Origin of the sequence: Bifidobacterium sp. WCA-178-WT-4B, assembly GCF_009696495.1 — a bacterium.
GTDB lineage: Bacteria > Actinomycetota > Actinomycetes > Actinomycetales > Bifidobacteriaceae > Bifidobacterium > Bifidobacterium infantis.
The window spans coordinates 1-57,671 of the sequence record NZ_VULV01000018.1; the positions used below are offsets into that span (position 1 = coordinate 1).

Sequence of the window (57,671 nt, forward strand, 5' to 3'; positions counted from 1 at the left end):
CGTGATCATCGTGTCGACGTTGCCGTTGCTGGTGTTGTATCCGTTCCTGCAGAAGTATTTCAACAAGGGCGTGATGATCGGTGCCGTGAAGGGCTGATCGTCGGGGGGGGGGGGGGGGGTTCGTTGCACGACACAAAACGAAACCCGCCCGTGACGTGTATGCCATTGGCGGCTCCATGAGAGTGGATGCCGCCAATTGTTTTGTAGCGATCCATGCGGCTTCCCGCATGAAGGAGGTAGGGGCTTTATGAAGCGTCTGGCTGTGGGGTATGAGTTCATCTGCCGGATCATCATGATGGTGGCTGTGGTGAATGTCGCCTTCGTGCTGCACACGCTGCTTGGCTTTGTCTTGGGTGGACTGTTTCCCTCCGTGGCCGCGTCGTATTCGGTGTTCCGCCAGTGGCTGCTCGACGTCGAAGATCGCTCCTGGACCATCAAACGTACGTGGACGACGTTCCATCAGGCATGGCTGGAGGAGATCGGCGCGGCGAATCAGCTGGGGTGGCCGCAGACGATCATCTGGCTGCTGCTCATCTGGGAATACTGGTTCGTGCAGAACAACGACCTGGGCTATGTGGGGACCGCCGTATCCGGCGTGCTGTTGGTGCTCAACGTGCTGTACGGCCTGTTCGTGTTCCTCAGCTGGTCCGTGCACATCAATTTCAATGAGAATCTGCTATGGACGGTGCGCACGTCGCTGGTCATGGTGGTCGCACGCCCGCTGTGCAGCTTCATTGTGCTGGCTCTTTTCCTCGCCACGGTGTGGTCCTACTACACGTGGCCCGGTCTGATGATGGCGTTCGGGCCGGCGGTGCCGATCTTCTTCACCATGGTGGCCGTGTATTCGTGGGGCAAAATGCCGGGCATGGACGTGCGGGTGATCGAGCCGTTGGAGAAGAAACGATGAGGCAAGGACGACGGATTCGACGTCGCCAGATTCATTCCCCGTTGTCTTTCAGTATGAATAAACTGATTCCGCTTGGCGATACCTGATGGCAACCTGATTGTCTGTCATCTGTTTCAAACGATATGAATATTCCAAGGAAGGAAGCGCACTGTGAGCGTTATCACCAAAGTCACCACGTATGATTTCCGGTTCCCGACATCGGCCACGTTCTCGGGCTCCGATGCCATGAACCCCGATCCGGATTACTCCTCCGCCTACGTCGTCGTCTCCACCGATGCCGGTGACTCCGGCAATGGATTCGTCTTCACCATCGGTCGTGGCAACGATGTCGTCGTCCGGGCCATCGACTCCATGTCCGAGACCCTTATCGGTCGTAACGTCGAGGAACTGCTCGACAACATGCGTCTCGCATGGGATCTGTTCGTGCGCGATTCGCAGCTGCGCTGGCTCGGCCCTGAGAAGGGCGTCGAGCACATGGCCATCGGCGCCGTGCTTTCGGCCCTGTGGGACCTCAAGGCCAAGCGCGCCGGCAAGCCGCTCTGGCTGCTCCTTTCCGAGATGGAGCCTGAAGAGCTCGTCGCGACGCTTGACTTCCGTTACCTGACCGACGCCCTCACTGCGCAGGAGGCCATCGATATCCTGCGCGCCGCCCAGGAAGGCAAGGCGGAGCGTATCGCCCACCTCAAGGAAGTCGGCTACCCGGGATATTCGACCGCCGCCGGATGGCTTGGCTATTCCGACGAGAAGATGGTCCGCCTGGCCAAGCAGGAGACCGAGGTCATGGGCTTCAAGCAGATCAAGCTCAAGGTCGGCCAGAACCTCGAGGACGACCTGCGCAGGCTGAAGCTCGCCCGTGAAGCGGTCGGCCCGGACATCGCCATCGCCGTCGACGCCAACCAGGTCTGGGACGTGCCGCAGGCCATCGAATGGATCGGCAAATTCAAGGACTACGACCTCGCATGGGTCGAAGAGCCCACCTGCCCGGACGATGTGCTCGGCCATGCCGCGATTCAGAAGGCCATCGACCCCATTCCGGTGGCCACCGGCGAACAGATGCAGAACCGAGTCATGTACAAGCAGTACCTGCAGGCCGGCAGCTTCAAGGTCATGCAGATCGACGCCACCCGAGTCGCCGGTCCCCAGGAGATCGTCCTCGAATACCTGCTCGCCAAGAAGTTCGGCGTCAAGGTCTGCCCTCACGCGGGCGGCGTCGGCCTGTGCGAAGCCGTCAGCCAGCTCGCGATGTTCGACTATGTGTCCGTCTCCGGCGAGATGGAGGACCGCGTCGTCGAATACGTGGACAACCAGCATGAATACTTCGTGCATCCGACCGTCATCAAGAACGGACGATACGTCGCTCCGCTCACTCCGGGCAACGGCACGGAGATGAAGATCGACGAATGCATGAAGTACCTGCACAAGGACTGACCGGTCGGGAGGACCTGAGATGGACCTGCATCTTAAAGACAAGGTGATCATTGTCACCGGAGGCTTCAAAGGCATCGGCAAGGGCATAACGCTGCGCTTGGCCGAGGAGGGCGCCATTCCTGTGGTGCTGAACCGTGATGACGGTGCCGGCGACGAATTCCGACAGGACATTGAACGAATCACCGACTCGTATGACACGTATCTGATCGACCTGAACAACACCGACGACATCGCCCCCATCGTCAAGTCGGTCATGGAGAAGCACGGCCATATCGATGGCGTGGTCAACAACGCCGGAAGGAACGACAATCTCGCGCTCGAGACCACGTCGTGGCGTCAGTTCGAGGAGTCGATTCACGGCAACCTGACCCACTACTACGAGCTGGTCCATCAGTGCGTGCCGGCGCTCAAGGCCAGCAAGGGCTCGGTGGTCAATATCGGTTCCAAGACCGCATTGACCGGTCAGGGCAAGACCAGCGCCTACGCCGCCGCGAAGGGTGCGATTCTGGGACTGACCCGCGAATGGGCCGCCGCCCTCGCCCCGGACGAGGTCCGGGTCAACGCCGTCGTCGTGGCCGAGGCCTGGACACCGCTGTACGCACAGTGGATCAAGACGTTCGGCGACGAGCAGGCGCAGCGCGCGCAGCTTGAGAAGATCACCAGCAAGATCCCGCTCGGCCACCGCATGACCGAGACGTCGGAGATTGCCGACACCGTGGCGTTCCTGCTGTCCGACAGGTCGTCGCACACCACCGGACAATGGGTCTTCCCCGACGGAGGATACGTCCACCTCGATCGGGCACTCGGCTAGGAGATGCCGCACAGGGGATCATCGGTTCGCGTTCGCGCGTCCGGATCCCCTGTTTTCGATTCATCGCTTCAACACCGTTCGGCCCGCGGATTTCTTCGCCGCCGCACGCGCAAAGACCACCATATCGTCGAAAGGAAAATATCATGACCAGCAACGCCATGTTCGAAGGCGTGTTCTGCCCCTCCATCACCATCATGAACGCGGACGGAACCATAGATTACGACAACTGGGGCAAGCACCTCGACCACCTCGTCGACGCGGGCGTCGACGGCGTGCTGCTGTTCGGCAGCATCGGCGAATTCTACGCCATCGACGTCAAGACGAAGGCGGAAGCGGCTCGCTTCGCCGTCTCGAAGGTCGCCGGACGCATGAAGGTGCTCGTCGGCGTGGGAGACACCAACCTGAACAACGTGAAGGCGTTGGCGGCGGAAAGCGAAGCGGCCGGAGTCGACGCACTGCTCGCCGTGTCCCCGTACTACTTCGGCCCGTCCCCGGATTGCGCGAAACGGTACTTCTCGGCGGTGGCCAAGGCGACGACCCTGCCCGTCATCCTGTACAACTTCCCGGCCCGAACGGGCAACGACCTCACGCCCGAGCTGGTGGCCGAACTCGCCGGCGAGAACCCGAACATCGCCGGCATCAAAGACACCGTCGACACCATCAGCCACACCAGGAAGGTCATCGCGGCCGTCCGCAAGGTGAACCCGTCGTTCAGCGTGCTGTCCGGATTCGACGAATACTACATCGTCAACCGGATCAGCGGCGGCAACGGCGTGCTGAGTGGTCTGACCAACGTGGAACCCGAGACGTTCGTCAAACTGCACCGCGCATGGGAGGCCGGCGATCACGCCGCGGTCGTCGAAGCGGCCGAGCGCGTCTCCTACCTGATGCGCCTGTACGACACCGCCGACCTGTTCATCAGCGCCATCAAGGGCGCGGTCAAGGCCAAGGGACTGCCCATCGACACGTCCGTCCACGAGCCCGCCGTGCAGCTGACCGACGAGCAGTATCGCACCATCCGCGCCATCCTGGACAAGTGACGGTCGAATAGTCCCGAAGACGGACAGGGAGGAACGATGCTGAAGGGAATACCGCCGATCATACAGCCCGATCTGCTGAAGATACTCAGCGAGATGGGCCACGGCGATGCCATAGTCCTTGCGGACGCCCACTTTCCCGCCGAATCGGTGGGCGTCCGATCCCACGTGATCAGGTATGACGGCCAGCCCATCGAGCCGCTGCTCGACGCGGTGCTGCAGCTGATACCGCTGGACCAATACACGGAACACCCGGTGCTGCTGATGGACAAGGTTCCCGGAGACACCGTGGACACCCCGATATGGGACCGGTACCGTCAGGTCATCGACAGGCACGAGCCCGGCAAGCAAGCGGGCATCGGGATGCTGGAACGGTTCGCCTTCTACGAGGAGGCCGGCAGGTCCTATTGCATCGTCGCCACCGGCGAACAATCGCAGTATGCGAACATCATCATCAGAAAAGGCGTCATTCGCTAATAACCGAATAGGAGCAATATAATGAGCAATCCTGCAGATGCGGGCATCAACCTGAACTATCTCGCGAACGTGCGTCCATCGTCGCGCCAGCTTGCCTGGCAGCGCATGGAAATGTACGCCTTCCTGCACTTCGGCATGAACACCATGACGGACAGGGAGTGGGGCCTTGGGCATGAGGATCCGGCACTGTTCAACCCGCGGAACGTGGACGTGGACCAGTGGATGGACGCGCTGGTGGCCGGCGGGATGGCCGGCGTCATCCTGACGTGCAAGCACCACGACGGATTCTGCCTGTGGCCGTCCCGATTGACGCGGCACACCGTCGCCTCGTCGCCGTGGCGTGAAGGCAAGGGCGACCTCGTTCGTGAGGTCAGCGAGTCCGCCAGGCGTCACGGACTGAAGTTCGGCGTGTACCTGTCCCCGTGGGACCGCACCGAGGAATCCTACGGCAAGGGCAAGGCGTACGACGACTTCTACGTCGGCCAGCTGACCGAGCTGCTCACCCAGTACGGGCCGATCTTCTCCGTCTGGCTTGATGGCGCCAACGGCGAGGGCAAGAACGGCAAGATCCAGTACTACGACTGGGATCGTTACTACAACGTCATCCGTTCGCTCCAGCCCGATGCGGTGATTTCCGTGTGCGGCCCCGACGTGCGCTGGGCCGGGAACGAAGCCGGGCATGTGCGCGACAACGAATGGAGCGTCGTGCCCCGCCGCCTGCGTTCGGCGGAACTGACCATGGAGAAGTCGCAGCAGGAGGATGACGCATCCTTCGCCACCACGGTCAGCTCCCAGGACGACGACCTCGGCAGCCGTGAGGCGGTCGCCGGATACGGGGACAACGTCTGCTGGTACCCGGCCGAGGTCGACACCTCCATCCGCCCCGGGTGGTTCTACCATAAGTCCGAGGACGACAAGGTCATGAGCGCCGATCAGCTGTTCGACCTCTGGCTTTCCGCGGTAGGCGGCAATTCATCGTTGCTGCTCAACATTCCTCCCTCGCCGGAAGGTCTGCTCGCCGAACCGGATGTGCAGTCGCTCAAGGGATTGGGCCGCCGCGTCAGCGAGTTCCGTGAAGCGCTGGCCTCGGTCCGCTGCGAAGCCAGGACCAGCAGCGCCTCCGAAGCCGCGGCGCATCTCGTCGACGGGGATCGGGACACGTTCTGGCGCCCGGATGCCGACGATGTGGCCCCTGCCATCACGCTCACCCTCCCGCAGCCCACGACGATCAACGCCATCGTGATCGAGGAGGCCATAGAGCACGGTCAGCGCATCGAGCATCTGCGCGTCACGGGTGCGCTGCCTGACGGCACCGAACGCGTGCTCGGCCAGGCCGGCACGGTGGGGTACCGGAGGATACTCCGCTTCGACGATGTCGAGGTGTCCTCGGTCACCCTTCACGTGGACGGTTCGAGGCTTGCGCCGATGATCAGCCGCGCGGCTGCCGTGCGCATCTGAGGGCGTATAGGAATATAAAGGCGGTAGCACCATGAAACTCACTTTCGATGGGATTTCTTCGCATTGGGAGGAAGGAATCCCGTTCGGCAACGGTCGCATGGGGGCGGTCCTGTGCTCCGAACCGGACGCGGATGTGCTGTACCTCAACGACGACACCCTCTGGTCGGGCTATCCGCATGCGGAGACCTCGCCGTTGACGCCCGAAATCGTGGCCAAAGCCCGTCAGGCGTCGTCTCGCGGCGATTACGTGGCGGCCACGCGGATCATCCAGGACGCCACGCAGCGGGAGAAGGACGAGCAGATATACGAGCCGTTCGGCACGGCCTGCATCCGGTACTCGTCGGAGGCCGGCGAACGGAAGCATGTGAAGCGCAGCCTGGACCTCGCCAGGGCCCTCGCCGGCGAATCGTTCCGGCTGGGCGCCGCCGACGTCCATGTCGACGCATGGTGCAGCGCTCCCGATGATCTGCTGGTGTATGAGATGTCGTCGAGCGCGCCGGTCGATGCGAGCGTGAGCGTCACCGGCACTTTTCTCAAGCAGACCCGGATATCGTCGGGGTCTGATTCCGATGCGCGTCAGGCCACCCTCGTCGTCATGGGGCAGATGCCCGGGCTCAATGTCGGATCATTGGCCCATGTCACCGATAATCCATGGGAGGACGAACGGGACGGCATCGGGATGGCGTATGCCGGCGCCTTCTCCCTCACCGTCACGGGCGGCGAGATCACGGTGATCGATGATGTTCTGCAGTGCTCGGGCGTCACCGGCTTGTCGCTTCGGTTCCGCAGCCTGAGCGGGTTCAAGGGCAGCGCCGAACAGCCGGAGCGGGACATGACGGTGCTCGCCGATCGGCTGGGCGCGACCGTCGACGCTTGGCCGTCCGATTCGCGGGCGATGCTTGACCGTCACGTCGCCGACTACCGCCGGTTCTTCGACCGGGTCGGCGTGCGTCTCGGCCCGGCCCATGACGACGATGAGGAGGTGCCGTTCGCCGAGATCCTGCGCTCCAAGGAGGATACGCCGCACCGTCTGGAGACGCTCTCCGAGGCGATGTTCGATTTCGGCCGATACCTGCTGATCTCCTCGTCCAGGCCGCATACCCAGCCGTCGAATCTGCAGGGAATCTGGAACCACAAGGACTTCCCGAACTGGTATAGCGCCTACACGACGAACATCAACATCGAGATGAACTATTGGATGACCGGCCCATGCGCCCTCAAGGAGCTCATCGAACCGCTCGTCGCCATGAACAGGGAGCTGCTGGAACCGGGGCATGAGGCGGCCGGCGCCATCCTCGGATGCGGTGGTTCCGCGGTCTTCCACAATGTCGATATCTGGCGCAGGGCGCTGCCGGCGAACGGAGAGCCGACGTGGGCGTTCTGGCCGTTCGGCCAGGCGTGGATGTGCCGGAACCTGTTCGATGAGTACCTGTTCAACCAGGATGAGTCGTATCTGGCTTCCATCTGGCCGATCATGCGGGACAGCGCGCGATTCTGCATGGATTTTCTGTCGGATACGGAACACGGTCTGGCCCCGGCTCCGGCGACATCGCCGGAAAACTACTTCGTCGTGGACGGCGAAACGATCGCCGTCGCCCACACCAGCGAAAACACCACGGCCATCGTACGCAATCTGCTCGATGATCTGATCCACGCGGCGCAAACCATGCCCGACCTGGACGACGGCGACAAGGCCTTGGTGCGGGAGGCGGAATCCACCCGCGCGAAGCTGGCGGCTGTCCGCGTGGGATCCGATGGCAGGATCCTCGAATGGAACGATGAACTCGTCGAGGCGGATCCGCATCACCGTCACCTGTCCCACCTGTACGAACTGCATCCGGGCGCAGGCATTACCGCGAACACCCCGCGTCTGGAGGAGGCCGCCAGAAAGTCCCTCGAAGTGCGTGGCGACGACGGTTCCGGCTGGAGCATCGTGTGGCGCATGATCATGTGGGCGCGTCTGCGGAACGCTGAGCACGCCGAACGCATCATCGGCATGTTCCTCCGCCCGGTCGAAGCCGACGCCGAAACCGATCTGCTTGGCGGCGGCGTGTATGCCAGCGGCATGTGCGCGCATCCCCCATTCCAGATCGACGGCAATCTGGGCTTCCCCGCGGCTCTGGCGGAGATGCTCGTCCAGAGCCATGACGGCATGGTGCGCATCCTGCCCGCGTTGCCCGAGGATTGGCATGAAGGCAGCTTCCATGGCCTGCGCGCCAGGGGAGGCCTTTCGGTGGACGCCTCCTGGACGGACGACGCCATCGAATACACGCTACGCTGCACGAAGCCCGCGACGATCACCCTGATCGTCGATGGCGCCGACGCGACGCAGGTCCGACTGTCTCCCGACGAGCCGTTCAAGGGGCTTGTCCGCAGGTAGATCATCCAAAACCATATCGGCACGGATGAGCTGACCAAGGTGGCCGTCCAAGACGGCTTCGTCCCCGCGGCGCATCCGCTGGACTGACGAGGACCGCGCAAACGATGTGGCCCCCACCTCCCGTGAGGAGGTGGGGGCCACATCGTTTGCGCGGTGGACTATCGGATCAATTCTGATCAGATCAGCTCGAGATCGACGTCGAGGCTGATCGGCTTGTCCGCCGGGATATGGTACTGGGGGTGCACCGGCGACATCCAGGAATCATCGCCGCCGACGCCCATCTGTGCGGCAAGGACGCGCAGGAACATGTGCTTCGGCTTCGGCAGCTCGTCCTGGTGCTGGGCCTCCTCAAGCATGAAGCTGGAGTACGGCAGCAGGCTTACCGCGAACGGCGCGGCACCATCGGCGCGGCTGACGCGCATGCCGTGGCCGTGATCGTCGGTAATCTCGGCCCAACGCACATCCTCATGGTTGCCCGTCTCCTGCGGCATGAGGTACAGCGCATGATCGGCGAAGGCGTTGGTGTTCCACACGCCGAGCTTGGCGTGTTTGCGGTCCAGGTACGTCTCCTCCGGGCCGGTGCCGAAGAACCTCAGGTTCGTGTACTGCACAGGCAGCGTCCATTCGATGCCGAACGCCGGGATGGTGGGCAGGTCGCCCTGCTCTCCGGGGTATTCGACGTGCAGGTTCACGCGGCCATCGGTGTGGGCCGTGTAGGAGACGGTTACCTTGGTGCGCTGCGCGGTGGCGAGCTCGTACGTGTACGTGCCCTTGAGCGTGCTGTCGTCGATCTGCTCGAGCACGTTGTCCACGCAACGGGCGTAGCGGCCGGCGCCCAGCCACTGGACGCGCTCGAAACCGTGACCGGCACCGCGATCGTTGTCGGTCAGCGGACGGAAGGTGGTGATTGCGGGACGGCGCAGCACGAACTCGTTGCCGGCGAAGGTGTAGGAGACCATGCCGCCCTGGGTGCGCGACAGCAGGACCTCGCGTCCGGCGCCTCGCACGCCGGCGTTCCAACGGCCCACGGTGATGGTCCCATCGGCCGGCTTCGTGTCGGGCGTCGCGGTGGCGTCCGCGGGCACCACGGTCTGTCCGAAGGCGAGCTCGTAGCCGCTCTCGGCCCAATCGGTCGCCTTGGCGAGACGCTGCGAAACCTGCAGCACCAGTTCGCGGGCGTCGGCGCGGTACGCCGCCACCGGCCATGCGACATCGAACGTGCGGGTCTCACCGGCGGGCACGTCGAAACGTCGGGTGGACTGCCAGACCGGCTTGCCGTCGGCGAGAACGCTCAGGACGAACACGTAGTCGCCGGTGGCGGTGAACAGGTTGTCGTTCTTGACGGACACCGAGTCCTTCGTCACGTCGATGTGGACGTTCGAGTACAGCTGCTTGACTTCCTGGGCCTTGGGGGACGGCTTGCGGTCGGCGAACAGCAGGCCGTCGCCGGAGAACTCGTAGTCGGACGGACGGTCGCCGAAGTCTCCGCCGTAGCGCAGGCTCCTGGTGCCGTCGGGCTGGGTGGCGTAGATGGCCTGGTCGATGAAGTCCCAGATGAAGCCGCCCTGATACTTCGGGTAGCGTTCGAGCGCCGTGTATTCGTCCATGTTGCCCACGGAGTTGCCCATGGCGTGCATGTATTCGCAGGAGAGGTACGGCTTCTTCGGGTCGTCCTTCAGGTACTTCTCGATTTCGTCGGCATGCGAGTACATACGGGTCTCGATGTCGGTGACGTCATCGTAGTCACGGTTGTGGGTCACGCCCTCGTAGTGCACCGGACGGTTCGGGTCGATGTCGTGCACGTGCTTGTACATGGCGCGGAACACGTCGCCCACGTAGGATTCGTTGCCCAGCGACCAGATCAGCACGCTCGGGTGGTTGTAGTCACGACGCATCATGCTGTTGACGCGGTCGACGCAGGCGCCTTCCCATTCGCGCTTGCTGCCCGGCACGATGGTGTCCTCGGTGAGGACGTCTCCGGGCAGGGACCAGCTGCCGTGGGCTTCGAGGTTGGTCTCGTCGATCAGGTAGATGCCGTACTCGTCGCACAGTTCGTACCAGCGTTCCTGGTTCGGGTAGTGCGAGGTGCGGATGGAGTTGATGTTGTGGCGCTTGCAGAAGACCACGTCATCGATCATGTCCTGCTCGGTGATGGCGCGGCCGCGTTCGGCGTCGAACTCGTGGCGGTCGGCGCCCTTGAACACGATGCGCTTGCCGTTGATGGTCAGGATGCCGTCCTCGATGCGGAAGCGGCGGAAACCGACCTTCTGGGACGTGCATTCGATGACGTCTCCCGCCTGGTCGATGACGTCGACGTCAAGTTCGTACAGCGTCGGGCTTTCGGCGCTCCATGGTTCGATGCCCTGCAGCGGTCCGCTGGAGAGCGCGGTCTGCGCCTCCGCGTCGCCCGTCGTCTGCCACACCGTGTTGCCGTCGGCGTCCTTCAGGGTCGCGCGGACCGTGGCCGCGTCGGCCGCGTTGAGCACGGTCAGCGCGGCATCGAGGGAGGCGGTGCCGGCCTCGGGATCCCAATCGGCTTCGATCTGCGTGTTCTCGATGTGCACGTGCGGGCGGGCGGCGAGTTCGACGGAGCGGAACAGGCCGTGCAGACGCCAGAAGTCCTGATCCTCAAGCCAGGAGGCGCTGGAGTATTCGTAGCAGGCGACGGCCACGACGTTCTCCCCGTCGTGCAGCAGTTCGGTGATGTCGAACTCGTTGGGCGTGAAGCCGTCCTCGCCATAGCCGACGAACGCGCCGTTGACCCACACGTAGATCGCCGTGGCCATGCCGTGGAACACGATCGACACCGATCCGCCGGCCTGCTTGGCGTTTGCCACGGGGGCGGAGACGGTGAACTTCCTGCGGTAGAGCGCGACGTGATTGTTTTCCGGGATGTTCGGTTCCAACGGGTTCTCATGGCCGTCCCACGGATACTGGACGTTCACGTACTTGTGGTTCATCAGACCGGCCGTCTGCAGGTGGCCCGGAACCTGGATACGCTCGAACGAGGAGTCGTCGAACGACTCGGCCGTCGCGGGTTCCTCTTCGAGGTTGATGTCGGCGGCCTGAACGACCTCGACCCGCCACTCGCCGTCAAGGCTCTGCTTGAGATCGGACCATTGTCCGCTCTGGGGGTCACGGGCGTACCACTTGTGGCTGGAATGGGCCGGAGTCCGGTTCACCTCGAACACCGTCGGGTCGGTCAGCCAAGCCTGCGATGCGCGATCGACATGTGTGACGTCTGTCATGTTCTCCTGCTTTCTGTCATTACCTCGTTGTGAATGATATTATGGAAGAGGCCGGGGCCTCCTTTACCGAAAAGGATAAACAGTGTTTATATAAAACGCAAATCACGTTTACCGCTTCCAAATCATTGGCACTGCTTGCCGTCGACGCTGCGCCGCGTCCATGCAATGTCTCGGTTCAGCTCATGTTATCCCATCCTTGCGACACGCTGTTTATCTCCGTTTACTAATGTTTTTTACTTTCGGTGATAAAACTTGTATGCTTACTTTACAAAATCAATGAGTGATTCCATGCTCTGGGTTCTTAAGGAGAAGATTAATGAGCAACGAAAATGCCGCGGACGGTGACGTCCGCAGGAAGGGCGGGTTAGGCCAGCGCATCGCCTACGCGTTCGGCAACCTCGGTCAGGCCGCCTTCTACAACGCGATGAGCACGTACTTCATCGTGTACGTCACCAGCTGCCTGTTCTCGGGCGTTGACAAGGCGCTTGCGGCCAAGCTGATCGGCGTCATCACCAGCCTCGTGGTGATCATCCGCATCGCCGAGATCTTCGTCGATCCGTTGCTGGGCAACCTCGTGGACAACACCAACACCAAGTGGGGCCGTTTCCGCCCGTGGCAGTTCTTCGGCGGACTGGTCTCCTCCGTGCTGCTTGCCGTGGTTTTCAGCGGCATGTTTGGCCTGGTGAACGTTAACTCCACATTGTTCATCGTCGTGTTCGTCATCACGTTCATCGTGCTTGACGTGTTCTACTCCCTGCGCGACATCTCCTACTGGGGCATGATCCCGGCGTTGTCCTCCGACTCCCACGAGCGTTCCACCTACACTGCCCTCGGCTCCTTCACCGGCTCCATCGGCGGCAACGCCATCACCATCCTCGTGATTCCGGTCGTCACCTACTTCAGCTGGGTGTTCACCGGCGAGAACGCCGAGCACCAGTCGGGTTGGACCGCTTTCGGCATCATCGTCGCGGTGCTCGGCATCATGACCGCCTGGACCGTCGCCTTCGGCACCAGGGAAAACCAAAGCGCCCTTCGCGCCAACGCCGAAGACAACGGTGGTCCGTTGCAGGCGTTCAAGGCCGTGTTCCAGAACGACCAGCTGCTGTGGGTCGCCCTGTCCTACCTGCTGTACGCCATCGCGAACGTGACCACCACCGGTGTGCTTCTCTTCCTGTTCAAGTTCGTCCTTGACAATCAGGCCGCTTTCTCCGCGACCGGTGTCATCGCCATGATCGCGGGCCTGGTCATGTCCCCGCTGTACCCGATTCTGAACAGGTACATTCCGCGTCGCTACCTGTACATCGGCGGCATGGTCTCCATGATCGTGGCTTATGTGATGCTCGCCCTGTTCTCCAGCAACATCGTCCTGGTCTTCATCGCGCTGGTGCTCTTCTACGTTCCCGGCACGCTCATCATGATGACGGTCATCCTCTCCCTGACCGACTCCATCGAGTACGGCCAGCTGAAGAACGGCAAGCGCAACGAGGCCGTTACGCTTTCCATCCGCCCGATGCTCGATAAGATCGGCGGCGCTCTGTCGAACGGCATCGTCGGCTTCATCGCCCTTGCGGCCGGCATGACGGGTGATGCAACCGCCGCCGATATGACCCCGACGAATATCCACGTCTTCAAGATCTGCGCGTTCTATGCCCCGCTCATCCTGATCGTGCTCAGCCTGGTGGTGTTCGTCTCCAAGGTCAAGATCACCGAGAAGATGCACGCGCAGATCGTTGACGAGCTCGAAGCCAAGCTCGCCTCCGGCGAGATCGTCGACGATGAGGCGCAGCCCGTGGAGGCCGCCGAAGCCGCCGGCGATGAGACGCAGACAGTCAAGAACTGATCTCCCGTTCCCATCCCTCCCATAAGGCCCGTCCGCCTGAACCGCAAGATGCGGTCCATAGCGGACGGGCCTGTTCGTTCCTGCGATCGGCGGTCATGAACATACCCATGCCGGTTCTGGCAGCGGGGCCGGCACCGGCGGTGTGTCACCTGTCGGCAAGTGATTATCTAATAGAGATAGTTCCATGCTCTGGATTCTTAAGGAGGAGACTAATGAGCAACGAAAATACCGCGGTCGGCGACGTCCGCAAGAAGGGCGGGCTTGGCCAGCGCATCGCCTACGCATGCGGCAACTTGGGGCAGGCCGCCTTCTACAACGCAATGAGCACGTACTTCGTCACGTACGTCACCAGCTGCCTGTTCGTCAGCTACAGCAAGGCTCTCGCCGCCCAGATGATCGCCGTCATCACCGGCCTGATCGTTGTTATCCGCATCGCCGAGATCTTCATCGATCCGTTGCTGGGCAACCTCGTGGACAACACCACCACCAAGTGGGGCCGTTTCCGCCCGTGGCAGTTCATCGGCGGTCTGGTCTCCTCCGTGCTGATCATGCTCATCTTCTCTGGTATGTTCGGACTGGTCAACGTGAACACCACGCTGTTCATCGTGCTGTTCGTCATCACGTTCATCGTGCTTGACGTGTTCTACTCCCTGCGTGACATCTCCTACTGGGGCATGATCCCGGCGTTGTCCTCCGACTCCCACGAACGTTCCACCTACACCGCCCTCGGCACCTTCACCGGCTCCATCGGCTACAACGGCATCACCGTCATCGTCATCCCGATCGTCAGCTACTTCACCTGGACGTTCACCGGTGCCAAGGGCCAGGGCCAGGCCGGATGGACCTCCTTCGGCTTCATCGTCGCGCTCCTCGGCCTGATCACCGCCTGGGCCGTCGCCTTCGGCACCAAGGAAAGCACCAACGCGCTGCGCGCCAAGGCCCAGAAGAACGGCAACCCGTTCGAGGCGTTCAAGGCCCTGTTCCAGAACGACCAGCTGTTGTGGGTCGCCCTGTCCTACCTGCTGTACGCCATCGCAAACGTCATCACGACCGGTGTGATGTACTACCTCTTCGTGTTCGTGCTTGACGAGCCGGCCGCCTTCTCCGTCACCGGCATCATCCCGCTGATCGCCGGATTCATCATGGCGCCGCTGTACCCGATTCTCAACCGCTGGATTCCCCGTCGCTACCTGTTCGCCGGCGGCATGGTCTCCATGATCATCGGCTACACGATGCTCGCCCTGTTCTCCAGCAACCTGCCGGTCGTCATCGTCGCCCTGATCTTCTTCTATGTGCCTGCGCAGTTCATCCAGATGACCGCGATCCTGTCGCTGACCGACTCCATCGAGTACGGCCAGCTGAAGAACGGCAAGCGCAACGAGGCGGTCACCCTGTCGGTGCGTCCCATGCTCGACAAGATCGGCGGCGCGATGTCCAACGGCGTGGTCGGTGCCGTTGCCCTCGCGGCTGGCATGACCGGTCATGCCACGGCAGCCGACATGACCGCGTCCAACATCACCACGTTCAAGACCTTCGCCTTCTACATCCCGCTTGTTCTCATCATCCTCAGCCTCGTCGTGTTCTGGTTCAAGGTCAAGATCGACGAGAAGATGCACGCGCAGATCGTTGACGAGCTCGAAGCCAAGCTCGCTTCCGGCGAGATCGTCGACGATGAGGCGCAGACCGTGGAGGCCGTCGAGGCCATCAACGAGGAGACGCCGGCGGCCAAGAACTGATCTCCCGCTCCCAATCCTCCCATAAGGCCCGTCCGCCTGAACCGCAAGATGCGGTCCATAGCGGACGGGCCTGTTCGTTCCTGCGATCGGCGGTCATGGACACACGCCCCAGTCTCTCGCTGATGGGCTGCTTAGCTGTGCTGTGCAGGAATGCCAGCTAAAAGAAGAGAAGCGCCGAACCGCGAAAGCGCCTGTCGGCGCAAGGGCCGCTCGCGGCGGCAAAAAATGGAGCCCGGGGCTTAAGCACGGTCCGACGCGGATACCAAGTATATCTTGCGATGGGTCTCGCCGCGCCGGGGAAGGGGTGGTGTTGGCCGGTAGCTGATTGTTGGGGTGCGGTTGGTGAGTTTCTCCCCCAGTCACGGGCATCGCCCGTGACAGCTCTCTCATCAGAGGGAGCCCGGAGCAGGGTTTACTCCAACCGTCCGCGACGCCAGAGGTTGGCACCGTGCTGGAAATCCTTGGCGGTGGCCATGAGGCTGCCGGCGGTGTGCATAAGGCGGGCGGCTTTGGTGCGCACGGCCTTCTCATCGGCATCCGAGGAGAAGGCGCCGTTGGCCTCGGCCCGGGTCACCATGCGCCGCGCCTCCACGCGCAAGCCCAACGCCACCACATCGGTAAACGCCGCCGCACGTTCAAGCGCCACGGCAAAATCGCCCACAAAAGCACCGGAGAGAATCGAATCGGCCAATCGCACGATGTCATCTTCACTGGGAGCCTGATCCACGCCGGCGATGGCGGAGGCGGTAGTGGCCACCGGCTCGCCCAAGCGCCACAGATGCGCGATTGAGTCGCGATTCGATCGCATCCACGTACGCAGCATATACAGTCGCCATAGCACACCAGGCAGCGAATCCGGCTCAGCATCGCTCCACAGTTCGGCGATTTCATCCACACCGACCGTCTCCACCAACGTGAGCACCCGCTCAACAACCGCCGGGTCCTCGCTATGGCGCACACGATCCAGCAATGCGGCAGCGGACAGATGGCTCATCTCGCTCAACGCCTGCGGGTCCATGCCACCGGCCAATCCATCGGCCACAGCCGGGTCGAGCTGAGCCGGGCGCGAGGGGCGTGAAGAACCCATGCGAGCAGGTCCGAATGCCGCTCCGGCCGCACGCAGCGAGCCGAAGCCCGGGCCCAGACTGCCGGCGGCACCATTGTGCGCGGCATGAGCCGCGGCGGCAGCGGCCGAGGAGTTGGATGAATCAGGAAATGCGGGTCTAGTAGACAAGCGGTTGAACCTTCTGAATATCGATGATTTTGGGACCATGAGGCGTCGGAGTGATGAACAGCGCCACCGCCGTGCCGGTCGGCATAAACGGTGTCTTGGCAATCAGGCGTTTGCTCAGAGACGGCGCAACGCACATGCTGCGCAGGTGTTCGAACATGCCCCCAATCACTGGCCGGTGCATGCATATCGCTGTAGGCTGACGGCGCTCAAGTGCGAACTCGATTTCGCTGAGTAGACACTCCCATGCGGTGTCCGGCGCAGCGGCGTATGCATCTTCGGTGAGTGGGTCGAGATGAACCATGTCTCGTCCGGTCTGCCACGCGAACATCTCCAATGTCTCCTGGCAGCGCACCCAAGGCGACGTGGCCAGTCGGGTCGGATTGAAACACGCCAGCTCGCGGTTCAGCGCGTATGCCGCAGCCGCGCCGCGCGGCGTGATCGGACGGTTCTCGTCCGAGCCCTTCCACAGCTTGCGCGCTTCTGCCTTGCCGTGGCGCACGATAATCACCGGCACGGCGTCAAGCGCGCCCTCCTGCACCCGGTCAACGAATAGCGCAAGGATGTCCTTATCGGTGGAATGGCTGAGTTTCTTGCGGGCCTTAGCCGGCGTCAACCACAGGACTTCGTCGATTTCGCCGATGTCCGCCCGATGCACCGGGCCGAACGCATGGGTGCGCCGCAGATTGTCGATGGCGCTGATTGGCGTGGCCATCCAGAACTGGATGTGCTTGGTGTCCGCCGACCGATCCTTGGTATGGCGCTGTTTGATGCCCTCTTCGGACAGCGGGTACTCGATGTCACCCAGATAGGGGCCAAGCTCCACGGACAGGCCCGATTCCTCGCCGATCTCGCGCACGGCGGCATGCCGGTGTGATTCGTTTGGATCGACCTTGCCTTTCGGCCAGCTCCAGTCGTCGTATTTCGGGCGATGCACGACGCACAGTTCGATGCGGTTGAGTACGTTGTCCGCCGTGGCTGGGCTGTCGGCCTGTGCCGGGTCCGGGGTGGGAGCCGCGTCCGATGCGCCGGGTGCTGCCGTGGTCTCGCCGTCAGAATCCGTGGTGTTCGCGATGATGGTGCCATCGGTGGCAATATTGGATTTCACTGATGGAGATGATGCCTGCGTCGGCTCGGCATCATCCTTCCACCGGTACAGAATACCGCCGGCGGCTTCCACGATTCGTCTCATACTGTTCGTACCCATCTCTTGTATTGTAGGTCACGTTGGACCTCTGCTACGTAGTTTTGCGCATGGAACGACGATGCCCGGCATCCTCTCGAAAGAGGAGCCGGGCATCGTAACCACCCTCAGTCAGCTTGCGTTGACAGGGAGCATCGAGTGAAATCAGTTGTGCGAATTGGGGCGGCGCTGGTGCTTGCGAATCAGGTATTCCTGACTATCGACCAGCGGGCGGCCCTCGTCGTCCTTGGTGTGCAGCACATATGTGCCGTCGGGCTGCATGTGCCAGCTCATGGTGGAGTCGGCCATCTGCAGGTCCACGTACTTGATGAGGTCGTCGATCTGCTCCGGCGCGGTGACGCGCACCAGAGCCTCCACACGGCGGTCAAGGTTACGGTGCATGAGGTCAGCCGAACCGATGTAGACCTCCGGTCCGGAGGCGGGACCCTCGCCGATCTGCGGGCCGTCCGCATTGCAGAAGGCGTAGATGCGGGAGTGCTCCAGGAAGCGGCCGAGAATCGAACGTACGCGGATGTTCTCGGACAGACCGGGAACGCCGGGCTTCAGAGCGCAGATGCCGCGCTCCACGATGTCGATCTTCACGCCGGCCTGAGAGGCACGGTACAGGGCGTCGATGGTCTTCTCGTCCACGATGGAGTTGACCTTGATCTTGATCCAGGCCTCCTTGCCGGCGCGGGCGGCGTCCTCCTCGCGGCGGATGCGCTGGATTAGACCGGTGCGCACGGTGCGAGGGGCCACCAGCAAACGGTGGAAGCTGGACTTCGGCGCGTAACCGGAGAGCTGGTTGAACAGACGAGTCAGATCCTGGCCGACCACCGGGTCGCAGGTCAGCAGACCCAGATCGGTGTACAGTCGCGCGGTCTTCGGGTTGTAGTTACCGGTGCCTACGTGGCAGTAGCGGCGTAGACCGTCCGCTTCCTGACGCACGACTTCGATGAGCTTGCAGTGGGTCTTCAAGCCCACGATGCCGTACACCACGTGCACGCCGGCGCGTTCGAGCTTGCGGGCCCACGCGATGTTGGCGTCCTCGTCGAAACGAGCCTTGATCTCCACCAAAGCCAGCACCTGCTTGCCGGCATGAGCGGCGTCGATCAGGGCGTCGATGATCGGCGAGTTGGAGCTGGTGCGGTACAGGGTCTGCTTAATGGCCAGCACCTTCGGGTCCGCGGCGGCCTGCGCAAGGAAGGCCTGCACGGAAGTGGAGAAGGAGTCATAGGGGTGATGCAGCAGGATGTCGCGCTCGCGGATGGCGGCGAAAATATCCTGTGCGCGGGAGGACTCGACCTCGGCGATCTGACGGTTCGTGGTCGGCACGAACGGACGGTTCTTCAGGTCCGGGCGGTCCACGCTGCCGAGCTCAAAGAGCACGGTCAGGTCCAGCGGGCTGGGCAGACGGTATACCTCGTCCTGGCTTACGCCGAGCTGGTCGGCGAGCAGCTGGGAGAGGAACGGGCTCGTGGTGTCCGTGATCTCCAGGCGGATCGGCGGTCCGAAGCGGCGGCGCAGCAGCTCCTTCTCCATGGCGTTGAGCAGGTTCTCGGCGTCATCCTCTTCCACGTCGATGTCCTCGTTACGAGTCACGCGGAAGGAGCGGGCCTCCTTGATGATCATGCCCGGGAACAAGGATTCCAGATGCGCGGCGATGAGCTTTTCCATGGCGATGAAGCCGTAACGCTCGTCCTTGGACTCCTCATCGGTCATGTCGTCCACCGGCACCAGGCGCGGCAGGTTACCCGGGATCTTGACGCGGGCGAAGTGCGACTTGCCGGAGGCCGGGTTCTCCACAATCACGGCCAGGTTGATGGAGCCGCCGGAAATGTAGGGGAACGGGTGGGCCGGATCCACGGCGAGCGGCGTCAGGACCGGGAACACCTGCTGGCGGTAGTAGCGCGAGAGACGCTCCTGCTCGGAGGAGGTGAGCTTGTCCCACGTCAGCAGGACGATGCGCTCCTTCTCCAATTCCGGCAGAATGGTGTCGATCGCGTAATGTGCGTGCTCGTCTTGCAGACGGTGTGCGGTCTCGCTGATCGCGCGCAGCTGCTGACGCGGGCTCAGGCCGGCGGCAGACGGCACGGCGATGCCCGAGTCGATACGGCGCTTCAGACCGGCGACGCGGACCATGAAGAACTCGTCAAGGTTCGAGGCGAAGATCGCGGCGAAGTTGGCGCGCTCGAGCAGGGGCATGTCTTCGTTCTCCGCACATTCGAGCACGCGCTGGTTGAACTTGAGCCAGCTGAGCTCGCGGTCGAAGAAACGGTCCTTGGGCAGCGGTGCCTCGCCTTCCTGATCGACGCGGCGGTCGTTGTTGTCGTTTTCGGCAATATGCTCTGCGATTTGGCTGCGCAGAATTGCCTTCGAGGGTGCGTCAAATATCTGTGCCATAGCCTATATCGTAAGCTCTGGCGTGGCCGGAAAACGACTGAACGCGCCAGAATTCAACGGGTGTTCATGTTAGTTCGGTGTTGGTTGGTTTTGAGTGTGCTAGCGTGCTCGCGACACGCCGTGAGCGGCGGTGAAACGAACGAAACCGAACATCAGACGGGTTCGATGTGAACAGTTCAGCTCGTTTTCCGATAGTCAGAAAGTGCGATTGAACAGTTGTGATAAAAAACGCACAACGACTCTCTGCCGGTTGCGAGAAACGGGAGTGATGAATAGATTATGAGGTACAAGGACAACTGAACAGAGCAGAGCCCACAAATAGTGTATGGTCACGAGGACTGTTACGTTGGACGGGCATTGGAAAGACTTACCGTTACAACGATGATGTTGTGCAGAGATTCTGCTCCAGTAGTTGAACTTGTAGAAAAGGCTCGCTCCGGCGGGCCTTTTCGTTTGTGTGTACAGTGGAGGGCATGACGGAAACACAGCGTACGCCAGAGGGGATGTCGTCGAAACCCCGTATCAAGCCGGCCGATGCCGAAGACGGCCGCCCGGTCTCTATCTCTGCGCGTCTCGGACGACTGCAATTCCACTATTCCGGCAAGTTCCGCGTGCTGCAGATTGCCGACATTCAGGATGGGCCGAAAGTCTCCAAAGACACCATCGCCCTGATTGAGGCCAGCCTTGATGCCGCACGGCCTGATCTGGTGATTTTCTCCGGCAACCAGATCGCCGGCTACGATCCGGCGTTCGTCGATTCATTCCGTAAACGTCGCTGGTGTGACGAACCTATTGCCGAATCCGCGCTGAACCATACCCGAGCGCTGGTGCGCAAGGCCATTGGCCAGTTCACTGAGCCGTTGGCGGCGCGCGGCATTCCGTGGGCCGTGACGTACGGCAACCATGATTTCCAATGCGGGCTAAGCAATGCGGAACTGGACGGTATCTATCGCGAGTTCCCCGGTTGTGTCAATCCGCCGAGTGGGACCTTGCCGAACCAGATTGCATACACCTGTGGAGCGGGTGGCGCTGTGCAGACGCTGTCTGGTGCCACTGGCTCCGGTGAACCAGGCACCTTCGCGCTGCCGGTTATGGACGTTGACCATACGCGCAATGTGCTGGGTCTGGTCATTCTTGACTCCGGCGATTACGTGCATGGCGGCGGCTTCGGCACACCATCGCCCGCAGCGCTCGCCTTCCTGAACGCCGTGCCCGACCGTATCGGTGCGAAATCAATGGTGTTCCAGCACATGCCGATGCCCGAGTATTACAACGTGCTGAAGCCGGTGGCGGCCAACGCGGCGTTTGCCATGCAGGGCTATCGTTCGCACGCCGATACCTACTACGTGCTGGACGAATTGCAAACCCAGCCCGGCGGATATCTGGGAGAAGGCATATCCTGCCCTGATACGTCAGGCGAATTCGAATTGCTGCGCGAGGGGTATTTCGGCGTCGTAGCTGGTCATGATCATCGCAACGGTTTCGTCGGCGAACATGAGGGTATGTTGCTTATCGCTACGCCAACCTGCGGATTCAATACGTACGGACCGGCTCCGGCCAAACGCGCCACGCGATTGATCGAATTTGATATCCGTCACCCTTACGAGCCGCGTACGCAATTGCTGGAGTTTGGAGAACTGGTGGGCAAGCCCAGTTCCAAACGCGCCTATACCTATGCGGTGAACCAGACCGCGCCTGGCGAGGGCGAGGGCGATGATTTGCTGCGCAAGCCGTCGCTATGGAGTCAACTGTCCGGTTTATTCAGGTAACCCGGTTTATTCAGGTAACTGTTCCTGATAGAGGCGGAAAGCGGCGCGAAGTATTCGAGGTTTCGGAGGCCTTCCGCTGTGTTGGACGATTAGTGGCAGAAATCCCGCGTCTCTTTCGTTGTGACGCGGGATTTCTGCCGGTTGGGCTATCGGTTGGATTGACTGGTATGTTTCAGCGAACGGCTTTGACCAGTGCCTCGGTGAGGTACTTGCCGGCGGCCATCACCAGCGGCGCATAGCGGCGTCCGGGGGCGGCGCCCATGCGGCCGGTCGGGCCAGAAATCGAGATGGCGGCGATGACCTGGCCGGAGGCGTTGCGGATCGGGGCGGAAATCGAGCACACGCCTTCTTCGCGCTCGTTCACGGACTCGGACCAGCCGCGCTTGCGTACGGCGGCCAGCTTGGTGGCGGTGAATTTGGCGTGGCGCAATCCCTGGTGCAGACGGTCGGAATCCTCCCAAGCCAGAAGAATCTGGGCGGCGGAACCGGCTTCCATCGACAGCATGGCACCCACGGGAATGGAATCACGCAGGCCGGAGGCGCGTTCCACAGCGGCGATGCACACGCGCTGATCGCCTTGGCGGCGGTAAATCTGCGCAGACTCGCCAGTGCGATCGAGCAGGGTCTGCAGGATAGGGCCGGCGGCGGTCAGCAGACGATCCTCGCCTGCTGCGGCGGCAAGTTCGGCGAAACGGGAGCCGAGTACGAATCGGCCATGCTGGTCGCGCAGTACGAAACGGTGGCGTTCCAGTGCAATAGCCAAACGATGTGCGGTCGGTCGAGCGAGACCGGTGGCGGCCACAAGCTGTCCCAGCGTGGACGGTCCGGACTCCAGTGCGTCAAGAATCTTTACGGTTTTATCAAGGACGCCAACGCCGGAATGGATTTCCCCATCGTCCTTGGTGGTGGTGTCTTCAACCGGCTCGGACTCGGTCAAGCTGTTGTTCAATGGTTCTTCTTGGGAATCAGTCATAATAAGGGCGATTATGCCATCTCACATAGTGAAATGGCAAATTAGGGAAGTGTCTCACAGGGTGGTCATGAAGTTGAAAGGGCGTTCGTGGATGCCGAAGAGACATGTCTGGAGCGGAACCGAGTCATGCCTAGGTCATGTTCGAGTCGTATCCGAGCCATATTGAGGCCGTCATTTGACCGTATCTCAATATCCGGCATGCTCATGGCTGGGCCCATCGCAAGCACATAGGCTAATACCACGAACAAGGCGCGAACACAATGCCTCGCGCGGTATTTTTTGGAGGAATCACTATGGGAACGACACTGGCCGAGAAGGTCTGGGCCGATCATCTGGTGCGCAAGGGCAGCGACGGAGCTCCTGATTTGCTGTACATCGATCTGATGCTCATGCATGAGGTCACCAGTCCGCAGGCGTTTGAGGGCCTGCGCTTGGCCGGCCGCAAGCCGCGTCACGTGGATCAGCTCATCGCCACCGAGGATCACAACACGCCGACCGTTGATATCGATCGCCCGAACCCGGACGAGACGAGCGCACTGCAGTTGACGACTTTGGAGAAGAACTGCAAGGAGTTCGGCGTGCGCCTGCACCCGCTGGGCGACGCCGATCAGGGCATCGTCCACGCATTCGCCCCGATTCTGGGCCTGACTCAGCCGGGCATGACCATCGTGTGCGGTGATTCGCATACGTCGACGCACGGCGCGTTCGGTGCGCTGGCGTTCGGCATCGGCACTTCCGAAGTCGAGCACGTGATGGCCACGCAGACGCTGTCCCTGAAGCCGTTCAAGACCATGGCCATCAACGTCGAGGGCAAGCTGCCCGCGGACGCGACCGCCAAGGACATCATTCTGGCGATCATCGCCAAGATCGGCACCGGCGGCGGCCAGGGATACGTGATCGAATACCGTGGCGAGGCGATTCGCAACCTCACCATGGACGAACGCATGACCGTGTGCAACATGTCCATCGAAGCCGGCGCGCGTGCCGGCATGATCGCGCCGGACGAGACCACGTTCGAGTACCTGAAGGGCCGTCCGCACGCGCCGGAAGGCGAACTGTGGGATCAGGCCGTGGCGTACTGGAAGACGCTGAAGACCGATGACGATGCCGTATTCGACAAGGTGGTGGACATCGACGCCTCCACGCTGGGACCGTACGTGACATGGGGCACCAACCCCGGCCAAGGTCTGCCGATCACCGCCTCCGTGCCGGAGCCGGACAAGATCGCCGACGCCACCGCGCGGGCCGCCGCCGAACGTGCGATTGCATACATGGGGCTCAAGCCCGGCATGCCGATCAAGGACATCGCCGTGGACACCGTGTTCATCGGTTCGTGCACCAACGGTCGTATCGACGATTTGCGCCAAGCCGCCGCGATCATGAAGGGCCACCACAAGGCCGAGAACATTCACCGCGTGCTCGTGGTGCCGGCCTCCTCCCGTGTGCGTCTGCAGGCGGAGAAGGAAGGCCTCGATAAGGTGTTCGAGAACTTTGGTGCCGAATGGCGTAATGCCGGCTGCTCGATGTGCTTGGGCATGAACCCCGACAAGCTGGTACCGAACGAGCGCTCGATTTCCACTTCGAATCGTAACTTCGAGGGCCGCCAGGGCAAGGGCTCGCGCACGCATTTGGCCTCGCCGGCGGTGGCCGCCGCCACCGCCATCCGCGGCACAATCTCGTCCCCCGCCGATCTCTGAGTCAATACACATGGGCCTCCTCTGACGAGGGGGCTGTCAGCCAAGGACTGACTGGGGGAGAGATCCCCGAAAGGAAAATTGTTATGGAAAAACTCACCACACTGACCGGCGTGGGCGTGCCGCTGCGCCGCTCCAACGTCGATACCGACCAGATCATTCCCGCTGTGTTCTTGAAGCGCGTGACCAAGTCCGGCTTCGATGACGCCCTGTTCTACGCATGGCGCCGAGACCCGAACTTCGTGCTCAACAAGCCGGAATACGCCGGTAAGGGCCAGATTCTGGTCGCCGGCCCCGAATTCGGCATCGGCTCCTCCCGCGAGCACGCCGTGTGGGCGCTGCACGATTACGGTTTCCGCGTGGTCATCGCGCCGAGCTTCGCCGACATCTTCTACGGCAACACCGCCAAAAACGGCGTGCTGGCCGCGATTATGCCGCAGGAGTCCGTCGAGCTCCTGTGGAAGCTGCTGGAGGAAGAGCCTGGTCGCGAGATGACTGTCTCGCTGGAGACCCGCACCGTCACTTGCGGTGATGTGACTCTGCCGTTCGAGGTGAACGATTACGTGCGTTGGCGTCTGATGAACGGCTACGACGACATCGATCTGACACTGCAGCACGAGGACGACATCGCCGCCTACGAAAAGATGCGCGCCGAAAAGTTCCCCTTCAAGCCCAAGACCATTCCCGCCAAGCACTGGCCCGAAGAAAAAATCGAGTCCGCCCGCGAACCGGACGATGATTGGACAGGGCCGTTGGCCGATCGCGGCATTATTTAGCCGCGATCGGCCTGCTGAAAGCCCAGTGGGCTTTCGGCAGGCCCTGTGCCGAGCTGCGACAGCAGCGAGGCCAGCATTGAGCCTCGCCGAAAGGCGAGTCTATAATTGCAGGCCCAGGGCCGTTGGCCGACCGCGGCATCGTGTAGCCGTGGGCGACTGGCCCATCGTGCGTTGTGGGCCGGGGCGTGGCCTATCGTTGAAGCATGAGTGATTTTGAGCCGTTTTACGATGTCAGCCGCAGTTACGAAGACAACTATGAGCAAGGGCCGTTCGGCGCGTTCGCCGAGGCGCTGAAGGATGGCAACGGTGCCGATGCCGCCGGAACCACCAGCGAGGGTGCCTCCGAGGGTGCCTTGGCCACCTTTTTGGGCCAGCCGGTCAATCTGCCTTTCGGCATTCCCGCAGGCCCGCTGCTCAACAGCCGTTTCACCACGGCCGCCTTCCGCATGGGCTTCGATCTGGCGACCTACAAAACCGTGCGTTCGCGCGCCTGGGGCTGCAACCCGTTCCCGAACGTGCTCGCCGTACACCCCAAGTCGGCGGACGGTTCACTAACACCGGGCAGCGCCGAACTGGACGAGGGCGTGCTCGCCGACACCAATTACGAGACTCCGATCTCCATCTCCAATAGCTTCGGCGTGCCCTCGCAAAGCCCGGATGCCTGGCAGCCGGACATGCGCGCCGCCATCGAGGCCGCCGGTCCCGGTCAAGTGCTGGTCCCGAGCTTCCAGGGCTCGCGTGTGGAGGGCATGAGCGAGGAGGAATACATCGCCGACCATGCCACTACCGCCCGCCTGGTCAAAGAAACCGGTGCCAAGCTCATGGTGATGAACACCAGCTGCCCCAACGAGGGCCACAACCGCTTGCTATGCCACAATCCGCTGCTCGTAGGCCGCATCACTGAGGCCGTGAAGCAGGAGATTGGCGACATTCCGCTGATGGTCAAGCTCGCCTACATCCCCAGCGACGACGCTCTGGAGCTTATGGTGCGTTCCACCGTGGGCCACGGCACTGTGCAGGGTTTCAGCACCATCAATACGATTTCCGCCAAACTGGTCGATGCCAATGGCAATCAGGCACTGCCCGGTGCAGGCCGTGACCGTTCAGGCGTATGCGGCAACGCGATTCGCGGCGCCGGACTCGACATGGTCGCCCGTCTGGCCGCGATCCGCGAGAAGCTCGGTCTTGATTTCAAGATCAATGGCGTGGGCGGCGTGGTTTCGCCGGCCGACTATCAGGCATACAGAAACGCCGGCGCGGATTCGGTGATGTCCGCAACCGGTGCGATGTGGGACGCCGAACTGGCCCACAAGATCAAAGCCAGCCGGTAGATCGGCTCCAGAAACAAGAAACAGCCTGTACGGGCCGTGATTCCCAGACGATTCCCAGCCAGTGCCCACGTTGCATTAAAACTGTTGCTGTTATATGTAATCACGGCCGAACAAGCTGCATAACTTAACCTCTTTCTTCTCTCCTTTCTCTCCCCGGCGCCCATCACGCCGGGGTTTCTTTTTGCGGTGAGTACGGCCGTCCTACTCGGCCGCCGCCTTCATGGCCACGGCTCCGACGTAGTAGACCGGCTTGTCGAAGTTCGGCTGGAACAGGAAGTCCACGTTGGCGAGCTGGTCGATGGTGAAGCCGGCCTGAATCGCCATGGAAATCACGTTTGCCGCGCCGGAGATATCGGCTTTGGAACAGAACTGGCCGCCTTTGACCTTGCGGGTTTCCGGGTCCCAGGTCAGAATCGACGTGACTGGGGTGGTGATGAGCATGAAGTCCGGGCGATAATCCTCGGTGAGCGAGGTCTCGCGGACCGTGAGCCCGCGGCGTTCGGCACCGGCGCAGGTCAGTCCGGAGGCGGCGAGCGAGAGATCGTACAGCTGCACGGCGGACGTGGCCTGCGTGCCCATGTACTTCACGGTCGGCGTCTCGATGTTGCGGCCCACCAGCAGGCCCTGGCGCACTGCGTTGGTGGCCAGCGGAATGTAATCGTGCTGGCCGGTGGGGTTGTAGAACACGGTGGCGGAGTCGCCGGCGGCGTACACGCCCGGCGCGGACGCCTGCATGTAGTCGTCGACCACGATCGCGCCGTTCGGCAGCATGTCCACCTTGCCCTTGAGCAGGTCGGTGTTCGGCAGGAAGCCGACGGCCAGAATCGCCATCTCGGCCGTGTACTCGCCCTTTTCGGTGACCACGGTGACGGTGTCGTCGTCATTGTCGCGGAACTCGACCACCTTCTGGCCGAGCGCGAGCGTGACGCCGTGCTCCTCGAACGCGGCCGCCACCTGATCGGTGATGGTCTTATCGAAATTATTGGCCAGCGGGCGATCAAGGCCGTCGACCAGCGTGGTCTTGACGCCGGTGACGCTGAACTGCTCGGCGATTTCCGCGCCGATATAGCCCGAACCGATCACCACCGCGGACTTGGCGGTTTTCGCCTTCTCCTTGATGGCGATGGCATGATCCCAGTTCTTGCACAGCAGCACATGCGGGCTGTCGATGCCGGGGATTGGCGGAATGACCGGGCGCGATCCGGTGGTCACGACCAGTTTGTCGAAAGCGAGGGTCTGCTCGGCGGGGTCTCCGGCCTCGTCCAGCGCGCGGTAGGTGAGGGTTCTGGCGTCGAGGTCCACGGACGTCACGTCGGTGCGCATGTGCATGGTCGCGCCGGCTTCGGCCAGAGCGGCAGGGGAGGAGTAGAACATTTTCTTCGGGTCGGACACGTGGTCGCCCACCCACAGGGCGATGCCGCAGGAGAGGAAGGACAGCGTACCGTTGCGCTCGAAAACATGGACGGTCCAATCGGGGTGCTCGGCGAGAATCGAAGTGGTGGCGAACGTGCCGGCGTGCGTGCAGCCGATGACGGCGACTGTGGTCATAAATGCTCCTTTGCTTGTGGCCATGGCGTCTGATGCCATTGCCCTGAATCGTAGCGTAGAAGTATGAAGAACGCCGTGGCGGCAAATGTGAGGAAGATCACGTTATTGGTTTGATTCGACGGGGTGTGGAATCCGTTGTGCACGGTGATCAAAGTTCGGCTGGGGCATTTCACGGAGTCGGCACATGGCTTATGGCAAACTGGACGGTAGCATTTTTGAATCTTGATTGATTGAGGAGAGTGGCGTGGCTGAGAATCCGGATGACGTGCTGCATGTTGAAGGCGGCAAGCCGCTGGCTGGCACGATTAAGGTGCGCGGCGCGAAGAACTTCGTGAGCAAGGCGATGGTCGCCGCGTTGCTGGCGCCGGGCAAGTCGGTGCTGAAGAACGTGCCGGAGATCCGTGACGTGCATGTGGTGTCCGATTTGCTGCGCCTGCATGGCGTAGACGTGGATGTGGACGGCGAAAAGGGCATTGTGACTGTCGATGCCTCTCATGTTCAGCTGGCCGATGTGGCTGACGTGGACACGCTGTCTGGCTCCTCGCGCATCCCGATCCTGTTCTCCGGCCCGCTGGTGCACCGTCTGGGCGAGGCGTTCATTCCGGCATTGGGCGGCTGCGCGATCGGCGGGCGCCCGATCGACTTCCATTTGGAGACGCTGCGCAAGCTGGGCGCCACGGTGGACAAGGAGCACAAGGACGGCATCCACATCACCGCGCCCAACGGCCTGCATGGCGCGAAGATCCACCTGCCCTACCCGTCGGTGGGCGCCACCGAGCAGACGCTGCTGGCGGCCGTGCTGGCCGAGGGCAAGACCGAACTGTCGGGCGCGGCCACCGAGCCGGAGATCATGGATTTGGTATGCGTGCTGCAGAAGATGGGCGCGATTATTTCCGTGGACGTGGACCGCACCTTCCGCATTGAAGGCGTCAAGGAGCTGCAAGGCTACACGCACACGTCGCTGACCGACCGTATCGAGGCCGCGTCCTGGGCGTCCGCCGCGCTTGCCACGCACGGCGACATCTTCGTCAAGGGCGCGACCCAGCCGGAGATGATCACGTTCCTGAACGTGTTCCGCAAGGTGGGCGGCAAGTTCGAGGTGACGGACAAGGGCATCCGCTTCTGGCATCCGGGCGGCGACCTCAAGCCCGTGGCTATCGAGACCGACGTGCACCCTGGCTTCATGACCGACTGGCAGCAGCCGCTCGTGGTGGCCCTGACGCAAGCCAATGGCCTGTCGATCGTGCACGAGACCGTGTATGAGAACCGCTTTGGCTTTACCAAGCCGCTGGTCGAGATGGGTGCCACCATCCAGTTGTACCGCGAGTGCCTGGGCTCGCTGCCGTGCCGTTTCCGGCAGCGCAACTACAAGCATTCCGCCGTGATCTTCGGACCGACCCCGCTGACCGGACGCGACATCGACGTGCCGGACCTGCGTGGCGGGTTCAGCCATCTGATCGCGGCCTTGGCCGCGTCCGGCCCCTCGGACGTGCACGGCATCAGCCTGATCGACCGAGGCTACGCCGACTTCCGCGGCAAACTCGAAGCCCTCGGCGCCGACTTCGACTAATTCGGCCGTTCCGCGGCTCCCCTCTTTGAGGGGAGCCGCGATTTTGTTCTACAACAGCCCATCCGCCTCGAGCGCGGCGGCCATGCGGTCGAAGCATTCCTCCAGTAGCGGGTAGGGCATGGCGAAGTTCATACGCACGCAACCGCGCCCGACCTCGCCGCATTCACGGCCGTCTGTCAACGCCACGTTGGCCTTCTTGAAGAAATAGTCGGCCGGGTCATCGATGCCCAGTGACGAGAAATCCAGCCACGCGATATACGTGCCCTGCGGCTCCACATAGCGCACCTTGGCGAATCTCGTGCGCATCTGCTCGTTGACCAGCGCGATATTGCGCTCGATATATGCCATCACGCCCTCGAACCATGCCGCGCCGCCGTCATAGGCCGCAGTGGTGGCTATGGCACCGATGGTGGCCGTCTGGTGCTCGGACCATTCCGCGTTCCTCATCCATAGTTCCAGATCATCCGGATTGGTGAGAATCACCTGCGCGCACTTGGTGCCGGGAATGTTGAACGACTTCGAGGCTGAAGTGGAGGTGAAAGCCTGCATGGCCGTCTGCCGGTTGATTGAGGCGAATGGCACATGCGTGTGGCCTTGGTAGACGAACGGCGCGTGAATCTCATCGGAGAATATACGCACGTCGTACTTGGCGGCCAGATCGGACAATCGCAGCATTTCCTCGCGCGTCAATACCTTGCCGATCGGGTTGTGCGGGTTGCACAGCACGAAGGCATGGCAGCCGTTCGCGAACGCCTGCTCAATGGCGTCGAAATCGAACAGCCATTCATCATTGCGCCCGCTGCTCTCGCCGGCGCCCGCGCACAGCATCGGAATCTCAAGGACCTCCACGCCATACAGACGCGGCACACTTAGGAACGGCATATAGGCCGGAGTCGGTACCACGATGGAGTTACCGGCGCGCACGATCTCGCGCAGGAACACTTCGAACGCCTCCAGCACGTCCGGCACCGGGCGGATGCACGTTGGATCCACCTCCCAGCCGTAGCGGCGCTGCCATGCGGCGCACGAGCGGGCGACCTCCTTCTTCCACGGGTCGGGAATGTAGCCGAGCGCGCCACGTTCAGTGGCCTCTTCGATGGCTTCGGCCACGCATGGTGCCAGACCGTAATCCATCTCGGCGATGAATGCGCCGATGCAGCCGGGGTAACGGGTCCATTTATCCGAACCGACCTGCTCCAGATCCTCGATGGTCGTCACGTCGATGTGATTGGCATCAAAGCAAGAGACGCCGGCGGTTGCGTTGCTCACAGTCGTTGACTGGGGAATGTTGTTCATGCTCATAACATGCCATTGTTCCCGGTGCAGAAGGGCCGCTCAACGGTCTGGCTCCCCGAAATCGTGATGGCGCTCGCAAGCTTGCTTATCGCTGTGCGACTACTTGGCACTCAAATATTTGAGTGCCGTGCGCTCGAGCTCCTCGAGCAATGAACCAAGCGCTGGGCGATGGTCGCCGGCACGAGTCACGATGCCGACCTCGCGCGCCGCAAAATCGTCGGCAATGGGACAGGCCACCAGATCGCCCTGCAAGTTGATATGCGTATCGAGCGCCGGCACCAGCGAGACGCCCATACCAACCTCGACCAGGTTCTGCGTGGCCCAGTAATCATCCGTGCAGTGGCGGATATCCGGCTTGAATCCGGCACGGGTGGCCAGTTTCACCAAATTTGCGCGGCAGGTGGGGCAACCGGCGATCCAATGCTCGTCTTTGGCGGCGGACAGCGACACAGGGTCGCCGGTCTCCTCGAATCGTTTGGCGATGCCGCTGGAGCGGTGCACCAGCAGTCGCATCGGATCGTAACCCAGCGAATGGAAGGTCAGGTCGTCGCCGATGTGCAGGAAGTTCGGGATGCTGCTGTAGCGGAACACGGCGGCGGCATCGGCCTTGCCTTGGGAAATCAGACCGATCGCCTCCGGTGGCTCCATCTGAATCAGGCTCAGCTCGATGTCCGTGAACATACTGAGCTTGACCACGGTACGGGCCGCGATAGTAGAGCAGATTGATGGTGGGGCCACCAAATGCAGGTGAGCAAACCGATGATGCCGATAATCCTCGACCTCACGGGCCGCCCGCTCCAGCCGATCGGCGATGGCCTCGCCGTGGCGGGCGAGCATCGAACCGGTGGCGGTGAGTTCCACACCATGCGAGGTGCGTTGCACCAGAGTCGAACCGCACTGTGCCTCCAGCTTTTTGATCTGCTGGCTGATGGCCGGCTGCGACCAACCCGTGGCCTTGGCCGTGGCGGAGAACGAACCATACTGTTCGATCTGCCACAACGTGACCAATGATTGGGGGTTGAGCCCGGCCATATGCACCTCTTTCGCACGTCGTTCTATTATGGCCGCCGACGATGACCGGACGCGGCACGGTGTCGCCGTTCTCAGTATCCTTAGAAGAATGAGTCCTGAAGCCTTAAGTGAACTGATTTCCAGCATTGCCCACAACCTCGTCGCCGCCGGCCAGGCCGGCACGTTGACCGACGAGCTGATCCCGCCCGTCGACAAGCTCGCCGTGATGCGCCCGAAGGACCGTGCGCATGGCGACTGGGCCTCCAACATCGCCATGCAGCTGGCCAAGAAGGCCGGCATGAAGCCGCGCGATCTGGCCGAGCCGTTCGCCGCCGCGCTCGCTGAAGCCGACGGCATCGCCAAGGTCGAGGTGGCAGGCCCCGGCTTCATCAACATCACGCTTGACTCCGCCTCGGCCGCCGCCGTGGTGGACACCGTACTCGCCGCCGGTGCCGTGACCGGCACCGACAAGCATCTCAACAAGGTCAACGAATACGGCCGCAACGCCCATCTGGGCGGCCAGACCCTGAATCTCGAGTTCGTCTCCGCCAACCCCACCGGTCCGATTCACATCGGCGGCACTCGTTGGGCTGCCGTCGGCGATGCCATGGCCCGCGTGCTCGAAGCCAACGGCGCCAAGGTGGTGCGCGAATACTACTTCAACGACCACGGCGAGCAGATCAACCGCTTCGCCAAGTCGCTGGTTGCCGCCTGGGCCGAGGCCAATAACTTGGGCGACGCCGGCTACCAGACCGAAACCCCGTGCGACGGCTACAAGGGTGCCTACATCAACGAGATCGCCGCCCGTGTCCAGGCCGAAGCCGAGTCCGACGGCGTGGACCTGACCGCACTGGCTCACCAGGATCAAGGCCTGAACGACGACGGCGAACCGCTCGGCGAAGCCGATACCGAAGTGCGCGAGGAATTCCGCAAGCGCGCTGTACCGATGATGTTCGACGAGATTCAGAAGTCCATGAAGGACTTCCGCGTGAACTTCGACGTCTGGTTCCATGAAAACAGCCTGTACGCCGACGGCAAGGTCGACGCCGCCATCGAAGAGCTCAAGTCCCGCGGCGACATCTTCGACAAGGACGGCGCCACTTGGTTTGAATCCACCAAGCACGGCGACGACAAGGATCGTGTGATCATCAAGTCCAATGGTGAGTTCGCCTACTTCGCCGCCGACATCGCCTACTACTGGGACAAGCGCCATCGCGCCGAAAACCCGGCTGACGTGGCCATCTACATGCTTGGCGCCGACCACCACGGCTACATCGGCCGCATGATGGCCATGTGCGCGGCCTTCGGCGACGAGCCCGGCAAGAACATGCAGATTCTCATCGGCCAGCTGGTCAACGTGATGAAGGACGGCAAGCCCGTGCGCATGTCCAAGCGCGCCGGCAACGTCGTGACCATCGACGACCTGGTCTCCGTGGTCGGTGTGGATGCCGCCCGCTACTCGCTGGCCCGCTCCGATTACAACCAGAACTTCGACATCGACTTGGCCCTGCTCGCCTCGCACACCAACGACAACCCGGTGTACTACGTGCAGTACGCGCACGCCCGCTCCAAGAACGTGGACCGCAATGCAGCCGTTGCCGGCATCAGCTACGAGGGTGCCGACTTGGCCCTGCTCGACACCGAGGCCGACGGCGAAGTGCTCGCCGCCCTCGCCCAGTTCCCGAGCGTGCTCGCCACCGCGGCCGACGACCGCCAGCCGCACAAGGTGGCCCGTTACCTCGAAGAACTGGCCGCCACCTATCACAAGTGGTACAACGTGGAGCGCGTGGTGCCGATGGCCCTGACCGATCCGGAAACCCGTGGCGACGACGAAGTTCGCAAGGCCTTGGAGATCGCCAAGAACCCGGAGCCGGCCCGTGCCGCCGCCCGCCTGAAGCTCAATGACGCCGTCCAGCAGGTCATCGCCAACGGCCTCGACCTCCTCGGCGTCACCGCCCCCGAGAAGATGTGATTATGCCTATTTCTCCAATTTGGCCGGCCGCTACGGCTGTGAACGCCGAAGGCTCCATCGAATTTCATGGTCGTACCGCCGGATCGCTGCTTGACGAGTTCGGCTCGCCGCTCTATCTCATCGACACTGATGAAGTAGTCGCACGTGCCAGGCACTTCGTGCGCGCTGCCGCTGAAGCATTCGACACCTCCACCACGCACGTGAGCTTTGCCGGCAAGGCGTTCCTGTCCAAAGAAGTCGTGCGATTGGTCACCGAGGCCGGCATGTTTGTGGATACTTGCACGATGGGCGAGATGAAAATCGCCCTCGCCGCTGGCGTTCCCGGACGTCGTCTGGTGCTGCACGGCAACAACAAGTCCGATGAGGAAATCGCGCTGGCCATCGAACAGGGCTTCGCCAAAATCGTTATCGACGAGCCCGACGAGCCGGAGCGCGTTGCTGCCATCGCCCGCAGGCTCGGCAAACGCGCCCGTGTGATGCTGCGCGTCACCGTCGGTGTCCACGCCGGCGGCCACGAGTACATCTCCACTGCTCACGAGGACCAGAAGTTCGGCGTGCCGCTGCTGGCCGCCGGGGCCGACGCCGCTGTGCTCGACGTGCTGAACGCCCTCAAAGACGTGACGCCTGCCGCTACCAACGCGCGTATCTCTGCGACGCATTCCCCGGAAAATGGCGCGGAGAAGACCGAGAAATCAGAGCGCGAGCTGCACTACGACGTCAAGTACCCGTACGACCTGAGCCACGAGGAAGTCTCCGACACAGACAAGGCGCTGGCCGCCGCGATGGAAGCCATTGCGGACGGTCCGTCCATCGCCGTGCTCAAGACCATCCTCGCCAACCAGGACGTACTCGAACTGGTCGGAGCCCACTCGCACATCGGCTCCAACATCCACGATGCGGAGGCCTTCATTCACGCGGCCAAGCGCATGATGCTGCTGCGTAAGACCCTGTGGGCCACCGACGCCTACATCCTGCCCGAAATCGACCTCGGCGGCGGCTACTCCGTGGCCTACACCGATGGCGAAGATTCAATGGACATTGACGTGGAACTCACTCGCTTGGCGGATGCGGTCAACAGCACCAACCGTGCGCTCGGCATGCCGGCGCCGGCCATCAGCTTCGAGCCGGGCCGTTACATCGTGGCGCCCGCCGGCGTAACCCTGTACCGCGTGGGCGCCATCAAGCACGTGCACTTGTCCGATGTCAAAGACAGTGCCGGCAACCCGATTGCCGAGCGCGTGTACGTGTCCGTGGATGGCGGCATGTCCGACAACATTCGTCCGGCACTCTACGGTGCCGACTACACCGCGCGTCTGGCGAATCGCACCGGTTCCGCTGAAACGATGCTCGCCCGCGTGTGCGGTATGCACTGCGAATCCGGCGACATTGTGGTTCACGAGGTGCAGTTGCCCGCCGATTTGAAGCGCGGTGACATTCTCGCCGTGCCGGTTACCGGCGCATACGGCCGCACCATGGCCAGCAACTACAACCAGGCGCTGATCCCGGCGGTGGTTGCTGTCAGCGAGTCCGGCGCGCACGTCATGCTCCGCCGCCAGACCGTAGACGACCTACTTAACCTCGACGTCAGCGAATGAGAACTCCCCTCAGTCTCGCTGCGCGAGCCAGCTCCCCTCTCTGAGGGGAGCTGTCAGGCGTAGGTGACCGAGGGGAGCAGCGAAGCAATTGGAATCTCCCAACTGCTGTCGGAAATAATCCGTAAAATAGCGGTGGGATATAGAAAACTTTTTGGAAGGACCCTGAATTGGCTCGCAACGACGAAACCCCGATCCGCGTCGGCCTGCTCGGTGCCGGCACCGTCGGCTCCCAGACGGCGCGTCTGATCGTCGAGCAGAAGGACGAACTGTCCGCTCGCATCGGCCGTCCGATCGAACTCACCGGCGTCGCATGCCGCCATCCGAAGGCCACCGAGGCGTTCCCATGGATCGACCAGTCCATTGTCACCACCGACACCATGAGCGTGGCCACCAACTCGGACATCGTCATCGAGCTCATCGGAGGCACCACCGCGGCCCGTGAATTCGTGCTGGCCGCCATCGAATCCGGTGCCTCCGTGGTCACCGCCAACAAGGCGTTGCTGGCCAAATACGGTCCCGAGATCTACGCCGCCGCCGAAGCCAAAGGCGTCGACATCTACTTCGAAGCCGCCGTGGGCGGCGCGATCCCCTTCCTGCGGCCGTTGCGCGAGTCCCTGGTCGGCGACAGGGTGACCAGCATGCTCGGCATCGTCAACGGCACCACCAACTACATCCTCGACGAGATGACCACCAAGGGTCTCCAGTTCGATGACGTCCTGAGGGACGCCCAGGCCAAAGGCTATGCCGAAGCCGACCCGACCGGCGACATCGAAGGCTACGATGCCGCCAACAAGGCCGCCATCATGGCTACCCTCGGCTTCCACACCTCCGTGACCATCGACGACGTGTCCGTTGAAGGCATCACCAAGATCACCGCCGACGATATCGCCGCAGCTACCGCCGAACACAAGGTCATCAAGCTGCTCGCCGTGGTCGAGAACGGCGAGGCTGGCGTTTCCGCCCGAGTCTACCCGGCCCTGATCGACGAGAACCACCCGCTGGCCTCCGTGCACGGCTCCTTCAACGCCGTGTTCGTCAAGGCCGATGCCGCCGACGACCTCATGTTCTACGGACGTGGTGCCGGTGGCGCTCCGACCGCCTCCGCCGTTGTAGGCGACGTGGTGACCGAAGCCCGTCACATCACCGCCGGCTGCACCGGCCCGGCCATCCCGCTGTACAAGAATTTGCCGAAGGCTCCGATTACCGCCTCCAAGGCTGCATTCGCCGTGCGCTTCCTGATTCACGACAAGCCGGGCGTGCTGGCCGCCATCGCCGCCGAGTTCGCCAAGAACGGCGTCTCCATCAACGGTGTGAACCAGGACTTGAAGCCCACCATGACCGACCCCGGCTACGACGGCGAGATCCAGCAGCTGCGCGTCGTGACCCACCTGACCGACGAGGAAACCCTGCGCAACACCGTCAAGGCCGTGCAGGCGCTCGACTTCGTCACCGGCGACCCGTCCATCCTGCGCGTGCTGGACTGACAAACCTAAGCTCCCTCTGATGAGGCGGTCGAACGGTGAAAGCTGAATACCCAAGCTCCCCTGACAAGGGGAGCTCCTTTTTAAGGAACAACCATGAATCCAATCTGCAATAGCGTTCACGTGCGCGTGCCCGCCACGTCCGCCAACCTCGGCTCCGGCTTCGATACCGTGGGTCTGGCGCTCGACTACCATGACGAGCTCACTTTCACGCTCAACGACGACCCGAACGACGGCATTGCCCACGTGATCATCCACGGCGAGGGTGCCGACACCCTCCCACGCGACGAAACCCATCTCGTGGTCTCCACCTTCCGCCGTGCCTGTGCCACGTTCGGCCTCGGCCGACTCGGCTTCACGCTGGAAGCGACCAACAACATCCCTCAGGCTCGTGGCATGGGCTCTTCCGCCGAGGCCATCGTGGCCGGCATCGCCGCCGCCGCGGCCTTCGCCCAGACCGGTGACCTCAACCGTCCGGCCATCTTCGATATGGCCGCCCAGATTGAAGGACACCCGGACAATGTGGCCCCGGCTGTGTTCGGTGGCCTGACCGTCTCTTGGGACTTCGAAACCGCGGAAGGCGTCGGCTCGGTCGCCGTTCCTGGTGGTGAACCGCTGCACGGCGGATTCCACGCCGTCAACTACCCGGTGGACCCGTCCATCACCGCCGCCGTGTTCGTGCCCGACTATGAGCTGTCCACTGAGAAGGCCCGTCAGGCGCTGCCTAGGGAACTGCCATACAAGGACGCCGTCTACAACGTGTCTCGCGTGGGTCTGCTGCCCGCTGCGATGAATCCCGTAGTGCTGGCCCAGGCCGCTCAGCAGGGCAGGTCCGGCGTCGCCGCTGCCCCGGCTCAGGATACCGATACGTGCGCTTGCGCTGGCGGAACCCGTGAATCGGCATTCGCCGACGAGCTTGCGGCCGCCCAGGCCCAGTCCAACGCGCTACTGTTCACCGCCACGCAGGACAAACTGCACCAGCCGTATCGCGGTGCCCTGATGCCGCCGTCCACCGAGCTCATTGCGCTCTTCCGCTCCAAGGGCTATGCCGCCGCAGTCTCCGGTGCCGGCCCCTGCGTGCTCGTGCTGCATTACGGCAACGCCCACGAAGCCATCGACCAGATCGCATCGGAGCAGCTTGCTTCCGGCCATTGGCGTGTGCTTCACCTGCCCATCAACACCGCCGGCGTCGAAATCGAGCGTCGCTAAGTCGAGGAGAAGGCTCCCGCTGGCGGGAGCTGGCCGCCGCAGGCGGTCTGAGAGTGGTCCGCCATACCGGCAGAGACCACCCTCAGTCTCACTTCGTTCGACAGCTCCCGCCAGCGGGAGCATAAGGACTTAAGTCATGTCCATTCCGCTAATTCTTGCTTCCAAGTCCAAGCCTCGCCGTGACGTGCTGTATTCGGCGGGTATCTGCCCCACAATTCGCGTCTCGCACGTGGATGAGCCTGCTGCGCTGGAAGCGGCCGCCCGTGAGGAAGGTGTCACCGTCGACGATTTGAGCATCAAGCAGCGTGTGATGATTCTTGCCGCAGCCAAGGCCGAGGCCGTTCACCGTGCGTATCGCGATGTGGCCGATACTGCCGCCGCCGCAACTGGCGATCGCGTGATTGCCTACCCGCTCAAGGCCAAGGAAATCAAGGATTCGGAACGCGAAGCCGTCGTCGAAGACCTGCGCAAAGCCGCCGCTGGCCAGCCCATCGACTATTCCAAGGCGGAAGTCGCCACCACGCGCGACTTCTCCGGCATCGACATGCCGACCATCACCGAACCCATCGCCACCGCTATTGCCGGACAGCCGGGACTGACCGAGGCGACGGTCGGCCCGCTGATTCTAGGCTGTGATTCGATGTTCCTCCTGGACGGCGAATGCTACGGCAAGCCGCACAGCGAAGCCGTGGCCCGCGAACGACTGAAGCGCATGAGCGGCGCGACCGGTGAACTCTGGACCGGCCACTGCCTGATCGATTTCGCGACCGGACGTACCGTGCGCGGCGCAAGCCATGCCAAAGTCCATTTCGGCGAATTCACCGATGACGACATCGAACGGTACATCGTCACCGGCGAGCCGCTGGAAGTCGCCGGATCGTTCACGCTGGAAGGCTTCGGCGGCGCGTTCATCGACAGCATCGAGGGCGATCCGCACGGTATCATCGGCCTCAGCCTGCCGCTGGCCCGGCATCTGGCCGGCGAACTGGGCATCACGTGGACCGACCTGTGGAATGTCGGCCGTGGCGAACTGGAGCCGGAAAGCAAGGCCTCGGGCAACCAGCACGCTGGCATTCTGCCGCCGGTCGAAAACGTGCATCAGCCCGGCGATGGCTGGGTGGACTGCGCCTGCGGCCGCAAGCATTGGGGCACCAACGGTGCGTCCGGCATTCTGCTGGCTCGCCGCGACCCGGCGAGCGGCAAGGTGACTCACGTGGTCATGCAGCACCGTGCCGCGTGGAGCGCCGAAGGTGGCACGTGGGGTATTCCCGGCGGTGCCACTGCGGACGGCGAATCGTCCATCGAAGGCGCGCTGCGCGAAAGCTACGAGGAAGCCAACATCACCCCCGAAGACATCGAGGTGGTCGGCTCCTACCGCGAGGACCATGGCCCGTGGGCCTACACCACCGTGTTTGCCTTTGAAAAGCCCGGCCACACCGTCGAGCCCAAGGCAAACGACGACGAAAGCATGGAAATCTGCTGGGTCCCGATTGACGACGTGCCCAACCGCAAGCTCCTCACCGCTATGAAGACCGACTGGCCCCGCTTCGCCGCCCGCCTGGACGAGCTGGCCTGTGCTGGACATCGGTAGTGGTGTTGGCTGGGCCAATGTTTTGCCGATGAGTTCACTTGGGTAATGCCGTGTGAACCGCGTGTGGACCGGGACGGATTCTGCTGTCCCGGTTCGTCATTTCGTCTCTTTTGGGACAACCGGGACAGAATCTCATTCACCTGACGCCCTATCGTGCGATGGTCGCCGTCGGGGAATGGCGGAATTCCGGGGTTTTGGATTTGCATATATCGGGTGTTCATGGAAGGGCCTGTCCCGGTTCGCCAAAAGAGGCCGAAATCCCGAACCGGGACAGCCGAATCTGTCCCGGTTCGTATGTCGATCGATTGACCCCGCCACCGGGACATCAACCGCGCATAGACAGGACGCTTCAATGCCTGGCGGGCATGACCATATCGGATGACACACGTTCCCTCGTGCGTTTCGCCACGACCTCCGCCCCAAGTCAGTGCGAAAATGGCATTTTTAGCGGTGTGGTCAGCTGTCGCATGCGGAAAATCCTAAATCAACCGCCGAAGAGACACATCGCCGACTCGGCGGAACTCGCTGGTCTGCGCGCAATGAGGAGTGTTGTGTCTGAATGCGATTCAGACAATGGTCGGCGTCAAATAGCGGTCTCCAGCCATTAATCATTGGTGATTGTGGACATTGAGCGGAGTAAACATTCTAGATGATTCAGGGATATGCCGAAAATCATATCGTTCAGAGAATGAAGTACCGCATCTCGGAGTAACTGACTGTCGACGTGCATGGTTTGAAATCTGATATCCACGCCCATCATGCCTAGCAAAATTACGGGAATGGGGTTCAGCCAACCGGGAGCTTCCGAATGCTCAATGCTGTATGCACTTAGTGTGTGGAAACCAGCCAATCATTGACCAATGACAGGCCGCAGTCGAAACCAGAAATATCCTCGCTCGCAGTCAGGTGCCGAGGCTCAGTGAAGTTGGTCACGTCCATATGGGATCACGCTCCAACAATTCATTCAGACGTAGGCCCATAGGTTCGTTTAATGCTGCGGTGAAATCATTCCACGCTTTACTGTTGAGCCGAATGATATGAGCTTCATGGATGTCCCGATCTGCGGCGGCGAGCAGATTCGATAATGCCCATTGCGACGAAGTCATGCCTTTGGACTCGGCCGCTTGGTCGATTCTGGAACGTTGCTCTTAGGTGAGTCTCATTTCAAAACGACTGTTCTTGTTATTCTCTGTAGTCATACTCCTGTTGTACGACTTTTGTACGGACACGATTGGTATGTGCGGGATGTCGATTGCGATGGCCATGTGGGCTCCTTTGCTTGGTCTGTTCGATGTACAGGCGCGCAGCGCGCTGGTTCCCTGAACATACCGTGCGTGCGATTCGCATATCCAGCCGAACCGGCCTATGTGGTTCCAGCTTCCGAACCGGTCTTCCACTGTTCCTCGTCTTCTCGAGCAATGAACATCTGATATATGGATTGTCGCGTCGACTGCATATCTCTAATCCTTGCGGATGAGGAGCGGGCCGGTAATCCAGAAAGGTTCATACCGCAGCCCGATGGTCGGCTGGGCGTTCGCTCCGTACGCTCGGGAGTATGAATACAGCAGCATCGCAATTGCAGCAGACTCAGCCGGCGCCGGGACCGGCGGCTCAGCCTCAGCACTCTCAGCAACCCCAACAGTTCCAGCAGCCGGCATCGCACACCCAGCAGTGGGCCCCGGTCATCGAGGCCCACGACCTGGTCATGGACTACACCGCCAGCATGGCCCGCGCGCAAGCCGGGCACGGCGTCACCGGTGTGGTTCCCGCCGGCGCAGGTGCCGGCTACGCACCGGCTCCCGCAAACCCCGCCGCCCAAGGCACCGCAGGAATACCCTGTGCTGGGCAACCGAATCAGCCCATCCAACCGGGCTTCGTCATGCCCACCATGCACACGCTTGCCTTGAACCACGTGAACTTTGTGCTGGGCGAGGGCGAGACGGTTGCAGTGATGGGCCCGTCCGGCTCCGGCAAATCCACTTTGCTGCACGCGCTCGCCGGCATCATTAAGCCGACCGCCGGCACCGTCATCTTCCGTGGTGCCGACCTGAGCCGCATGAGCGACGCCGAGCGCACCAAACTGCGCCGCAACGCCTTCGGCTTCGTCTTCCAATCCGGCCAGCTGCTGCCCGAACTGCCGGCGGTCGAAAACATCGCCCTGCCGATGATGCTTGACGGCATGCCCTACCGCACCGCCACCGACACGGCGATCCTGTGGCTGGAACGCATGGGATTGCGCGCGCTCGCCACGCACCGGCCGGGGGAGATGAGCGGCGGACAGATGCAGCGCATCGCCATCGCCCGTGCGCTCGCCGTCAAACCTGCCGTGGTCTTCGCCGACGAGCCGACCGGCGCGCTCGACCAGGCCACCGGCCGCGAGGTCATGGGCATCCTGATGGCCGCCGCGCGGGACAACGGTTCCGCCGTGGTCGTCGTCACCCACGACCCCAACGTCGCTTCGTTCTGCTCGCGCACCGTGACCATGCAGGACGGCCAGCTGGGAGGCGTACGATGAGCACTTTCGCATTGTGGCGATTGTTCCATCGCCCCGGCTCGCGTGGCAGTGCGGGTCATACTTCGGTGTTGGCCATCATTGCTTTTGCCGCAGCCACCACTATCTTCCTCACCGTTTTGGGCGGCGTGCATGGGTTCATGTGGCGCGCCTCCGCCGACCACACCATTGGATGCGCAATCAATCTCGACGCTTGCAAACCCGGAACAGCGGAAATCTGGAAGCAGCGTATCGCCAATCCCCACAGCCTGGATCAATACGCCACGGCATATGTCGTGCTGGCGTTCTTTGCCTGCCTGCTGCTGATTGTGCCGTTCGTGGCGCTTGCCGGTTCCGCCGCGCGATTGGCTGCGTCCCGTCGTGACGCTCGGCTCGCATCCCTGCGCTTGGCAGGCGCGACCACGGGGCAAGTTATTCGCCTTACGGCGCTTGATGCGGCTGGGCAGGCCTTGGTGGGGGCGCTGATTGGCATCGCGGGGTACTGCGTGTTGATCCCCCTAATCATGTTGCTGCATTTCCAGAATCAGACGTTTACGTTCGAGCAACTGTGGGTGGGGCCGATTGCCTTGATCATTACGCTTGTTGGCGTGACCGTGTTGGCGCTGATCTCTTCGCTGGTCACGCTTCGGCGCGTGGCCGTCACGCCACTCGGCGTCACTTCACGCGTTGCGACTACGCTGCCGTCCGGCTGGCGTGTGGTGGTGTTCGCCGTCATCATGGTGATTGCCGTTCTTCTGTTCAAGAATCCGATGGTGCTGGCTCAGGCCGGTGAAGTAGTGATGTACGGCGTGATCATCGGCTTCATGCTGCTGTGCTTCGCGCTGGTGAACCTCGTGGGCTCCTGGGTGGTCACCGCTCGCGCCAAAGCCAAGGCCAAGCGGCCCAAGGATGCGGCCACGATGATTGCCATGCGCAGGATTCTCGACAATCCGAAGCGTGCGTGGCGCAATGTGTCCGGTATTGCGTTGGCCGTGTTCATCGCCGGCATCACGTCAATCTGTGGCTTCCTTGGCTCGGCCGCTGTGGTGGGCGACCCCAATGATCCATCCACCGTGTTCATTCGCGATATCGGCACGGGCGGCATCCTGACCCTCGTATTCGCCGCAGTGCTTGCGGCGGTCAGTTCCGGCGTGATGCAGGCTGGCAGCGTCTACGATCAAGCCGGCGAATACCGCATGCTGGTGCTGGAAGGCACTGATGTCAAGACCTTGAACCGTGCGCGATTCATCGAGGTACTCACCCCGCTCAACATCGTGGTGATCGTGGCCGGCGGCTGTTCCATGCTGCTTATGGCCCCTCTGTTCGCCGCTTCGATGACCGAACCGGCCACGCTGGCCAGCTTCTTCGGCGGGCTTGTGCTGTGCTATGCGCTGGTTTCCATCGGCGCGTTCGCGTCCAATCGGGTGGCGGCCAGCTTGAATCTGGCCGATTATCGGGCTGATGACTGAGGCGGTACGGTACTTTCCCGGATGACGACGCTGGTGGGAAGGATGACGTGCATATCGCCCGGATTGTCATTGCGGTTGTCGATGATCATCTGCACAGCACGTTGTGCGATTTCGCTGAACGGCTGGTGCACGCTGGTCAGCGAAGGCATGAGCTGATCAGCGGGGAAAATGTCGTCAAACCCCATTACGGACAACTGTTTGGGCAACGGAATCTTATGTTCACGTGCCGCGCGATACGTGCTTACCGCCGACAAGTCGTTGCAGCAGAAAATCGCGGTGGGTCGGTCGGGGAGTTCCAGCAGCCGGCAGGCTGCTTCATAGCTTGTTTCGGCGGGAAAGTAATCGCCCTGTTCGATATAGGACTCCGGCAGATCCACCCCGGCCTGTTGCAGAGCGACGGTGAATCCGCTATAGCGCGCGATGCTGGTCTGTAGGTTCGCCGGCCCCCGGATAACGGCGATGCGTCGATGGCCGAGCGACAGCAGGTGTTTGCCGGCCTGGTATCCTGCGGTCCAGTTATCGATGGACACGCTCATCACATCCGAATCGACGGTATCGATTGGGTCGATGATGACCACGGGAATACTGCGTGATTTCAACAAAGACTTCGCTTGAGTGGTCAGACCGCCCATCTGCTGCATAATCACGCCTTGGGGATTCCTATCGATGATGCCGCGGAAACAGTCTTCCGTGGCATCGCCATGGTTGGTCTGGGTGACCGTGATGGCGAGGCCCGCCTGCTGCGCCCAGTGCGAGGCGTATTTGATGAGTTCCATCGTGCCGTTGTGCGCGATGTACTCGACGACGAGTTCGATGGTGGGGGAGAGCTTGGTACTCACCAGCGGGCGCGAGTAACCATGCTCGCGCAGCACCTGTTCGACCTGACGTCGCGTCTCGTCGGAGATGCCGGGCCGGCCGTTGATCACCTTGGAAACGGTCGAGGGGGAGACACCGGCGATCTTCGCCAGATCACCGACCTTGAGCTTATGCGTGGGATTGTCGTTGGCCATCACCGCTCCTCTCTGCCATTGTCTCTGTTCACCATTATGGCCCATAACGCCGCATTTTTTCGTAGTTTTCCTTACTTCGCGTGTTCTGGGAGAAAAATTTTCGTAATCGGGTTTGTAAATTTCTAAATCAAGGGGTATGCTGAAGGCAATGGTTCACCAAGGCGAAGGAGCCCGAACACATGAGTACCATCACCCAAGTCAAGACGTATGACTTCCGATTCCCCACCTCTCAGACGCTGTCCGGTTCGGACGCGATGAACCCCGATCCCGACTACTCCTCCGCATACGTGGAGATCTCCACCAGCGCGGATGACGGTATCAAGGGCGTCGGCTTCGTGTTCACCATCGGCCGCGGCAACGATGTGGTTTGCAAGGCCATCGAATCGATGTCGCAGGTGCTGATTGGGCGCAACACCGAGGAACTGCTCGACAACATGCGCATTGCATGGGATCTGTTCGTGCATGATTCCCAATTGCGCTGGCTCGGCCCTGAGAAGGGCGTGGAGCATATGGCCATCGGCGCCGTACTTTCCGCGCTGTGGGACATCAAGGCCAAGCGTGCCGGCAAGCCGTTGTGGCTGCTATTGGGCGAGATGGAACCCGAGGAACTCGTCTCCACGCTCGACTTCCGCTACATGACCGACGCGCTCACGCCCGCCGAAGCCGTTGAGATTCTTCAGGAAGGGCAGAAGGGCAAGGCCGAGCGTATCAAGCACCTGCTCGAGGTCGGCTACCCCGGCTACTCCACCGCCCCCGGCTGGCTCGGCTACTCCGACGAGAAGATGGTCGCGCTCGCCAAGGAGGAGACGCAGGTCAAGGGATTCAAGCAGATCAAGCTCAAGGTCGGCCAGAACATCGACGACGATCTGCGTCGCCTGGCCAAGGCCCGCGAAGCCATCGGCCCCGACGTGCGTCTTGCCGTGGACGCCAACCAGGTGTGGGATGTTCCCACCGCCATCGACTGGATCAACAAGTTCCACGACTTCGATCTGGCTTGGGTGGAGGAGCCGACCAGCCCCGACGACGTGATCGGCCACGCCACCATCGCCCGCGCCATCAACCCCATCAAGGTGGCCACCGGCGAGCAGATGCAGAGCCGCATCCTGTACAAGCAGTATCTGCAGGCGAACGCCTTCGGCATCATGCAGATCGACGCCACCCGCGTGGCCGGTCCGCAGGAGATCGTGCTCGAATACCTGCTCGCGAAGAAGTTCAACAAGCCCGTCTGCCCGCACGCCGGCGGCGTGGGCCTGTGCGAGGCCGTATGCCACTTCGCGATGTTCGATTACGTGGCCGTGTCCGGCACGATGGACGGCCGCATGATCGAATACGTCGATAACCAGCATGAACATTTCGTCCACCCGACCGAGATCAAGGACGGCAACTACGTCGCTCCGACCGCTCCGGGCAACGGTACCGAAATGACGCTGGAGACGGCCGAGAAGTACCTGTATCGCGGCTGACCGCAACTGGAAATTCATAACTGAACAACACAATTTAACACAACAACACACAACCACTCCGGCTGGGGTGCCGAAGCCCCGGCCGGGCGTGACATGGAACACCCATGAAACGCAGAATAAGGATGGACGAAGGAGTTCCCATGGATCTGCATCTCGAAGGCAAAGTCATCATCATCACCGGCGGCTTCAAGGGCATTGGCAAAGGCATCACGCTGCAACTGGCCCAGGAAGGCGCGATTCCGGTGGTGATCAACCGCTCGGACAGCGCGCTCGAGGAGTTCAAGAAGGATATCGAGCAGTACACGACCGAATACGACGTGCATCTGCTTGATCTGAACGACACCGACAAGATCGCCGGCATCGTCGAGGAGACCTACAAGAAGTACGGCCATATCGACGGCATCGTGAACAACGCCGGCAAGAACGACAACAAGGATCTCGAAACCACCACCTGGCGCGAATTCGAGGAATCGATCCACGGCAACCTGACTCACTATTACGAGCTGGTCCACGCGGCCGTGCCGTATCTCAAGGAAAGCCATGGCGCCGTCGTGAACATCTCCTCGAAGACCGCGCTTACCGGCCAAGGCAAGACCAGCGCCTACGCGGCCGCCAAGGGCGCGATCCTGGGACTCACACGCGAATGGGCCGCCGCCCTCGTCAAGGATCGGGTGCGTGTCAACGCCATCGTTGTCTCCGAATGCTGGACCCCGCTGTACGCCGACTGGATCAAGACCTTCGGTGACGAGGCCGCACAGAAGGCGCGCCTGTCGGTGATCACCGACAAGATCCCGCTGGAGCACCGCATGACCACCACCGAAGAGATCGGTAATGAAGCGGCATTCCTGCTCTCCGACCGCTCCAGCCACACCACCGGCCAGTGGGTGTTCGTCGACGGCGGCTACGTCCACCTTGACCGTGCGCTCGCCTGACTTCGAGGTCCGGCGCACATCCTACGAGAGATACGAAATGGTCCGAAACGGGGCATATATGGCCTGATAGGCCATTTTCATGGGGTGTGACCGGGGGAGGGTAAACTCGTACCGGTCACATCCGAACCGTCGGCTCCGCCTCTATGGGGAGCCTTACAATGCAGCACCGAATCGCGCGCCGCGTCCGAATGCTCCATGCGGCGCGTGACTCTCAAGGAGGAGAGAAACCATGGCATCCAACACTCCGACGACGACGTCGAAGTCCACCAGGGGCAAGAGCTGGATCATCGCATTCGCTCTGGTCACGCTACTGTTCTTCACCTGGGGCCTGACGATGAACCTCGTCAGCGCCATCCGCGATCCGTTCGCCGTTTACCTCAACCTCAACAGCACCGAATCCTCGCTGCTGCAGGTCGCCTACTTCGGCGCCTACTTCGTAATGGCCATTCCGGCGACAATGGTCGCCAAGCGCTTCGGCTATAAGGGCGGTATGATCTGCGGCCTGATCTTCTTCGTGATCGGCTCGTTCCTGACCATACCCGCCACCACGTCTCTGAGCTACGGCCTATTCCTGCTCGCCATGTTCGTTATCGCGCTCGGCGCCGCCTCGCTCGAGGCGAACTGCAATCCCTATATCATCAAGCTCGGCGACGAGAAGGGCGAATCCTTCCGCCTGAACCTCGCACAGAGCTTCAATGCGGTCGGCTCGGTCGTCAGCCCGCTGATCCTTGGCATGATTCTCGGCAACACCGCCTCCGCCAAGCCCGGTGACCCCGGCTTCGAGGAGTCCAAGGTCGCCTTCATGAGCCAGACCCGTATGTTCTACATCGTCATCGGCGTGATTCTCGCAATCGTCATCGCCGTGTTCGTCATCGCCAAGCTCCCTTCGCCCCCGGGCGACGAGGAGGAAGCGGCCGGCGGCGTTGCTCAGGACAGCTCAATCGGCGCGCTCGTCAAGAAGCCGTGGGTCGTCCTCGGCGTCATCGCCGAGTTCGTGTACGTCGGTCTGCAGACCATCGGCTTCTCCACGTTCTCCACGTTCGCGCAGCAGCAGTGGGAGGGTATGAGCGCCGGCATGGCCGCCACGTTCCTCGCCGTCCTTACACTGATGTACACGATTGGCCGATTCGTCACCACCCCGTTCATGGCCAAGTTCGAGCCAGGTAAGATCCTCGGTTTCTACATGATCGGTGCCACGATCCTCATGATTCTCACCGCCATGGGATTGGGTAAGATATCGGTCATCACGTTTATCGCTCTGTACTTCTTCATGTCCATCGCCTACGGCACGATTTTCGCCCTCGCTCTGACTCATCTGAAGGGCGCCGCGGCCAAAACCGGCTCCAGTCTGATCACGATGTCTATCGTCGGCGGCGCGATTATCCCGCTCGTCTACGGTGCGATCACCGATGCGGCCGGCATGAACGTGATGCTCTGGGCGACCGTTCCGTTGTTCCTCTTCCTGGTTTGGTACGCATTCTGGGGTTCCAAGATCGGTCTGAAGGAGGCCTGACATGACACTCAACGTAATCGATTCCCACTTCCATATCTGGGATCCGGATGCGCAGGATCTGCCATGGCTGGCAGGATTGCCCTCGCTGCAACACAAGTACACGATTGAAGACCTAGCCGCACAGTACGCCAAATTTGGCGTGAATTTCCTCGGCGGCGTATACGTGGAGGTTGACGCGGCCGACCATGAGCTTGAGGACCGGCTGCTGTACGAGAATGCAAGTCCTCTGATCTTGAAGCGCATGCTGCAAGGACGGGTAAGCCCTTGGATGCGTGTCCCGATTAATGCCGATGGCATCAGGGAACCGCTGCATGTGGATTCCGAGCCGCGGGGCCGTGCGCTCGAACCCGAATTCATCGCCGGTCTACGCGCGATGGCCGCCAAGGGATTGCCATTCGAGCTGTGCAACCGTGGCCCGGAACTGGGCGACATGGCCAAGGCGTTCGCGCAGGTTCCCGAAGTGACGGTCATCATCGATCATCTCGGCAACGTGCCCGGGCTTGATGAGGAATCGTGCGCCGCGCTCGCAGCGTTGGCCGAACTGCCGAATTCGTATATCAAGGTTTCCGGCGACAACCCGGTGGGCCCGGACATCGTGAAATACGTGCGGGACACATTCGGCCCGAAGAAGGTGCTGTACAGCTCCAACTGGCCGGTCGTGGAACTCAACTCGACCTTTGCCACGCACTTCCAACTCATGCTGGACACGTTCGGCGAGGACGAGGACTTCTTCGAAAACAACGCCCGTCGCGCTTACAACATCGACTAAACCCAAGCCCCCTCTGATGAGGGGGGTTGCTTTGCCGAATAGCGCAAACGATTTCGTGCGGTACACAAACAGGCGAGTACGAGGAGGCAAGCACGAGGAAAGGGAGACCTCGCAGTTGCGGACGGAATCATTCGTCCGCAACTACGAGGTCTCCCTTTCCTCGCCGTATCGGTATGTGTTGGTAAACGGTACTGCGGCTGACGGCTGATATTCCGGTGCCGTCAGCGCCGCCAAGCGTTATCTTGCGTTATTCCGCGTTGAAGACGACTCCCTTCTGCAGGATTAGGTTCGCGTACTGCGCCGACTCGCCGCTGGCAATCACACAGTAGGCGTTCTTCGCCTGCTCATAGAACGCGAAGCGCTCAAGCGATCCAATCGCATCCGCACCGCGTTCGTCATGCTCCTTGATGAGGCCCGCGTACACATCCCAGATCGGCGTCGCAACCGTATCGCCCGGCACTTTTTCCATCAGCGTCGCCGGCTTGTCCACATACGTGTCAAGCGGGAACACCGTCAGAATCGCTTTGAGGATCTCGCCGCCACCGTGGCCGTCCATACGAACCACGATTGCGTTCTTGCCAATTGATTCGGCTGGGAAGTTGCCGTCCGCGATGACCAGCTGATCGCCATGACCCATCTCGCACAGCACTTTCAGCAGCTCCGGCGGGATGATTTTCGGAATACCTTTAAGCATGAAGCCTCCTTGCTTGTTGCCTTGACGCCGCGGCAACCCCGCCACGGCGTCAATCGTGGCCGCAGGGCATTCCCGCAACCGTCGATGTGCTATTAGTTTACCTCGCGTAAGCGAAAAATTCCATGTCAGATGGTAATTTTTCCAAACACATCTTCGATTTCATGGGGATTCGCTTCAAGATCATGGGCATTCTCATGGACGCCGGTGTGAACCTCGCCGATTGCCATGCCGATGACTGAGATCAGCTCAGCAGCGCCGCGATGATCGCGATAAACACCGGGCTGGTCATGGTGCTCATCAGAATGCCGTCGCGCGCGAAGGTGAGGCCCACGTTGTAGCGGGCCGCGTAGTTGTACACGTTCTGGCCGGTGGGCAGGGCGGCGAGCACCACGCAGGCGTACAGCTCGGAGCTGCGGAAGCCCATCACGAAGTAGGCGAGCAGGAACGCGATGATCGGCATGATGATGTTCTTGAGGACCGCGACCGTGAAGATGGCCGGTCGATCGCCCTTCTGCTGCAGCGGCTTGGTGCCGTGCAGGGACATGCCGAACGCCATCAGGATCATCGGCACAGCCGAATCGCCGATCATGTCGATTGGGTCGAAAATGAATTTCGGCACCGGGAACCAGCCGATTTTCGCGGAAATCGCAGAGACCACAATGCCTAGCAGCGAGCCGATAAGCAGCGGCTGATGCAGTGGCTGCTTGGCGATTTCCTTGATGGAGACCTTGCCCTTGGTAGTCACGTCCAGCACGGTCAGGCCCACCGGTGTGAAGATGGCCTGCTGCATGACCAGAATCGGTGCCACCAGCGCCGGATTGCCCAGAATGTAGGTGGCGATTGGCAGGCCGATGTTATTGGAATTAAGGTACATCGAATTCAGGGCGCCGATGGTGGCGTCCGGGGCGTTCAGGTGGAAGAACATGCGGTTGAGCACCAAGAACACCACGCCCACCAGCACGGCGGAGAAGAACGCCACGATAATCGAGGGGTGGAAGATGTCGAAGATCGGCTCCTTGGAGAGAATCGCGAACATCAGGCACGGGCTCGATACGAAGAAGGAGAAACGGTTGAGCACCATCTGAGCGGACGGCCCGCCGATTCGCATTCGTGCGGCGACATATCCCACCGCAATCACGATGCCGATAACGCAGAAGCCTTGCATGGCGCTGATTAGACCTGACATAATCCTCCCTTTCGCCACCCCAGTGTGGCACATAAAAATGTATTCGGCCGCAAAATCTCATGTAGTGGGTGTGCTGGGCCCGCCGCCCACGCGGTACGCTGGTCACATGACGCTTGAATTGAACCGCACCGCATCCACTGCCGAGCAGCTGAACAGCCTGCTCACCCAGATCATGGAGAACTTCTCCGTGTCCGACCACGAGGGCCCCCTCACCGACGAGGCTGAGGCCTTCCTGGGCGGGCAGGAACACCTGACCGTCCGCCGTCACGGTGACACAGTGGTGGCCAGCACCGACTTCGGCAAGCCGAGCCGTGTGATCTTGGCCGGGCACCTCGATACTGTGCCGGTCATCGACAATTTCCCACCAAAGTGGCTGGAGCCCGGCGATTCGCTGATTCGCGAAGAAATCGCCCACGCTCATCCCGAAGACCGCGTGCTGTGGGGCCGCGGTGCCACCGATATGAAGGCCTCCGACGCAGTGATGCTCTACCTTGCCGCCACGCTCGACGGCCTCACGCCGGAAACCACCCCGAAAGTCGACCTCACCTACGTCTTCTACGACCATGAGGAAGTCGTCGCCGAAAAGAATGGCCTACGCAAAGTCGTCGAGGCCCATCCCGATTGGATCACCGGCGATTTCGCCATCATCGGCGAGCCCACCAACAGCGGCATCGAGGGCGGCTGCAACGGCACGATTCGCTTCGACGTCGTGACCCACGGCGTGGCCGCGCACTCCGCCCGCGCGTGGATGGGGGAGAACGCCATCCACAAGGCGGCCGACATTCTGAAACGACTCAACGCCTACGAGCCGGCCACCGTGAACGTGGACGGGCTCGACTATCGCGAGGGCCTCAACGCCACGCTGATCGACGGCGGCAACGGCACGAACGTCATTCCGGATGAATGCCGCGTGCACGTCAACTACCGCTTCGCCCCGGACAAGTCGCTGGCCGAGGCCAAAGCCCTGATGATGGGCGCGGACGCCGGCGCGGAACTCGGCAATGGCGAGCATGTGGCCACCGGCGGCGTGTTCGAGGACTACGGCATCGAAATGAAGGACGAAAGCCCCTCCGCGCGCCCGGGTCTGAACGCCCCGCTCGCCCAGGATCTGGTCCGACTGGTTAAGGAGCGCACTGGCCGCGACCCGTTGGCCAAGCTCGGCTGGACCGACGTGGCACGCTTCTCTCAGCTCGGTATCCCGGCCGTCAACCTCGGTGCCGGCGATCCGCTGCTGGCTCACAAGCACGACGAGCAGGTGCCCGAATCCGATCTGACCGCCATGGCCGCAATCCTTACCGACTGGCTGGTCTGACACCTCTCTAGCTCCCCTCCCTGAGGGGAGCTGTCACCGCAGGGAGGGGAGCCGAGAGAACGTCAGCCTCGCCGGGCCACGCCCGCACAAAATATGTGGCATACTAAAGGATGGTGGTTCTGCATAACCATCAGCGTGTGAGATGGCGTCGATCCCCTTGCGGCTCTCGAGAATGAGACAACGCAAGCGCCGGTGTCCGCCACCCGCAGGACAGACTTGAGACGAAGTTGCCTTTACGCGGCGCGTTTTCGCGCGGCCACGGTGAGAGCGTGGTGTGAGCCAAGCGTATAGGCCTGGAAATAGGCGTCGTGATGCAGCGCGCCGCGAGGAGCATTGTGCCCACTGACAACCGTGAAGGTTTCGTCAACGACGGAACCGATAATTCAACCGTATCCAATGCCGATTCGGCTGCAGCCGTGAACGCTGCGCCTGCCGCCGCCTCCCAGCCCGCCGAACCTGTTCGCCGTCGTCGCGGCGGCCGTCGCGTGGTTCGCGGCACCGGTGCTGCCGGCGCTTCTCTGGAACTGCAAGTGCAGGAACGCACCCCGCTGTTCGAAGCCCCCGCGCTTCCCGATGCCGGCACTGCGGCCGATTCCAGCGATTCCGATGAATCCAGCGATTCCAAGGATTCCGCCGAACGTCCAACCCGTCGCCGTACGCGCCGCGCCGCTTCCACAGTGGTCGACTCGTATAGCGAGGATGATCGTCCTCGTCGTTCGCGCCGCACTGTCAGTGTCGATGATTTCGATGACGATGACGCCCCACGTTCCCGTCGCCGTTCGGTTGTGGACGATAACGATTACGACGAGGACCGCCCGGTTCGCCGCCGCTCTCGCCGTGCACCTATGGATATGGATGATGATGACGAGGACCGCCCGGTTCGCCGCCGCTCTCGCCGTGCAGTTGCGGATACGCACGAGGACACCCCGGATGAGCGCCTGTTCGATGCGGTCGAATCCCTGCCCTCTGGCCACGAGACCGTGCGCCGCGGCAAGCCGATGACGTCCCTGCTCTTCCAGGAACCGGTACTGCCCGCCGCTGTGGATGCGCACGATACCGCTGACACTCGTGATGACGATGTTGACGCCGACGAACGTCCGTCTCGTCGCTCCCGCCGCTCGCGCAGCCACGATGATGACGACGCGCAGCCGCGCAGCCGCCGCCGTGACGACCGTGACGATCGTGGCCGCAACGCTGCCGCCGGTGACGCCAATGCCAGCGCCAACGCGGACCATGATGATTTCGATTCCAATGACGCTTCCGACTCTCGCCGTTCCCGTCGCTCCCGCCGCCTGAACGCCCAGGAGCGCCGTGCAGCCGCCGAAGTGGAGCAGATTGAGGAAGACCTCGAGCTGGACGATATCGCCTACTCGCCGATTGCCGAAGAGGAGGGCGACGAAGAATCCGACGCCATCCGCACCCGTTCGCGCCGTCGCCGCCGTCGCGGCTCACGCGGCGAAACCGGTGCCAACGGCGAGCACGATACCGCCGAGAACGATGCCGAGGATACGCGTTCCCGCCGTCGTGACGATCGCGATGATCATGACCGTGATCGCGATGAGGACGATGAGGAGCAGACCGTTACTCGCCGTCGCCGTCGCCGCCGCGGTGGCAAGAACGGCGAGGGCACCGACGACCAGAGTCAGAACAGCGAACAGCCGCTGGTCCGCCGCTCCCGCAAGCAGCAGTACATCGACGAGATCACTGATGTGGAGGGCTCCACTCGTCTCGAGGCCAAGAAGCAGCGCCGCCGTGACAACCGTCGTGAGCGCAGCCGCCAGAGCCAGCTCATGGAGCAGGACTTCCTTGCACGTCGCGAGAACGTGGACCGCCTGATGGTGGTGCGTGAGAAGGAACAGCACACCCAGATTTCCGTGGTGGAAGACAATGTTTTGGTCGAGCATTACGTCTCCGACATTCAGGAAGTACAGACCGTCGGCAACATCTATCTTGGCCGCGTGCAGAACGTGCTGCCCAGCATGGAGGCCGCATTCGTGGATATCGGCCAGGCCCGCAACGGCGTGCTCTACGCCGGCGAGGTCAACTGGGATGCCGCTCGTCTCGAAGGCCAGCCGCGCCGCATCGAGCTGGCGTTCAAGTCCGGCGACCCGGTGCTCGTGCAGGTCACTAAGGACCCGATCGGCCACAAGGGTGCCCGCCTGACCTCTCAGGTCACGCTCGCCGGCCGCTTCCTGGTGCTCGTGCCATCCGGCGGCATGACCGGCGTGAGTCGCAAGCTTTCGGAGCGCGAACGCAGCCGTCTGAAGAACATCGTCTCCAAGATCGCCCCGAAAGACATGGGCGTGATCATCCGCACCGCGGCCGAAGGCGCATCCGAAGACGCCATCGTCAAGGATCTCGAATCACTGGTCCGCCAGTGGGAGCGCATCAACGCCAAGCGCGAGGAATTCTGGCACGGCAAGCGCCCGAAGCTCCTGCAGGGCGAGCCCGACGTGGCCATCCGCGTGGTGCGCGACATCTTCAACGACGACTTCAGCAAGCTCATCGTGGAAGGTGACAAGGTCTACGACCGTATCGAGGAATACCTTGACACCATGGCCCCCGACTTGAAGGACAAGCTGGAGAAGTGGGACCCGGCCGAGCATGAAGGCAAGGACGTGTTCGACAAGTGGTCCATCGACTCCCAGCTGCGTAAGGGCATGGAGCGTCAGGTCTACCTGCCGTCCGGCGGCTCGATCGTCATCGACCGCACCGAAGCCATGACCACCATCGACGTGAACACCGGACGCTTTATCGGCAAGGGCAAGTCCTTGGAGGAAACGGTGACGCGTTGCAACCTGGAGGCGTCCGAAGAGATCGCCCGCCAGCTGCGCCTGCGCGATATCGGTGGCATGGTGATGATCGACTATGTGGATATGGTCATGCCCGCCAACCGCGATCTGGTGCTGCGCCGCTTGGTCGAATGCCTGGCACGCGACCGCACCAAGCATCAGGTGGCCGAAGTCACCTCGCTTGGTTTGGTGCAGATGACCCGCAAGCGCATCGGCCAGGGTCTGGTCGAGGCGTTCTCCGAGGAATGCCCGACCTGCAAGGGCCGTGGTTTCATCCTGCATGATCAGCCGACCGTTTCGGCCGACTACGACGATCCCTACGCGCTTCGCGGTGGCGACCCGTTCGTCAAAACCAACAAGCACGGTCGCGGCACCGCTCCCGCTCCCGAACCGGCTGGTTCCAGCGCCGACGTCAAAGCCAAACTGGCTCAGATTGCCGCCGCTGCCGTCGCTGCCAACAACACGGCGGAAGAGTAAGCGGAAGAGTAACAGGTGTGTCGTGCTTGACACGCGGGCAAAAATCATTTGATTTAGTCCGTATGGTGGTGTAGATTCGAAACTCGGTGTCTGACCGCAGGCTCGGTGCGTGTTAGGCAAGGTAGCTTTCCAAAACATAAAAGGAACGATAATGTACGCGATTGTGAAGGCCGGTGGCCATCAGGAAAAGGTCGAGGTTGGCGACGTCATCCTCGTGAACCGTCTCGACGCCAAGAAGGGCGATACCGTGGAATTCCCGGTCTCCCTCGTTGTCGATGGTGACAAGGTCACCCTTGCCGCCGCCGATCTGGCCAAGGTGTCCGTCAAGGCTGAGGTCGTGAACGACGAAGCCAAGGGCCCGAAGATTGACATCCAGAAGTACAAGAACAAGACTGGTGTTGCTCGCCGTAAGGGTCACCGCCAGAAGCTGACTATCGTCAAGATCACGGCGATTGCCTGAGTTATAGAAAGGACCATGAATCATGGCACATAAGAAGGGTGCGTCCAGCTCTCGCAACGGTCGCGATTCTAACCCGCAATACCTCGGCGTGAAGAAGTTCGGCGGCGAAGCCGTCGTGGCCGGCAACATCATCGTTCGCCAGCGTGGCACCAACTTCCACCCGGGCCACAACGTCGGCATGGGCAAGGATCACACGCTGTTCGCCCTCACCGATGGCTCCGTGAAGTTCGGTGTGCGCCGCGACCGCAAGGTTGTCGACGTCATCGCCTGAGCGATATAGCGTCAAGTTTTTTCCAAGCCGCGCCCGTAAGGACGCGGCTTTTTTGTAAGGTAATCAATATGAGTGATTTTGTGGATCGAGTAACCGTCCATGTCAAGGGCGGCGATGGGGGCAACGGTTCGGCCGGCATCCGTCGTGAGAAATACAAGCCGTTGGCCGGTCCAAACGGCGGCAATGGCGGCGACGGCGGTTCCGTGGTGTTCGTGGCCGACCGTAACGCCACCAGCTTGCTCGACTATCGTTTCATGCCGCATCGTGTCGCCGGCAGCGGCACCATGGGCCTGGGCGATAATAAGGACGGCTCCAAGGGCGAGGATCTGATTCTGCCCGTGCCCTGCGGCACCGTCGTCTTTGAGGCGCGCGGCGAACAGGGCAAAGCCAAGCATCCCGGCGCACAGCTCGCCGACTTGCGCCACGAGGGCGACCGCTGCGTTGTCGCCCAGGGCGGTGCCGGCGGCCTCGGCAACATCGCCCTGGCCAACAAGACCCGCCGCGCCCCCGGCTTCGCCCTGCTCGGCGAACTCGGTGAAGAGCGCGACGTGATTCTGGAACTGAAGTCCATCGCCGACGTGGCGCTGGTCGGTTTCCCCTCGGCCGGAAAGTCGTCCCTGATTGCGGCGATGAGCTCCGCCAAGCCGAAGATCGCCGACTACCCATTCACCACGCTGGTGCCGAATCTCGGCGTCGTTATCGCCGGCGACTCTCGATACACCATCGCCGATGTGCCGGGACTGATTCCGGGCGCCTCCGAAGGCAAGGGCCTGGGACTGGAGTTCCTGCGCCACATCGAACGTACCGAAATCATCGCCCATGTGATCGATTGCGCCACGCTTGAACCGGACCGCGACCCGATGTCCGACTACCACGC

Annotated in this window: 41 protein-coding genes and 2 pseudogenes (1 of these 43 running past the window's edge); 31 read left to right on the forward strand and 12 right to left on the reverse strand. The window is 61.9% G+C overall.

Annotated features, from left to right (window positions below):
- The 8 genes and pseudogenes from FYJ31_RS11310 to FYJ31_RS11345 form a co-directional block, all read left to right on the forward strand.
- A pseudogene (locus tag FYJ31_RS11310) lies at positions 1-97 on the forward strand (carbohydrate ABC transporter permease); the annotation flags it as partial.
- 150 nt (positions 98-247) lie between these two features.
- Complete coding sequence (locus FYJ31_RS11315) at positions 248-907, forward strand: YesL family protein (RefSeq protein WP_012578568.1); 660 nt, start codon at positions 248-250, stop codon at positions 905-907.
- Between the two features lie 150 nt (positions 908-1,057).
- Positions 1,058-2,335 (forward strand): enolase C-terminal domain-like protein, encoded by a 1,278-nt coding sequence (locus FYJ31_RS11320; RefSeq protein ID WP_012578567.1) that lies wholly within the window; start codon positions 1,058-1,060, stop codon positions 2,333-2,335.
- Positions 2,336-2,354: 19 nt separating this feature from the next.
- The gene (locus tag FYJ31_RS11325; RefSeq protein WP_012578566.1) at positions 2,355-3,146 is read left to right on the forward strand and encodes an SDR family oxidoreductase; all 792 of its coding nucleotides are present in this window, start codon (positions 2,355-2,357) and stop codon (positions 3,144-3,146) included.
- 143 nt (positions 3,147-3,289) lie between these two features.
- Entirely contained in the window at positions 3,290-4,186 is an 897-nt protein-coding gene (locus tag FYJ31_RS11330) for a dihydrodipicolinate synthase family protein (protein ID WP_154536708.1), read from the forward strand.
- 36 nt (positions 4,187-4,222) lie between these two features.
- On the forward strand, positions 4,223-4,660 hold the full coding sequence (gene fucU, locus FYJ31_RS11335; protein ID WP_012578564.1) for an L-fucose mutarotase: 438 nt from the start codon (positions 4,223-4,225) through the stop codon (positions 4,658-4,660).
- A gap of 45 nt (positions 4,661-4,705) precedes the next feature.
- Positions 4,706-6,118 carry an alpha-L-fucosidase gene (locus FYJ31_RS11340; RefSeq protein WP_442778617.1) on the forward strand — a complete coding sequence of 471 codons (1,413 nt, stop codon included), beginning with the start codon at positions 4,706-4,708 and terminating at the stop codon, positions 6,116-6,118.
- Positions 6,119-6,149: 31 nt separating this feature from the next.
- Positions 6,150-8,498 (forward strand): glycosyl hydrolase family 95 catalytic domain-containing protein, encoded by a 2,349-nt coding sequence (locus FYJ31_RS11345; protein WP_154536710.1) that lies wholly within the window; start codon positions 6,150-6,152, stop codon positions 8,496-8,498.
- Positions 8,499-8,674: 176 nt separating this feature from the next.
- On the opposite strand, the gene FYJ31_RS11350 is transcribed toward FYJ31_RS11345, so the two are convergent.
- Positions 8,675-11,746: a glycoside hydrolase family 2 TIM barrel-domain containing protein gene (locus FYJ31_RS11350; protein WP_154536711.1), complete on the reverse strand. Its 3,072-nt coding sequence runs from the start codon at positions 11,744-11,746 to the stop codon at positions 8,675-8,677.
- A gap of 316 nt (positions 11,747-12,062) precedes the next feature.
- Between FYJ31_RS11350 and FYJ31_RS11360 the strand changes: the two genes are divergently transcribed.
- Positions 12,063-13,586, forward strand: a complete 1,524-nt coding sequence (locus tag FYJ31_RS11360; RefSeq protein WP_154536712.1) for a glycoside-pentoside-hexuronide (GPH):cation symporter — start codon at positions 12,063-12,065, stop codon at positions 13,584-13,586.
- 212 nt (positions 13,587-13,798) lie between these two features.
- Positions 13,799-15,322 carry a glycoside-pentoside-hexuronide (GPH):cation symporter gene (locus tag FYJ31_RS11365; protein WP_012578559.1) on the forward strand — a complete coding sequence of 508 codons (1,524 nt, stop codon included), beginning with the start codon at positions 13,799-13,801 and terminating at the stop codon, positions 15,320-15,322.
- 412 nt (positions 15,323-15,734) lie between these two features.
- On the opposite strand, the gene FYJ31_RS12550 is transcribed toward FYJ31_RS11365, so the two are convergent.
- The 3 genes from FYJ31_RS12550 to FYJ31_RS11380 form a co-directional block, all read right to left on the reverse strand.
- Entirely contained in the window at positions 15,735-16,556 is an 822-nt protein-coding gene (locus FYJ31_RS12550) for a hypothetical protein (protein WP_029680222.1), read from the reverse strand.
- On the reverse strand, positions 16,546-17,745 hold the full coding sequence (locus tag FYJ31_RS11375) for an NUDIX hydrolase (RefSeq protein ID WP_032743872.1): 1,200 nt from the start codon (positions 17,743-17,745) through the stop codon (positions 16,546-16,548). Before FYJ31_RS11375 ends, FYJ31_RS12550 begins: the two co-directional genes overlap by 11 nt.
- A 156-nt stretch (positions 17,746-17,901) precedes the next feature.
- Positions 17,902-20,139 carry an RNA degradosome polyphosphate kinase gene (locus tag FYJ31_RS11380; RefSeq protein WP_154536713.1) on the reverse strand — a complete coding sequence of 746 codons (2,238 nt, stop codon included), beginning with the start codon at positions 20,137-20,139 and terminating at the stop codon, positions 17,902-17,904.
- Between the two features lie 473 nt (positions 20,140-20,612).
- On the opposite strand from FYJ31_RS11380, the gene FYJ31_RS11385 reads away from it, so the two are divergent.
- Positions 20,613-21,908: a metallophosphoesterase family protein gene (locus FYJ31_RS11385; RefSeq protein ID WP_154536714.1), complete on the forward strand. Its 1,296-nt coding sequence runs from the start codon at positions 20,613-20,615 to the stop codon at positions 21,906-21,908.
- 172 nt (positions 21,909-22,080) lie between these two features.
- Here FYJ31_RS11385 and FYJ31_RS11390 read toward each other — a convergent pair whose 3' ends face one another.
- Complete coding sequence (locus tag FYJ31_RS11390) at positions 22,081-22,881, reverse strand: IclR family transcriptional regulator (protein WP_014485184.1); 801 nt, start codon at positions 22,879-22,881, stop codon at positions 22,081-22,083.
- A 293-nt stretch (positions 22,882-23,174) separates the two neighbouring features.
- On the opposite strand from FYJ31_RS11390, the gene leuC reads away from it, so the two are divergent.
- The 3 genes from leuC to FYJ31_RS11405 all read left to right on the forward strand — a co-directional run bounded on the left by leuC (position 23,175) and on the right by FYJ31_RS11405 (position 26,682).
- Positions 23,175-24,578 carry a 3-isopropylmalate dehydratase large subunit gene (leuC, locus tag FYJ31_RS11395; protein ID WP_154536715.1) on the forward strand — a complete coding sequence of 468 codons (1,404 nt, stop codon included), beginning with the start codon at positions 23,175-23,177 and terminating at the stop codon, positions 24,576-24,578.
- 83 nt (positions 24,579-24,661) lie between these two features.
- A complete protein-coding gene (leuD, locus tag FYJ31_RS11400; RefSeq protein ID WP_012578552.1) occupies positions 24,662-25,351 on the forward strand; it encodes a 3-isopropylmalate dehydratase small subunit in 690 nt (229 codons plus the stop codon).
- Positions 25,352-25,554: 203 nt separating this feature from the next.
- Positions 25,555-26,682: a diguanylate cyclase gene (locus FYJ31_RS11405; RefSeq protein ID WP_032737248.1), complete on the forward strand. Its 1,128-nt coding sequence runs from the start codon at positions 25,555-25,557 to the stop codon at positions 26,680-26,682.
- Positions 26,683-26,883: 201 nt separating this feature from the next.
- On the opposite strand, the gene FYJ31_RS11410 is transcribed toward FYJ31_RS11405, so the two are convergent.
- Positions 26,884-28,230, reverse strand: coding sequence for an NAD(P)/FAD-dependent oxidoreductase (locus FYJ31_RS11410; RefSeq protein ID WP_154536716.1), 1,347 nt, complete (start codon positions 28,228-28,230; stop codon positions 26,884-26,886).
- Positions 28,231-28,474: 244 nt separating this feature from the next.
- Here FYJ31_RS11410 and murA point away from each other — a divergent pair, with 244 nt between their 5' ends.
- Complete coding sequence (murA, locus tag FYJ31_RS11415) at positions 28,475-29,800, forward strand: UDP-N-acetylglucosamine 1-carboxyvinyltransferase (protein ID WP_326831211.1); 1,326 nt, start codon at positions 28,475-28,477, stop codon at positions 29,798-29,800.
- A gap of 48 nt (positions 29,801-29,848) precedes the next feature.
- On the opposite strand, the gene FYJ31_RS11420 is transcribed toward murA, so the two are convergent.
- Both FYJ31_RS11420 and FYJ31_RS11425 read right to left on the reverse strand, forming a co-directional pair.
- Positions 29,849-31,102, reverse strand: a complete 1,254-nt coding sequence (locus tag FYJ31_RS11420; protein ID WP_012578548.1) for a MalY/PatB family protein — start codon at positions 31,100-31,102, stop codon at positions 29,849-29,851.
- A gap of 93 nt (positions 31,103-31,195) precedes the next feature.
- The gene (locus tag FYJ31_RS11425; protein ID WP_154536718.1) at positions 31,196-32,128 is read right to left on the reverse strand and encodes a LysR family transcriptional regulator; all 933 of its coding nucleotides are present in this window, start codon (positions 32,126-32,128) and stop codon (positions 31,196-31,198) included.
- Positions 32,129-32,216: 88 nt separating this feature from the next.
- On the opposite strand from FYJ31_RS11425, the gene argS reads away from it, so the two are divergent.
- The 5 genes from argS (at position 32,217) to FYJ31_RS11450 (ending at position 39,955) form a co-directional block, all read left to right on the forward strand.
- Complete coding sequence (gene argS, locus FYJ31_RS11430) at positions 32,217-34,079, forward strand: arginine--tRNA ligase (RefSeq protein WP_154536719.1); 1,863 nt, start codon at positions 32,217-32,219, stop codon at positions 34,077-34,079.
- 2 nt (positions 34,080-34,081) lie between these two features.
- Positions 34,082-35,674: a diaminopimelate decarboxylase family protein gene (locus FYJ31_RS11435; protein ID WP_154536720.1), complete on the forward strand. Its 1,593-nt coding sequence runs from the start codon at positions 34,082-34,084 to the stop codon at positions 35,672-35,674.
- Between the two features lie 167 nt (positions 35,675-35,841).
- Positions 35,842-37,158, forward strand: coding sequence for a homoserine dehydrogenase (locus FYJ31_RS11440; RefSeq protein ID WP_012578544.1), 1,317 nt, complete (start codon positions 35,842-35,844; stop codon positions 37,156-37,158).
- 93 nt (positions 37,159-37,251) lie between these two features.
- Positions 37,252-38,364 (forward strand): homoserine kinase, encoded by a 1,113-nt coding sequence (locus FYJ31_RS11445; RefSeq protein WP_154536721.1) that lies wholly within the window; start codon positions 37,252-37,254, stop codon positions 38,362-38,364.
- Between the two features lie 136 nt (positions 38,365-38,500).
- Positions 38,501-39,955, forward strand: a complete 1,455-nt coding sequence (locus FYJ31_RS11450; RefSeq protein ID WP_154536722.1) for a Maf family protein — start codon at positions 38,501-38,503, stop codon at positions 39,953-39,955.
- Between the two features lie 929 nt (positions 39,956-40,884).
- Here the strand turns inward: FYJ31_RS11450 and FYJ31_RS11455 are convergent.
- Positions 40,885-41,091, reverse strand: a pseudogene (locus tag FYJ31_RS11455) (type II toxin -antitoxin system TacA 1-like antitoxin); the annotation flags it as partial.
- A 419-nt stretch (positions 41,092-41,510) separates the two neighbouring features.
- On the opposite strand from FYJ31_RS11455, the gene FYJ31_RS11460 reads away from it, so the two are divergent.
- Both FYJ31_RS11460 and FYJ31_RS11465 read left to right on the forward strand, forming a co-directional pair.
- Positions 41,511-42,470, forward strand: a complete 960-nt coding sequence (locus FYJ31_RS11460) for an ABC transporter ATP-binding protein (RefSeq protein ID WP_154536724.1) — start codon at positions 41,511-41,513, stop codon at positions 42,468-42,470.
- Positions 42,467-43,915 (forward strand): FtsX-like permease family protein, encoded by a 1,449-nt coding sequence (locus FYJ31_RS11465; RefSeq protein WP_154536725.1) that lies wholly within the window; start codon positions 42,467-42,469, stop codon positions 43,913-43,915. The genes FYJ31_RS11460 and FYJ31_RS11465 overlap by 4 nt, the downstream gene beginning before the upstream one ends.
- Here FYJ31_RS11465 and FYJ31_RS11470 read toward each other — a convergent pair.
- Positions 43,897-44,925, reverse strand: a complete 1,029-nt coding sequence (locus FYJ31_RS11470; RefSeq protein WP_032743891.1) for a LacI family DNA-binding transcriptional regulator — start codon at positions 44,923-44,925, stop codon at positions 43,897-43,899. The two genes, FYJ31_RS11465 and FYJ31_RS11470, sit on opposite strands and share 19 nt — an antisense overlap.
- Before the next feature lie 179 nt (positions 44,926-45,104).
- Between FYJ31_RS11470 and FYJ31_RS11475 the strand changes: the two genes are divergently transcribed.
- The 4 genes from FYJ31_RS11475 to FYJ31_RS11490 all read left to right on the forward strand — a co-directional run bounded on the left by FYJ31_RS11475 (position 45,105) and on the right by FYJ31_RS11490 (position 49,602).
- Positions 45,105-46,388 (forward strand): enolase C-terminal domain-like protein, encoded by a 1,284-nt coding sequence (locus tag FYJ31_RS11475; protein WP_154536726.1) that lies wholly within the window; start codon positions 45,105-45,107, stop codon positions 46,386-46,388.
- 140 nt (positions 46,389-46,528) lie between these two features.
- Positions 46,529-47,320, forward strand: a complete 792-nt coding sequence (locus tag FYJ31_RS11480) for an SDR family oxidoreductase (protein ID WP_012578536.1) — start codon at positions 46,529-46,531, stop codon at positions 47,318-47,320.
- A 229-nt stretch (positions 47,321-47,549) separates the two neighbouring features.
- Complete coding sequence (locus FYJ31_RS11485; RefSeq protein WP_012578535.1) at positions 47,550-48,833, forward strand: MFS transporter; 1,284 nt, start codon at positions 47,550-47,552, stop codon at positions 48,831-48,833.
- Between the two features lies 1 nt (position 48,834).
- Entirely contained in the window at positions 48,835-49,602 is a 768-nt protein-coding gene (locus FYJ31_RS11490) for an amidohydrolase family protein (RefSeq protein WP_032743896.1), read from the forward strand.
- 247 nt (positions 49,603-49,849) lie between these two features.
- On the opposite strand, the gene FYJ31_RS11495 is transcribed toward FYJ31_RS11490, so the two are convergent.
- Entirely contained in the window at positions 49,850-50,296 is a 447-nt protein-coding gene (locus FYJ31_RS11495; protein WP_012578533.1) for an RbsD/FucU family protein, read from the reverse strand.
- Positions 50,297-50,537: 241 nt separating this feature from the next.
- On the reverse strand, positions 50,538-51,482 hold the full coding sequence (locus tag FYJ31_RS11500; RefSeq protein ID WP_154536727.1) for an AEC family transporter: 945 nt from the start codon (positions 51,480-51,482) through the stop codon (positions 50,538-50,540).
- A gap of 106 nt (positions 51,483-51,588) precedes the next feature.
- Between FYJ31_RS11500 and dapE the strand changes: the two genes are divergently transcribed.
- The 5 genes from dapE to obgE form a co-directional block, all read left to right on the forward strand.
- A complete protein-coding gene (dapE, locus tag FYJ31_RS11505) occupies positions 51,589-52,794 on the forward strand; it encodes a succinyl-diaminopimelate desuccinylase (RefSeq protein ID WP_174774352.1) in 1,206 nt (401 codons plus the stop codon).
- 311 nt (positions 52,795-53,105) lie between these two features.
- Positions 53,106-56,063 carry an Rne/Rng family ribonuclease gene (locus FYJ31_RS11510; protein WP_154536731.1) on the forward strand — a complete coding sequence of 986 codons (2,958 nt, stop codon included), beginning with the start codon at positions 53,106-53,108 and terminating at the stop codon, positions 56,061-56,063.
- 151 nt (positions 56,064-56,214) lie between these two features.
- Positions 56,215-56,523 carry a 50S ribosomal protein L21 gene (rplU, locus tag FYJ31_RS11515; RefSeq protein ID WP_012578529.1) on the forward strand — a complete coding sequence of 103 codons (309 nt, stop codon included), beginning with the start codon at positions 56,215-56,217 and terminating at the stop codon, positions 56,521-56,523.
- 22 nt (positions 56,524-56,545) lie between these two features.
- On the forward strand, positions 56,546-56,794 hold the full coding sequence (gene rpmA / locus FYJ31_RS11520) for a 50S ribosomal protein L27 (RefSeq protein WP_007053061.1): 249 nt from the start codon (positions 56,546-56,548) through the stop codon (positions 56,792-56,794).
- A 68-nt stretch (positions 56,795-56,862) separates the two neighbouring features.
- A protein-coding gene (gene obgE / locus FYJ31_RS11525) for a GTPase ObgE (protein ID WP_029680402.1) crosses the window boundary here: on the forward strand, positions 56,863-57,671 show its beginning. Its footprint extends 883 nt past the window's final position; only the first 809 of its 1,692 coding nucleotides appear in the window; it begins with the start codon at positions 56,863-56,865; its stop codon lies beyond the right edge, outside the window.

What these genes read in the sequence shown, in the direction of transcription:
- FYJ31_RS11315 (WP_012578568.1), top strand. Translation starts at nt 248, where the DNA reads ATGAAGCGTCTGGCTGTGGGGTATGAGTTCATCTGCCGGATCATCATG.
- FYJ31_RS11325 (WP_012578566.1), top strand. Translation starts at nt 2,355, where the DNA reads ATGGACCTGCATCTTAAAGACAAGGTGATCATTGTCACCGGAGGCTTC.
- FYJ31_RS11330 (WP_154536708.1), top strand. Translation starts at nt 3,290, where the DNA reads ATGACCAGCAACGCCATGTTCGAAGGCGTGTTCTGCCCCTCCATCACC.
- fucU (WP_012578564.1), top strand. Translation starts at nt 4,223, where the DNA reads ATGCTGAAGGGAATACCGCCGATCATACAGCCCGATCTGCTGAAGATA.
- FYJ31_RS11345 (WP_154536710.1), top strand. Translation starts at nt 6,150, where the DNA reads ATGAAACTCACTTTCGATGGGATTTCTTCGCATTGGGAGGAAGGAATC.
- FYJ31_RS11350 (WP_154536711.1), bottom strand. Translation starts at nt 11,746, where the DNA reads ATGACAGACGTCACACATGTCGATCGCGCATCGCAGGCTTGGCTGACC.
- FYJ31_RS11360 (WP_154536712.1), top strand. Translation starts at nt 12,063, where the DNA reads ATGAGCAACGAAAATGCCGCGGACGGTGACGTCCGCAGGAAGGGCGGG.
- FYJ31_RS11365 (WP_012578559.1), top strand. Translation starts at nt 13,799, where the DNA reads ATGAGCAACGAAAATACCGCGGTCGGCGACGTCCGCAAGAAGGGCGGG.
- FYJ31_RS11375 (WP_032743872.1), bottom strand. Translation starts at nt 17,745, where the DNA reads ATGAGACGAATCGTGGAAGCCGCCGGCGGTATTCTGTACCGGTGGAAG.
- FYJ31_RS11380 (WP_154536713.1), bottom strand. Translation starts at nt 20,139, where the DNA reads ATGGCACAGATATTTGACGCACCCTCGAAGGCAATTCTGCGCAGCCAA.
- FYJ31_RS11385 (WP_154536714.1), top strand. Translation starts at nt 20,613, where the DNA reads ATGACGGAAACACAGCGTACGCCAGAGGGGATGTCGTCGAAACCCCGT.
- FYJ31_RS11390 (WP_014485184.1), bottom strand. Translation starts at nt 22,881, where the DNA reads ATGACTGATTCCCAAGAAGAACCATTGAACAACAGCTTGACCGAGTCC.
- leuC (WP_154536715.1), top strand. Translation starts at nt 23,175, where the DNA reads ATGGGAACGACACTGGCCGAGAAGGTCTGGGCCGATCATCTGGTGCGC.
- leuD (WP_012578552.1), top strand. Translation starts at nt 24,662, where the DNA reads ATGGAAAAACTCACCACACTGACCGGCGTGGGCGTGCCGCTGCGCCGC.
- FYJ31_RS11405 (WP_032737248.1), top strand. Translation starts at nt 25,555, where the DNA reads ATGAGTGATTTTGAGCCGTTTTACGATGTCAGCCGCAGTTACGAAGAC.
- FYJ31_RS11410 (WP_154536716.1), bottom strand. Translation starts at nt 28,230, where the DNA reads ATGACCACAGTCGCCGTCATCGGCTGCACGCACGCCGGCACGTTCGCC.
- FYJ31_RS11420 (WP_012578548.1), bottom strand. Translation starts at nt 31,102, where the DNA reads ATGAGCATGAACAACATTCCCCAGTCAACGACTGTGAGCAACGCAACC.
- FYJ31_RS11425 (WP_154536718.1), bottom strand. Translation starts at nt 32,128, where the DNA reads ATGGCCGGGCTCAACCCCCAATCATTGGTCACGTTGTGGCAGATCGAA.
- argS (WP_154536719.1), top strand. Translation starts at nt 32,217, where the DNA reads ATGAGTCCTGAAGCCTTAAGTGAACTGATTTCCAGCATTGCCCACAAC.
- FYJ31_RS11435 (WP_154536720.1), top strand. Translation starts at nt 34,082, where the DNA reads ATGCCTATTTCTCCAATTTGGCCGGCCGCTACGGCTGTGAACGCCGAA.
- FYJ31_RS11445 (WP_154536721.1), top strand. Translation starts at nt 37,252, where the DNA reads ATGAATCCAATCTGCAATAGCGTTCACGTGCGCGTGCCCGCCACGTCC.
- FYJ31_RS11450 (WP_154536722.1), top strand. Translation starts at nt 38,501, where the DNA reads ATGTCCATTCCGCTAATTCTTGCTTCCAAGTCCAAGCCTCGCCGTGAC.
- FYJ31_RS11460 (WP_154536724.1), top strand. Translation starts at nt 41,511, where the DNA reads ATGAATACAGCAGCATCGCAATTGCAGCAGACTCAGCCGGCGCCGGGA.
- FYJ31_RS11465 (WP_154536725.1), top strand. Translation starts at nt 42,467, where the DNA reads ATGAGCACTTTCGCATTGTGGCGATTGTTCCATCGCCCCGGCTCGCGT.
- FYJ31_RS11470 (WP_032743891.1), bottom strand. Translation starts at nt 44,925, where the DNA reads ATGGCCAACGACAATCCCACGCATAAGCTCAAGGTCGGTGATCTGGCG.
- FYJ31_RS11475 (WP_154536726.1), top strand. Translation starts at nt 45,105, where the DNA reads ATGAGTACCATCACCCAAGTCAAGACGTATGACTTCCGATTCCCCACC.
- FYJ31_RS11480 (WP_012578536.1), top strand. Translation starts at nt 46,529, where the DNA reads ATGGATCTGCATCTCGAAGGCAAAGTCATCATCATCACCGGCGGCTTC.
- FYJ31_RS11485 (WP_012578535.1), top strand. Translation starts at nt 47,550, where the DNA reads ATGGCATCCAACACTCCGACGACGACGTCGAAGTCCACCAGGGGCAAG.
- FYJ31_RS11490 (WP_032743896.1), top strand. Translation starts at nt 48,835, where the DNA reads ATGACACTCAACGTAATCGATTCCCACTTCCATATCTGGGATCCGGAT.
- FYJ31_RS11495 (WP_012578533.1), bottom strand. Translation starts at nt 50,296, where the DNA reads ATGCTTAAAGGTATTCCGAAAATCATCCCGCCGGAGCTGCTGAAAGTG.
- FYJ31_RS11500 (WP_154536727.1), bottom strand. Translation starts at nt 51,482, where the DNA reads ATGTCAGGTCTAATCAGCGCCATGCAAGGCTTCTGCGTTATCGGCATC.
- dapE (WP_174774352.1), top strand. Translation starts at nt 51,589, where the DNA reads ATGACGCTTGAATTGAACCGCACCGCATCCACTGCCGAGCAGCTGAAC.
- FYJ31_RS11510 (WP_154536731.1), top strand. Translation starts at nt 53,106, where the DNA reads ATGCAGCGCGCCGCGAGGAGCATTGTGCCCACTGACAACCGTGAAGGT.
- rplU (WP_012578529.1), top strand. Translation starts at nt 56,215, where the DNA reads ATGTACGCGATTGTGAAGGCCGGTGGCCATCAGGAAAAGGTCGAGGTT.
- rpmA (WP_007053061.1), top strand. Translation starts at nt 56,546, where the DNA reads ATGGCACATAAGAAGGGTGCGTCCAGCTCTCGCAACGGTCGCGATTCT.